Here is a 56,053-nt window from a genome sequence, read left to right on the forward strand (position 1 = left end):
TGATGTGCGCGGCGGGCCTGGTGGCCGCGTTCCTCGCGGTGAAGGCGGAACGCCGCTCCCTGGAGGACATCGCCACACCGCTCACCGCCGCCGCGTCCCCCGCGAAGGGCGGCATCCGGGCGGGCGCGGGCGGGGGGACCGGCCCGGGCTCCGGGCCCGCGACGGCGTAGGGCGCCGCGCGTCCGGACGGAGACGGACGGTCCGGTGGGGCCGGCGCGGCTCAGCCGCGCCGGTCGGCCACCGCCCACGAGGCGAGCGCCACGGCCCCCGCCGCGCCGAACACGGCCGGCCAGGCGCCCACCTTCTTGGCCAGCGGGTGCGACCCCGCGAACGCGGCCACGTAGGCCACCGACAGCGCCCCCGCCGCCCCGCCCCCGGCCCGCTCCCGCCACTGCCGCGCGGCGGCGGCCCCGGCGACGGCGAGGACGACGCCGCCCAGCTGCCGCTTGCGGGTCCAGCGGGCGACGCCGTACCCCCCGACGAGTCCGCTCGCGGCCATCACCGAACCGGGAACCTTCGCCATGTCTGCCTGCCTTCTGCCACAGCGCCCATGAGGGCGTTCTCTCACCGGCTTCCGAGGCTAACCCGGGATCCGGGCACGACACCCGCGGGGTCGACTTGAGTCAGGGCTTGTCAAGTTTCCTCCTCCGCGCTATATAAGAAGACGAAGTGAGGGCATCGCACAGACAGACCCGAAGAGAGGAGTGGACTGTGATGCTCATGCGTACCGACCCCTTCCGCGAGTTCGACCGCCTCGCGCAGCAGGTGCTCGGCTCCACCTCGCGCCCCTCGGTGATGCCGATGGACGCGTACCGGGCGGGGGACGACTTCGTCGTCCACTTCGACCTCCCCGGCGTCGACCCGGAGACCATCGAACTGGACGTCGAGCGCAACGTCCTCAACGTGCGCGCCGAGCGGCGCTCCCCGGCCCCCGAGGACGCCGAGCCGGTGGTCGCCGAACGTCCCACGGGCACCTTCACCCGTCAGCTCTTCCTCGGCGAGACCCTGGACACGGAACGCATCGACGCCTCCTACGACGTCGGCGTCCTGACCCTGCGCATCCCGGTGGCGGAGCAGGCCAAGCCGCGCCGCATCCAGATCACGGGCGGCGACAGCCGCAAGCAGATCAACGTCTGACGACACCCACCCGGCGCGTCCCGCGGACACCGGCCGTCCCCCCCCCGGCCACCCGCGGGACGCGCCCCCGTGTCCCCGTGTCCCCGTCCAGGGGAGCGGGGCGCGGCGGGGCCCGGGAACGAGGTGTCCGGACGTCGCGACAGGGCACCGGAATGCGAGGGCCCGCAGGAGGAAGGGCCCCCGAGAGGAGAGGAACCGACATGACCACGCCGACCACGCTGACCACCCCGCGCAGGCCCGCGTCCCCGCGCCCGCAAGCGGTGATCCCGGCCCCGGACCGCGACCGGGGCCGCCGGGTTCCCCGTCCGGCCCGCCGCGACGGCTGGCCCGAGCTGATCGACGCGGTGAAGGAGTCGGGCCAGTACCCGACGAGGGCGGAGGCGGAGGACGTCACCCGCATCGTCCTGTCCGCCCTCGGCGGCCATGTCGTCGGTGACGAGCGCGTCGACCTGGCCCGCGCCCTGCCCGAGGAGGCGGCGAGAGCGGTCGCGTCCCAGATCCCGGCGGCCCGCAGACTCACGGCGGCGGAGTTCGTCGACTCGGTGGCGGCCCGCATCGACGGCGCGACCCCGGCCACGGCCCGCTGGGACGTCAGCTCGGTCCTGAGCGTCCTGCCCGCGCTGGTGGGCGACACCCTGGTGACCCGGGTCCTGGCCCAGCTGCCCCCGGGCTACGCCCTCCTCTTCGGCCGCGCGGAGCTGACACCGGCGGAGTGACCGCCCCGGGGACCTGACCGCCGGACCCGCCCGCCGCCCCCGGCCGGCCCTTGGCGGGCTCCTGGCCGTTCAGGTCCCCGGAAAACCGTTCGCCCCACCCCCTCCCCACCCGGCAAGCTTCCGGACCGGACCCTGAAACCGCGCCCCGGGAGGGCAGTTGACCACCCACCCCCTCATCCGCCACATCACCTTCGACTGCACCGGCGACCCCTACGACCTCGCCCTGTTCTGGAGCGAGATGCTCGGCAACCCGCTCGCCGACGACGACAAACCGGGCGACCCGGAGGCCCTGATCGCGGACCCGGACGGCGGCCCGGGCCTGCTGTTCGTCCGGGTGGAGGAGGGCAAGACCGCCAAGAACCGCCTCCACTTCGACCTGCGTCCCACCGGCCGCACCCGCGCGGAGGAAGTCGCCCGCGCCGTCGCCCTCGGCGCCCGCCTGCTGGCCGACCACACCCGCCCCGACGGCGGAGGCTGGGTCACCCTGGCCGACCCGGAGGGCAACGAGTTCTGCATAGAACGCGGCGAACTGGACTGACCCCGTCGCGCCGGCTCCGGAGCGTACGCCGCCACGCGCGCGCTCCGGAGCGTACGCTCGTACGCATGTCGACGACGGACTACTTCGCGAACGACCCGCGCACCCACCTCGAACGCATGCTGGCAGGCGACCTCTACATCGCCGACGACCCGGAGATCGCCCGCCGCCAGCGGCACGCCATGCGTCTGGCGGCCCGCTACCAGGCCGCGTACCTCGAGGACCCCGCCGAGGCCCGCACCGTCCTCACCGAGCTCCTCGCCGCCGCCGGGGAGGACATCGACGTACGCCCGCCCCTGTACGTCGACTACGGCAGCAACATCACCATCGGCGCCCGCACCTTCGTCAACTACAACCTGACCGCGCTGGACGTGGCGCGCATCACCATCGGCGAGGACTGCCAGATCGGCCCGAACGTCCAGCTCCTCACCCCCACCCACCCCGTGGAACCCCGGCCGCGCCGCGACAAACTCGAGGCCGCGCTCCCCATCACCATCGGCGACAACGTCTGGCTCGGCGGCGGGGTCATCGTGTGCCCCGGAGTGAGCATCGGCGACGACTCCGTCATCGGCGCCGGCGCGGTGGTCACCAAGGACGTCCCCGCCGGCGTCGTGGCCGTGGGCAACCCGGCCCGCCCGGTCCGCACGCTCTGACCCCGGGACCCCGCCATGGCCACCGGACACACCGATCCGCACCGCCGCCAACGCATCGTCGCCGCCACGCTCGACCTGATCGTCGACGAGGGCGTGGCCGGCGTCTCCCACCGCAAGATCGCCGCCCGGGCGCAGGTCCCCCTGGGCTCGATGACGTACCACTTCACCGGCATCGACGAACTGCTGCGTGAGGCGTTCACCGGCTTCGCCGACCACATCGTGACCGTCTTCGAGCGCCACCTCAGCGGGGCCACCACCCCCGACCGGGCCAGGGAAGCGGTCACCGACCTCATCCACACCCTGTCCGAGGGCCCCGGCCGCGACCTGATCCTCACCCAGGAGCTGTACATCCTGGCCGCCCGCCACGAGACGTACCGGAACATCTGCCGACGCTGGATGCGCCGCAGCCGCGACCTCCTGGAACTCCACTTCTCCCCGTCCACGGCCCGCCAACTGGACGCCCTGATCGAGGGCCTGACCCTCCACCGGGCCCTGGACGACTCCCCGCCCGACCGCGAACTGACCCGCGAGGCGGTGCTCCGCATCACGGGGGCGACGCCGTAGGACCGAGTAAGGGGTCGTACGGCGGACCACCCGGCGGGACCGGTCGGCAGACCACCCCGGGGCCGCTCACGCGACATGCTCACGTGCCCTCCGAACCCGGTGGGCCGCCCCTCCCGGCGAAGACCTCGTCAGGTGGTGAGCGGTCCGCCGGCGGCACGCCAGTCGATGAGGCCCCGGCTCATGTTGACGGCGTCGAAGCCGTTCTCCACGAGCAGGTTCGCCGCGCCGGCGGACCGGATGCCGCCGGTGCAGAAGGTGATGAGCAGGCGGTCGTCGGGCAGTTCCAGGCAGCGCTCGGGCAGCGCTTCGAGCGGTATGTGCACGGAGCCCGGAATGCGGGCCCGCTTCCACTCGAACTCGCGGCGGACGTCCACCACGAGCGCGCCGTCCGCGGCCAGCCGCACCGCCTCCGCCGCGCTGACGGCCGGTGGCCGGCGCAGATAGTGACGGAAGCTCATGCGCCGCCCGCCCCCTCTCCCGCGACCAGCGGGGCACCTGTCATGACACGGAGGGGCAGCACCAGGATCTCCATAACCTTCAGGCTACCTGAAGGTCAGTCGTCGGAGGACATCGCCCGCACCATGTGCGCACGCAGCGCCTCGGTCAGTTCGGGATGCCGCGCGGCGAACTCCGCGTCGAGGCGGGCCACCACCTCGGCGGCCCGGGCCAGCAGGGCCTCGCCGGCCGCCGTGATCCGCAGGGCCGACGCGGACCCGGCGTGCGCGGTCCCGTCGTCGACCAGCCCGGCCTCGACGAACGCCGCCATCGCGCCGTGCGCGCTCTGCACGGTGATGCGCGAGCGCCGGGCCAGCTCGCTGAAGGAGATGCCCGGAGTCCCCCGGACGTGCCCCAGCAGCCCGTACTTCCGGGTGGTCAGCCCGAGCGGTCTCAGCCCCTCGGCGAACGCGGCCTCCCACACCCGGCCCACCGTGAGCAGCGTGACGGTGGGACTGAAGGGCGGCGGCTCGGACATGGGGGCAGACTACCCATCGAGCCCCGCCCCGGTGTCACGGTGTCACGGTGCCGCCACGCACTTGCCCGGCGCCGGCGGTGGTTCACCGGTTCCACCGCCCGCGATCGCCACCTGCCCGACGACCACCACCCGCACAGCCGCGTCCACGTCACCGTCCTGCGCGCCGGTGCCACCGCGCGGGGCCCCGGGGCGCCGGCCGCCTCACTCGTGGCTGACCTGCGGCACGACAAGGAACTCGCCGAGCTGTGGAGCCGCCAAGGGGTGGGACTGCGGTGGAGCAGCGCCAAACGTCCCATGTGAAGCTGTGCCGACCCGGAAGGGGTGTGACGGAGGCCACGGGAACCCCGGCGGGGCTGCGGAGAGTACATGGTGTGAGAGACACGGATCGAGATGATGAGCTACGTGCGCGCATAAGAGCAGGGGACCGCGATGCGTTCGGCACCCTGTACGACGCACACGCGCGTGCGGTGTACAACCATGGGCTGCGGCTGACCGGGGACTGGTCACTGGCGGAGGACATCATGTCCGAGACGTTCCTCGCCGCGTGGCGGACCCGAGCCTCCCTGAACCCCGAGGGCGGGTCGCTCAGACCGTGGCTCCTGGGGATCGCCACTCATAAGGCGCACAACGCCACACGCCGCCTGCGCTGACAGCGCCTGTTCCTCTCACGCCAACCGGCTCCACCCGCAGTGACGGACTTCGCCGAGGAGAGCGCGGGCCGGATCGACGACGCTCGCCGGCTGGCCGTGGTCCACGGCGCCCTGAGCGGACTGCGCAGCCAGGACCGTGAAGTTCTCGTCCTGTGCGTGTGGTCCGGCCTCACCTACCAGGAATGCGCCGAGGCACTGGACATTCCCCTGGGCACCGTGCGCTCCCGGCTCGCGCGCGCCCGCCGACGGCTTGACCGGCTCAGTGCAAAGAACACGGAACCGCACGGCCCCCGCGGAGAGGTAAAGAAGCAGGCCGCATTCGTGGCCGCGCGCTCACAGGAGGAAAACCGATGACTGCCTCAAACCGCCATGACGGTTCCGGCGACGACGCCGCACATCTGCGCGAGCTGTTGCCGGACGCACCCGAATGGGACCTCTCGCCCGCCCGCCACTTCCACCACCGGAACGTGCTGCTGCGCGAGATCGACCAGGAGCAGACGGCCGCCCCCACCCCGGCAACGCCTGCGCTTCAGCGGCGGCGGCTGCTTCCGGCCTTCCTGCTGCCCGCCACGGCCCTCACCGGCGCTCTGATCTTCACACTTCCCGGCACGGAGCAGGAACCTGGCGCCAAGGCAGAGGCGACCGTCGCGGAACACGCTGCGGCGAACGACGTAGTGCTCACACTCGACCGCATCGCCGCCGCGTCCATGGAAGCCGACGTCAAGCCGGTCCGCGACGACCAGTTCGTCTACGTCCGAAGCCTGGTCCGCGGCAACGAAGGCACCTTCGACGGCCCGGTGAAGCTCGGCGCTCCACACCGCCGCGAGATCTGGGTGTCGCAGGACTCCGCACCGATCACTCGCATAGGGATGATCCGTGAGTCCGGAAAGGGCGCCCCTCTGTCCGGGCAGCGGGTTCCCATCGAGGCGGCCGCCCCTGACGGCAGTGCCGAGCAGGGAGTCCCAGCCGGGATCGAGCGTCCCACCTACCAGTGGCTGGCCAAGCTGCCCACTGACACCGATGCTCTGCGCAAACTGCTCTACGCCCAGACCCGGCCCTTGGAAAACGAATCGAAGGACGGGGCCGTCTTCAGGAAGATCGGCGACCTCCTGAACGAAACAGTCATGCCGCCGGCCAACGCCGCGGCCCTGTACAAGACCGTCGCCACGATCCCGGGCGTGAGCGTGACTCCCGACGCCACCGACGCCGCCGGGCGCCACGGGATCGGAATCACCCGCGAGGAGACCGGCACCATGAGCCGAGACGAGTGGATCTTCGACCGAAACAGCTTCACGCTTCTCGGCTCGCGCTCCTACCTCACGCGCACGGCCGGGTCCAAGCCCTCCACCCTCTACAACAGCAGCGCCATCATGGAAACCGGCGTCGTGGACCGGGACGACCGCGAACCCACGGACAAGCAGAAGACGGCCTGAACAACGGGACGGTGCGCACCTCGCCCCGACAGTGACCGAAGGCCCCTGCGAGATGCGGACCCGGCAAGTCGGTCCTCGTCGGTGATCGTCCCACCCGATGGCCCCGCCGACCCGCGGACCATGGATTCGGACGGGCGCATCCGTGTCGGCGCCCCTCTCGTCCGTCCGTGCGGCGGCGAGCTCGACCAGGACCTCCGGCAGCTCACGCGCCGGGCACCCGAGCACCGTCCCCTCCGCAGCGCCCGGCCGCGGCGGACCCGGCCCGGTGCCGGGTGCTGGACCTCCCTCCCCGGCCGGAGCGGAGCCCTGACACGGGAGGCTCCCGGCTCATGAGCCTCGTCAGGACGGGAAGGCGCCGAGCTGACGCAGCAGCGAGAGGACGTCCACGACACCCCGCACCTCGGCGATCCGCCCGCCCGCGAAGCGGAAGATGAAGATCTCGCTGTAGGTGACGGTCTTCCCGGTGGGCGGCACACCCTGGTACTCGCCCCGATGGGTCCCGGTCACCGTGTTCCTGACGACGATCCTGTCGCCCTCCGAGATCGTCTCCTCGACGGCGACGTGGATGTCGGGGAACGCCCGCAGAAGCACCTCCCACACCCGCTTCAGGGCCTCCGCACCCGTCAGGCCCATCGGCACCGGCGCGTGGAAGAGCAGATCCGGCGCGACGAGCTCGTCAATGGCCTTCGAGATGACCTCCGGGTCCCCGCTGTTCACGGCGGAGTGGAAACGGTGGAGCGTGGCTGTGTTGCTCGGTGTCCCGGCTGCCGACATGGCTCTCTCCTCTGCTCCGTACCAGACCGTGTCTCAGCAGTACGACGGCCCGGCCGCCGGGAATGTGACGTGATGCCCGGCCAGGGCGCTGCGACCGCCACCGTGAGGCGATGATGTGCGGGTGTTCCACGGGGATCCCAGCGAGTACGACCACCTGGACGACGACACCTTCACGGACCTGGAGCCGGGCGCCCACGGGCTGGGGCACCGCCCCGCGTACACCCGCCTGAACGTCGGCCGGCTGGAGGCCGGCAAGCCGTACTCGACAGGGCCGGTGCCCGCGGCGTCCACGGAGAAACTGAAGGCTGTCCAGCGGGTCCAGCGGATGAACGTCTGCCGGGGAGTGCACGAATGCGACCTGCGTCCGGCGGGGGACAGGCCTGCCCCGGAGGGCAACGCGGAGCTACGGATCCCGGGTGAGCCAGGCGCCGCCCGTGCCGCCCCGTCCCTCATCACGCACTACGTCACCCCCCCACGGCTACCGTCCGCCGCAGCCCTTCATCGACGCCGTCCTCGCCGTCCACGTCGACGCGTGGGCCTCCGTACGTCGGCCCGAGGGTCCGTTTCCCTGGGCTGCGGGGAACGCGGAGCGCTTGTTGAAGCAGGTGCTGGGGCGCCGGCCGGCAATCAGTGCGACCGAGGGCCGCCTTTGAGGGCTTGGACGAAGGAATTCCAGGCGTAGTGCTCCACCGAGACCACAGCGACTCCCGTGTCCTTGGAGTCACGTACGAGGGTGCGGTCCTGAGCGATCGCGCACTCGACGCACTCGCCTCCCGCGCCGTTGCTGTACGACGACGTGAACCACATCAGGGGAGCCCTCGTGGGCTCTGCGGCGTTCACCTTGAGTGCTCCTTGACGACGGATTTGATCAGCTGGGCGGAGCGCTGAGGACTCAGGGCCGCGGCGCGCAAGCCGTCGAACGCTCGCGTGTACTCCCGTACATGATGCTCGCCCTCCAGGTAGACCGCGTCCGTGATCCCGTCGCGGTACACCAGATCCGGGTCTTCCGGGGCGGGAAAGCCCAGCATGGTGAAGGAGCCCGTCACCGGGTAGGTGCCGGAGTCGAAGGTGAGGACTTGAAGGGTGACGCTCGGTAGTTCGGTCGTCTCCAGTATCCGTTCGAGCTGTTCACGCATGATCTCCCGGTCGCCGATGACGTTGCGCACAGCACCCTCGTGCACGATGAACCAGGCGTCGGGGGAGCCCGGTCGCGACAGCATCTCCTGGCGTTCCAGCCGCACGCGGACGGCCCGGTCGATGTCCTCGGCCGACATGTGCGCGCCCGTCGTGTGCAGCTCGCGGGCATACGCCTTGGTCTGCATGAGGCCCGGCAGCACCTCGCACTGGTACTGGCGGAGCGTGGAGGCGTCCTGCTCCAGGCCGATGTAGATGTTGAACCACTCGGGCACACCCGCACCGTGGACCTGCCACCACCCGCGCGTCTTCGCCTCCCGCGCCAGTGACTTGAGGAACTCGCGCAGTTCGTCGCTCGTGTCGTAGAACCGGCACAGCGCGTCGATGTCGGACGGCTGGACCCTGCCGCTGCCCGTCTCCATACGGTTGACCTTGGAGCCGCTCCAGTCCAGCGCCTCGCCTACCTGGGCGCAGGTCAGTGCGCTCTTCTCCCGGAGCTTCTTCAGCTCGATCGACAGACGCCGTCGGCGTGCCGTCGGTGAACCGGCCATTTCGATCCTCTCAAACCCCGGGCTCGTAACGAGTGTTCAGTCTCGTGCCAAGGGGACGGCTTGCCAATCACACGGAAGCGGGAATCCCGTCGTGCACATTGCACAACGGGATGTGCCAGCCCCATGCTGAACACCGACGGGCGACGCAGAGTGATGACTCGTGACGCTCCGCTGGTGAACGGCAGGTGTGAACACCGATGGGAGAACCCTCTTGATCCAGGAAGCGTGCCTGACGCGAAAGCCGTGGAACGTGGAGTTCACCGCCCACCCCGAGGAGGTGGCCCCACTGAGGCGCGTCGTACGCCTCTGTCTGAAGGCCTGGAATCTGCACGGGCTCGTCGACGCGGCCCAACTGTGCGTCAGCGAGCTCGTGTCCAACGTCGTCACCCATGTCGGCCTCGGCACGCCGGGCTCACTCGCGCTTTCCGTGAACGGTGCGTACCTGCGCATCGAGGTCCACGACCCCGACACCCGGGCGCTGCCCACCCTCGTCACCGCCGACGTCGAGGCCGAGGGCGGGCGGGGCATGGCACTCGTCGAGGCCCTCACCGACCGCTGGGGCGTCCAGCTCCACGAGAACCGCAAGGTGACGTGGTGCGAGCTGGCCACCGGGCTTACGTCACCGGCCGGCCTCACGGTGGATCCGTCGGTGACGCGTGCCGAGGCGTTGCTGGACATGTACGCGACGCTGAGGCCGCCGACCTGCCGTTACGAACCCGGGCTCGGCAGGGTGGGCCGGACGATGGCGGAGGAGTCCGTGATCGACATCGTCACGGACTTCCTCCGCTGGCTCCGGGTCCACGGTTGCGACGCGGACGAGGCGCTCGACCGTGCGCAGAGCCGCTACGAGGCGACCCTGTCGAGCAGTCGGCGGTGACGATCGCTTCAGCCCGCCAGTATCTGCTGGAAGAACCCCACGGAGGGCTCGTCCGGAGTGCCGACCAGCAGTGCGCGGTCCAACAGAATGTTGTTGTGCTCGCAGCTCGTCTCCGGGAGCATCACGCAGGCGTGACAGGCAGCGAGGTTGGTACCGATCGAGCCGGCCGCCTCGGCCTCCATGCACAGCGGGTCGGAGGAACACCATTCGGCCCGACGGATCGCCGAACGCACAGCGCGGTCGAGGGGCTCCGGTTCGCCCTGAGCGACGAGACCGCCGAGGCTGCCCGCCGAGTCGCTCGTCGCCGTGTAGACGAGCACCCCGGCCATGTCGTCCGCGGCGTACAGGCGCTCACGCAAGGAGGCGGACGGGTAGCCCGCCTCCAGGCTCCACTCGTTGATGAGGATGTGGGCCAAGGTGTGCAACAGCACCATGCGAGGCGTCGCCGGGGACGACACGGCCCGGCTCGGGTCGTCGGCCCGCTGCTCGAGCACCCGCTGGTGAGCGGTACGCATGCGCTCGACCCGGGCCGCCACGGCCGGCGCCTTCTCCCAGGCGTCCAGTCGGCTCTCGTCCAGGCGCAGGAAGACGCCTTCCCCCTGGACCTCCATGGCCGGCAGCCAGCGCAGCGGGTTCCGGGAGAGCGGCATCTCCTTCGGGTCGGTCGTCGACTCGGCGTCCACGAGGCGGGTGAACGCTTTCAGGGCCCGCACCTCGCGGAGCTTCTTCACCAGCATCGGGCCGGTGATACCGAGCGGCTGGAGCACGCTCGGGTCACCGAGCGGCGTCTCGCAGACGAACTGCTCCCCACGGGACTGCTCGCTCTCGTCGTTGCCCGAGCGCAGACGCTCGTACTCCTTGTTGCGGAGGGCACGGTAGCGGTGGTCGAAGCTGGGTGCTCTGTCGTGCTCCGGGTCCTCCTCGCGTTCCGCGTCGAGCAGGGTCATGACCTCGTCCAGCGGGACCGGGCAATTCCCCTGGAAGGCGCCTTGGAGGTAGATCCTGATGTGCTCGCGTTCGTCGAACTGGCGCAACGCGGCCCAGTGCTCGGCGAGCGGATCCGCACGGCCGCTGCTCCATGGCGGGATGGAGAGCGCCGACTTCAGCACCGGCTGCCACACCGACGAGGAACCGCGTTGCAGGGTACGCAAGGAGAGTCCGCACCCTGCTGGGTCCGTGGCGGAGGTACCGAGCCAGGGGCGGGCACCTCGGCAGGTGAGACGCAGGTCTTTCAGCGCGTTCCTGCGGAAGGAACCCTCCATCGAGACCTCGGGCGCCTGGCCACAGGTGCAGGAGATGACGATGGAGCGGAGCGAGGAGGTGCGTCCGTTCGTGCGCATCCTGAGTTTGCCGCCGCACGTGCCGATCCTCGTGGAATCACGGTCGGACGAGCGGTGCACCCACTGCCAGTAGGGGAACTCGTCAAGGTGCCCGGCCTCGCAGGCGACGACGAAACGGGAGGGGACGAGGTCCACCTCGCACGTGCCGCAGACGCTTCGCCCTGCCGGCGGAGAGAAGTCGCGGTGCGGCTGCAGGTCGTTGCACTCGGGGCATGAGTGCATCAAGGGGAAGCGGCGCACCCGAAGGCCGTCCTTGCTGGTGTCGTCGGACGCCGGCGGCAGCCGGAAGTAGTCGACATCGAGCAGTCGGGCCAGGCGCCGCTCGTGGACGACGGGCGACTCGTCCCTGCGCCAGCTGCGGTCAGCCTCGTCCAGGCCCGAGACGACGAAGGACTCGTGGTCGACGGCGATGAGCGACCCGACGCCGTACGTGCTGATCGCCTGGGCCCGGCGAACCGTTCCGCGGCGGGGGAGGTTGTGGGCCGGGGTGGTGCCGTTCGCCGCGGTCCGACGGCGGCGGGCGGGAGGCGGGGTCATCGGTTTCCCTCCATGAACAGGGCGGACTCGGCGTCGACGTCGCGCAGGCTCCACAAGGTGGGCCACGCCTCGCGGTCCTCGGAGTCGTCGTGGTACGACTTCAGGATCGAAGGGGCACGACTGCCCCGCTTCGGTTCGAAGAGCAACTCGTTGTGGATGTCGGCCTCCCGGCACCACCAGTCGACGAACTCGTCGAAGCCCTGCTCCACGGCCTCGGCCTCCGAGGGGGTGACCGCGTGGACGCGGTCCAGGAGCAGGGACCTGATGCGGCCCCGAAGAACGTGCTCGTAGGACTCGACCTGACCGGCGCCCTCGTTCGGGCGGGCGGCCGGGATCAGGACGCGGGCGAGAGCGACGATCACCGCGTGCAGTCCTCGTTCACGTGCGCGGGCGGAGAACGGGGTCACGGAGGTGGACTCGACCTCACGGTAGAGGGCCGAGTGGTAGTGCAGGAAGTTTTCGTAGTGCGAACGGTCCCGGGCACGGGCCGCGTTGAGCATCACCGCGACCAGTCCGGGGTGGGCACGGCCGACGCGGCTCGTGGCCTGGATGTACTCGGCGGTCGTCTGCGGTTGGCCCATCACGGCCATCAACCCGAGTCGGTCCACGTCCACGCCCACCGCGATCATGTTGGTGGCGAGCAGGACGTCCACCGTGTCCTCGTCGGGGAGCCGCTTCTCGATGCCTTTGAGACGCGTGGGGATCTCGCTGGCGTCGATCCGGCTGGTCAGCTCCGAGTAGTTGGCCACCGGGCGCACCGCCACGCCCTCACGGTCGGCGAGAAGCTCGAGATAGGCCACCACGTCGTCGTGGACCTGGAGCTCGGCCGCGGAGAGCAGCCGCAGGCTGTTGAAGTAACCGATGAGGCTCCAGTACGCGTCGCGCACCTTGTCGTCGGTGTCCGCGTGCATGGCCCGGTGCAGCAACGTGGCGTACGTACGGATCAACAGCGTGGACTGACTGGTGCCGGGAGCCAGGAGGCCGACATAGCGGCGGCTCGCTTTCTCCTCGCGCGGTGTCTCCACCGCGAACCACGAGTCGCGGGAGTCCAGACCGGCCGGTGGGAACTGCCGCACCTTGCGGGCGAAGAGGTGCAGGCCCTGATCGGCGGCGCGGCGGATGGTCGCGGTGGAGGCGATCACCTTGGGCCGCTTGGCCAGCGCGTCCACGGCGGTCTCGTAAAGGCCGGTGAGGGTGCCCAAGGGGCCGGAGATTAGATGGAGCTCGTCCTGGACGATCAGCTCCGGGGGAGGAGTGTCGTCGTGCGGATCGTCGAGGTTGAAGAGCGCGGAGGTCGCCGGGCGCCACGGCATCGAGGCGAACTTGTCGACGGTAGCGATCACCAGCGTCGGACGCGCGTCGTACACCGCCTCGTCGATCAGGTGGACGGGAAGACCGCCGGAGAAGTCGCAGTCCGCGCCGGGGCAACGGATGTACATCCGCTTGGCGTCCTCGTCGGCTTCGTAGTCCCGGGCATCGAGCCGGGTGCCGCACCAGGGGCAGGCGTGCAACTGGACGGGGTTCTCGGTGGCGAGCCGCTTGTCGAGGTCGGCGCGCAACTCGTCGAGCCTGGCAGCAGCTTCGGCCAGCGTGTTGGGGGTGGCCGAGCGTCCCACCCACATGCCGACGGAGAACGGCTCGGCGCCCAGCTCGGGCGTGTGGGGCCGCATATGTTCCATGGCACAGAGCAGGATCGCCGCACGTTCGAACTGCTGCAGAGTGAGCAGCCGGAGCGTGTAGCGCATGAGGACGGTGACACCACCGCCGTCCGCGCCCTTGCGGATGCGGCGCAGGAAGGACGTCAGGGCGATCAGCCCGAGGTAGGCCTCCGTCTTGCCGCCACCGGTCGGGAACCAGAGCAGGTCGGAGATCTTTCGATCGTCGTGCTCGGGGTCGTCGATCCCGGCCATGCAGAGCAGCAGGAAGGCGATCTGGAAGGGACGCCAGCGGCCGGCGGACGGATCGGGGTTGCCGATGCGTCCGCCCTTCACCCAGGCGCTGCGGGCGCGCTGGTCGGCCATGGCACGGTTGGCGAGCCGGAAAGCCCGCATCAGGTCGGGCTTGGTCCGCAGCAGCCCGATGCCCTCGCGGATCCGGCCGAGCGCATCGCGGCAGGCGTCCACCTGGGCCCGCGCGGGCTGTTCGTGGGGACTGTCCGCCAGGGAGCCGGCTTCAGCAGACTTACGGGCGATCCAGCCCTCGTACCCCGTCGCCAGTGCCTCCAAGGCGGCCAGAACCTCGGTGTCGGGCTTCTCGGCCAGCCCCAGCATCGACAAAGACGAGCTGTCGATCTCCGGATTGGAGTCGGTCAGCAGCACCTCCACGCTGGGTACGAACTCGCTGCGCACCTCGGGGACGGCGGCCGGGATGCTGTCGGTCACGCCGATCGGCGACGGAACCCAGTCCCAGGCGGCGGCGCAGCCGTGGCCGACGGCGAAGGTCGGGGCATGGCGGTGCAGCAGGCGACTGGTGGCGATCTCCGGGTCGTGTGCGGCGTCCGGGGCGGGGCGCTCGACGAAGGCGCTGGAGCCGTCGGCGGCCCAGACCGTCAGGCCGCACTGGAACAGGGCGAAGGCGTCCTGGAGGTCCCGCTCACCGACCTTCTGCCTGTTGATCAGCGTGACCGTGACCGTGACGGTACCGGTGACCGGATCGGGGCGCCGGACGATGACGTGCAGGGCGACCTTGTCCGGCACGAGGTCGATCAGCTCACCCGGGGTGGGGACGGTCACGTCGATGGTCTTCTCAGGAAGCTGGAGTTCCTTGCGCCGCCACCGCTCCCGCTGCTCCGCGACGGTCCGGGCCTCGGCGCGGCGGGCCGGGACCGGGTTGCCGTCCGCGTCGGTGGGCTCGTACACCGCCGCGTTCGTCGAGACCACGATCGTGTCGCTTATGGCCGGGGCGACCGCGAAGGTCAGACCCATGGAGGACGGGCGCTTGTCGCCCGAGACACCGGCTTCCTGCGCGGCGCCGGCCTCCTCGGCGTCCTCCCGGACGAGTACGGGCGCGGCGTCCAGGCCGTCCTGCTCGGCGGCGTTCTCGGCCCTCCGCTCCCGTGAGGCGCGAGGGTAGAGCACCCCGGTCAGGTAACGGTCGATCGGCGCGTCGTGAGGGAGCACCTCGGCTCGGTCCTCCGGGCCTGACTCCTCGGTGGGACCGAAGAGTTCCCTGCGCAACCCCGCGAGAAGCTCTTCGTCCCGCACCCGATAGTGCTCGGAGTGCCGACCTACCGCGTGCGTCATGCGCTCTGCTCCTCTTCATTGTCAGCCCGTCGAAACATGCCGATGCCGGTGATCCGCGGCGCGATCCACACACCTCGGTCGCCCAGGCCGGTGTTGGCACCGGCCGCGATGCTGCCCGTCACCGTCTCCAAGGTGTCGACCCGCAGGCCGTGGATCTCGTCGGGCCACCACGGGTCCCAGGTCCGGCTCACCTTCTGCACCCGGAACAATTCCTGCCGGAACCGCTCCGACGCCTCGCCTATCTCCCGTCCCCGGTGCAGCAGGGCGTAGGGCGGGCTCTGAGCCTCGCCCGCCGGCAGATCGTGGCGCTTGCGCAGCAGCACCTCCTGGCCGGGTCCGACCTCTTGTAGGAGGTAGGTCTGGGTCGCCACGGCGTCGGTCGTGTGACCGGGCGGGTTGTCCCGGCAGACGTCGCCAGCCTCGGCCACCACGCCGAACCTGTCGTACGACCGCCACCCGCCGACGAACCGCCGACCGCTCTTGCGGTTCCCCGCCCTCTTGATGATCGGCAAGTCGGGGGAATGGACGTGGTAGAGGTCCTGTCGGGCGCGAGTCATCGCCACGTACAGGGCGCGGGCCTCCGCGGGGAGGTCCGCCTCGGTGCCGTACTGCTTGTGGAGTTCGGCGACGGTCGGTGGAGTCAGGACGATCACCCGGTCGAACTCCAGTCCCTTGGCCCGGTGCACGGTGGAGACGACGATCCGCGCCGTCTCCGGGTCGGCCGCCTCGTCGGGGAAACGGCCGTCGGCGACCAGGCGGCGCAGCCGGTCCAGATCGAGCGCGGTGCGCCCGGGCGAGCGGGTAGCGCGTCGCAGCACCGTCCACAGGGCGCCCGCGTTCGGTTCGTGGGGCAGCGGGATCTGTTCCAGCAGGGAACGGAACCGCTCTTCGGACAGGCCGGTCGCCTCGGTACGGCGTAGCAGCTCGGCCACCCAGTAGGGCACCGGCCGTTCCTCGAGAGGGCGGCGCAGTCGGTGTTCGATGCCGTTCTCGTGCAGCAGCCGGGAGACCACCAGGGCCTGCCGGTTGTCGCGGGTGAGGAGGGCACAGGTGTCGTCGAGGTCTCGCAGACCCTGCAGCGTGTACTCGTCGGTGAGGTCGCCCAGCGCGTTCACCGGGTCCAGGAGGAGGTCGCGCAGTTCCTCGTAGAGCGTGGAGGCTTCGTCGGCGTCCCGAACTTGCTGAAGCCGAGGGCCGTGCGACAGTGCGATCCGTGCCTCCGGGGTGGTGGCCCGGAAGTTCTCGGTGAGACGCAGCTCCACCAGGTCGTCGGGGTACGAGCTGCGCAGCCAATCGAAGAACCGGCCGGTCTCGTCGTTGCGCTCGGCCGGGTCCTCGATCTGGAAGCCGTACACCGACTGGGCGGCGTCACCGACCACGGTGAAACCGCAGGTTTCCTGGTAGCGGTCGAGCAGGGCCTCCACCAGTTCCCGGCGGTCACCCAGCAGGTCCTGCACCTCGTCGATCACCACATGGGAGGGCGGGACCGAGTCGCCGGCCTCCAGCGCGCCCTTCTCGACGGCTTCGGCCGCGGCCCGGATCCGCTCGTCGAAGGAGGTCGTGGCCCAGTCCCGGTCCGGGTACGCCTGGAGGAGCACCCCGTACGCCCAGGCGTCGAAGGTCTGAGCGCGCACCCGGCGAGCCCGGTCCCCGTGCCGGGTGATGCGCTCGCGCAACTCCCGGGCGGCTGCCCGGGAGAAGGTGAGCACCAGGATGTCGGTGGCCTCCAGTGACTCCTCCGGCTCCTCGTGCCCGCACAGGGCGTCGAGCCGACGCACCAGGGTGTGGGTCTTTCCCGCGCCAGCACCTGCGGTGACCAAGACGCGTGCGTGCCAGGGCTGTTCGACGACGACCAGTTGCTCGTCGGTGAGCGGAGGGCTGTCCTGGTAGACGTCGGTCACTTCCGGCTCCAGAGGTGCTCGAACTGGGTGAAGGCGAGGCGGGTGTCGAAGTTTGCGACGTTGTCGCTGACGTTGAGGATCAGGCAGCTTTCCTTGCCGCCGTTCAGCGGTCCGCGCAGTCCGCGACCGATCATCTGCTGGTACACGTTGGTGCTGTAGACAGGCCGGGCCACGACCACGGCGCGAGTGGCAGGCGCGTCGAACCCCTGGGTGAGCACACCGTAGTTGGTGAGGACCCGAATACTTCCGTTCCGGAAGTTCTCGATGCGGGTGCGACGGTCCTGTGTGCTGGTCGTCGAGTCCACGGCGGCGGAGGGGACTCCCCGATCGTTGAGCAGGGCCGCCAGGTACTTGGCATGGTCGACGGAGGTGGCGAAAAGCAACGTCGGCCAGTCGTCCGGCAGCGCGGTCACCGAGTCGACGATGCGCCTGCTGCGCGCGTGGTCGTCGGCGAGTCGCTGTTCGGCGGAGCGGGAGAGCATGGCCATGCGATCGGCGTGTGTCTTCTCGTCCTGCGTGAGTTCGATGCGACCGCCCTCAAGGGTGCGGTGCTCGACCTGGGCGAGCATGCCCCAGTCCTGGAGGTCACGGTACGGGTCACCCGACGGGAAGACCCCTTGGTCGAGTCGCTTGTTGCCGAAGCGGGTGGCCAGGCGGCGGGTCTCGTCCTCGTTGGTGTTCCGGAACGGGGTGGCGGTCAGGCCGAGCAGATGCCGAGCCGTCTCGTACTGGGTGAGTCCCAACTGTCCCAGGATGTCGGTGTATCGCTTGGAGATGGCGGTGTGCGCCTCGTCCACGATCACCAGGGCGGCCTCGCGCAGCCAGGCGTACTGGTCGGTGCTCAGGCACTTCTCCAACTTGGCGTCGATGGCGACCACCAGGTGCGGATGGTCCGCGACGTTCCCGACCTCGTTGGTGCTCCACAGCCGGCTGATGGTGAGCGGACGTTCGGCGCCGACCTTGCTCCAGACGAACTTCCAGCTCTGAACCGCCTGTTCGCACAACTCCTCGGTCTGTGCGATCCACAGGAGCGGTCCCTTGAGGTCGCCGACCCGCTTCACCCAGCGGATCACGGCCTCGGCGGTGACCCGGGTTTTTCCGGCACCCGTGGGCAGGGAGAGCATGCCGCGTTGGGGGGCGAGACGGTCGAGCATCCGGGAGATGTTCTGGACCAGATCTTCCTGGTAGGAGTGAAGGCCAGGGAAGTCCCGAGGGCCCTCGACGGTCTCGAACGGGGGCGGGGCCGGAGTCCGTGAACCGGCGAACGCGACGGGTAGCCTCAGCTCCGAGACGAACGCGATGGCTGCCGATGAACCTCCGTAAGAGACAGGTGCGTTGGGGAAGCGTGCCTGGATGTCCCGGGCGTGCTCTTTGAGCACCCCGTCACCGTGTGCGTTGAACGCCATCTGCGCGATCCGGTGCTCGGACGGCTCGGCCCCGCCAGTCGCCTGCAGTTCGGCCTCCATCAATCCTTCGGGGAGGCCGGCCCGGAGCGCGTCCGCACCGATCAACAGCTCGATCTTGGTCACCACGTCGTCGGCCTCGCGCACCGCCCTCTGCGCCGCCTTCAAGGCGCTGTCCCGGGCCATGCGGTCCTGGAGCTCCAGCACGGCACGGCAGCCGGCGGCACCGAGACCCAGGCCTAGTTCGCGGTCGATCAGGCGCAGCATCGGTTCGGGCTCCAGGGGCACGAGGACCTTGACGGTGCTGTCCTGGCGCACGGCGTCCAAGGGAGAGACGTGCATGCCCTTGGGCGTACGGGTGACCTCCTCGAGTTCGCTGCATCGCTGCACCATGCTGTGCCGGTTCCCGCTGTTCAGCCGCTGCCGCAGGGCGGGGAACAGCTCGACCAGGGGGACGGGTTCACCCGCCGGTACTTCGCGGGTTTCCATGCTGATCACATCGGTGTAGCGGAGCATGCCCCACTTCTCGATCATCAGCTCGGCGTCTTCGACGGTCGGCACGAGCAGCGCCGGGAGCTGCTCGGCGCGCAGTGCCTGGTACTGAGCGGCGCCGACGGCGACGGTGATCTCGTCGTCGGGACGGGTGCTCCAGGCGTCACCGATCCGGCAACGCGTCAGGGAGCCCTCGGGAAAGTCCGCACCGAACCGGGTCAGCATCACATAGGTGGCGCCGACGAAGGAGTCGTCCTCGCTGCGGGTCACCTCGTCGAGGAGCACGTCCCAGCGGTCGGCGGGAACCTCCTCGACGGTGGTCGGGAGTCGGAGCCTGCGGGCCTTCTCGGGCGAGATGTCGGCGACCGGTAGTACGTCCCGATAGGCGGCGAGCTGCGGGCCGACGGCCTCCCGCAGCGGCTTGATGCCCTGGGAGGTGGCGATCGTGCCGAACTTCATCAGCATCCACCGGATCGGCGAGATCACCGCCTGCCGGGTGCTGCTCTGCGCGCCGATCTGGCGTGTCCAGTTGTCCACCACTGCGTCGTCGGGCAGCACCTTTAGAAAGGCGGCGCGGGATTCCTCGGACAGGGCACGGAAGAGGTGGAGCGAACCACCGACAGGGGCGCCGTCGACCTTGATCCGGTTCAGCGTGGGTCGTGGGGCGCGACTGTCCAGGCCGCGCAGGTAGGCGGCGTGGACAGCTTCGCGGTACTCCTCGAACCACGGCTCACCCTCCTGGGGCCGCACCGCGCTGGAGGGGCGTTCCCGCAGACCGATCTGGGGAAAGATGGGGGTGTCGTCGGAGTGGAACGCCGTGTCGACGGCGACGCTGGGGTCGCGTTTGGCGTCAACGACGGCACCAGGCAGCATGCAGTCCTCGATCGGCCGGAACCGACCGTCGGCGGTCCGCATCCGGAGCGTGGAGCGAGCGTCGGGCACCCGCTCCAGAACTCTGTGGGCCAGTCGGCGGACCCCCGCCTGACGGAACAACTCCCAGAACCGCTCCCAGTCCGAGTCGCTGTAGTGGTCGAACCCTTGATCGAGGACGCTGACGAAACGGCCCTCGGCATCGGCTTCCCGAATGCCCAGGCTGTTGAGCGCGTGATGCAGTGACGGATCCTGGGCGAGCTCGTCGACCACGTACACCAGGGCCTCGCGCAGACCGCCCTGGTCGGCACGACGGAACACCTTGCCGTGTACGGGGGCGACAAGGCCGTGCTCCTCGGTGAGCACGATGCGGGCCCGGCGGGCCTCCTCGGCGTAAGGGGAGCGGGTATCGATCATGTCGGCGAGGATGCGAACGGCCACTGCCGACGCCTCGGGAGTACCGCTCTCGACCAAGGCCTCCAGCCACTCCTTGACATCGGTCCGCCGGTGTCCGGCTGCGCCGATGATGTGCTCGACCTTTCCGGAGCGCAGGGCGTCTGCCTCTGCGCTGGGGTGCAGCCAGTCCGAAGGGCGTCCAGGGCATTCGTGCCACATACGCAGCCAACCGGACAGCTTCTTCAGGTCCTTGTCGAACCGTGGGTGGATCCGCAGCCGCGTGGGGACGCGCAGGACACCGTCCTGATCGGGCAGTGACGGGCGGTCCGCAGTGCGGGTCCAGATCTCCCGGGTCAGGAACTCGTCAGCCCAGCTGATCGCCTCCTTGACACGGCCGGGCAGCAGAGGCAGATAGGCGGCCGGGTCCTCGGCGGGCGCGAGGGCGGGCAGAGTGTCGACGACAAGCTTCGCCGACACCCGGATCATCTCCTGGTTGAACGGGGAGGAGTCCAGGAGGTTCTGCCGGTCCTCGTTGGTCTTCCAAGCGCCGTTGAGAATGCCGCTCAGCGACATCTCGTACTTGGTCGGGAAGAAGGACCAGAACTTGCCGCGTCCGCGTGACCGCGGGCTGATGTACAGGCCGCTCTCCGGGTCCTTCTCCTGGGCGGGGACTGCCCAGGAGAGGTCGAGGGAGAGCCGGTCGTGCAGCTCTCCGGCGTCATCGCGGGCCGCCGTACCGGGCTCGTAGGTGGTGGTGAACACGCGCCACCGCTCGGTTGCCAGGGGCTTCCCGGTCCTTTCCTCGACCACGGTGTGCAGGTCACCGGCCTGCCGGCTGGTCAGCGTCCGACGGGCCATGGCGCGTGGCCGACGGTCCTCCAGGACGACCGTCGCGACGTGCGGCGAGAAGAGCTGGAAGCCGACCGGGAATTCCTCGCGCGGTTCTCCGTGATCCTTGGTGCGACCACCGTGCATGTCCCGACCCAGCCGGTCGTCGGCCTTCGGGAGCAGGGGCAGGCGGACGACGGTCGTGGCCCAGCTCAGCAGCTCGTCCAGGACGTGATCGGAAGCGCGCTCGGCCTGCGCGTCGAGAGGCCGGGCCATTCGCAGCACTGGGGCGTCGAATTCCGAACCGTAGCGCGCTGCCACGCCGGGCACGGCCTTGATCTGTTCGTACGACCAGGCGCGGTCGAACCCGAAACTTCCGGTGCTGCTGAAGAATTCCGGTGCGTCGGTCACCACGAGGACGGATTTCACGCCGACACCGAATCGACCGATCTGGCCTCCACGCTTCTTCGACATGCTCATCCGGAGAATTGTCTCCGCGCCTTCCGGGGTGACAGGGTTTCCCTCGTTGGCGCAGTACAGATGGGTCTGCGTGAGGACCACGTGCACTCTTCCGCCGGGTTCTCCGGCGATCTCGTCCGCTGCGTTCTGTACCAGTTCGAAGAGCTGTCGGTCGCCGTATCCGCCTTGCGTGATTCGACGTTCGCCATTGGCGTGCTCGGCGATGAGGCCGGGATCGACCGAATAGGTCTGCAGGACACGAGTGGATTGTTCGAGAATGGTGCGAATAACAGAGGAGGGGGACGGCGTCGACATTGCTCCTGCACTCCTGTTGATGTCAAGTTCCGGAATGATGAGTGGGAGCGCGGGCCGGCGGATCGATTCAACGATTCGCCGGCCCAGTCGCTTCCGCCGTGCCACGGCGCCGGACGACCACCGACCCGGGTCCCGAACAAATTCAGGGGAGGGGTGGACGACACTCCGAGCGACGTGTTGTGTGGGGGGACTTCACTCAGCGGTGGGGGCAGGCTTCGGGCAGGCCAGCAACACGCTTGGCCAGGTCGGGGAAGTTGTCGGAGAAGTACTCCATCGATGTCTCGAATAAACTGATGATGCTCGCCACCTCAGCCTTGCAGCACGCCGTCATGATGAGCATTGTAAAATCACTTAGGTCGCGGTCCGATATCATGCAGTCGTCGTCGCTCTGTCCGTCCATGATGGCAAATGCCCCTGTCGTGTCGAATCCAATGATGATTTTCAAGTCCGGGGCATTGAAATTAGGCATGGAAGGGCCCCGTGGCTGAGCTGCTTTTCTCGGTCGAGATGCTTCCTCGGAAACCACGGTAGCGGGTCCGTCTGACGTTCCGCCAGCGCTTTGGGTGGGCATCGGCGGACGAGTTTTTGTTCGAATTGCGGGACCGGATGAAATCTGTTGATGGACACACTTCTGGCCCGGCCGATCGACCCCTTCTTTTGTGGAGGCTGAACGGGGCGGAGTGACCGCCACTAAGGACCTTAGTAGGTGTGGCGGGTGATTGTCAACCCTTGATCGCTGCGGCTCGGAACGGCACTGCTCGGTCGAATTGAAATAGGGCGGAACGGGATAATTCTGTACGTATGTGTCATTTCAATGGGCTGTAGGGGTGGCCGGGGTAATCAACCATCAGTTGACAGGCTTCCTCGTGTCAAATTAACCTCCTGTTCGCCCCAGGCGACCAGCCTGCGGCTCCATGGAAGGAGCAGGTGGCACGTGGAGACAGGTGAGGAGTTCGGGCCCTGGCTGTCCCGGCAGCTCAGACTCGCAGGCAGGACGCAGGCCGAACTGGCCGAAGAACTACAACTGACACGGGCCGCCGTCTCCGCGTGGATCACCGGCAGGTCGACCCCGCGCCCCACGGTCATGGCCGACATCGCCAAGGCGCTGGGCACGGACCTCGGCACGGTGCACACCCGTACCACCGACACCCAGGCCGGCCTCCCGGTCACCTGGTACCACCGCCCCGGCTACCCCGACGGCGGCCGTGACCTGGGTAACGCCGCCGCCTTCGCCTTCGACGCCGACGTACAAGTGCTTGCCCGGGAGACCTGTCAGAACAGCCTCGACGAGCGGCTTACGGATAATGGACGACCGGTCAAAGTACGCTACACCCTGCACGAGCTGACCGGGGAGAAGCTCGAAGCCTTCCGTGAGGCGATCCTGTGGAACGACCTCTTCCCTCATTACTCCGCTGTCTCCGAAAGCGCGGGCGGCCAGAAGGTCGGCCGGGTCGTGGACGCCGGGGTGCGCGACATGTACGAGAAGGGCCGCCTGGTCCTGCTGCGCGTCGACGACTACAACGCGTCCGGGCTCACCGGCGACGATTACGATGACGGCAAGTTCGCCGCCGTGGTCAGACGCCAACTGGAGAGTCTCAAGTCCGGGCACAGCGCGGGCGGTTCGTACGGTCTGGGCAAGGCGACACTGTGGGCCACCAGCGCCCTCGGCCTCGTACTCATCAACTCCACTCTGTCCGTGCCGCACGAGGGACGTACCGAGCGACGGGTCATCGGCCGTCTCGAACTGCCCTGGCGTGAGGTCGACGGTGAGTCGTACGCGGGCCCCGCCTGGTTCGGGCGTCCTGATCCCGACTCGCCCGGAGCCATGGTCGCCCGTTCCTGGTGGGCGGACGAGGAGACCGTGGAGAAGCTGTATCTGAGCCGGGAGAACGACGAACCCGGTACGTCCTTCCTCATCGTCGGCGCACACGACGTGGGTGGCCTTGTGGAGAACTCGTCCGATGCCGACGACGGATCCGTGGGCGACGAGAAGGGCGATGAGGACACACGTGACATCACCAGGATGCACAAGCGCCTCGTAGAGGCACTGGGCCGCGACTTCTGGGCCGCGATGATTGGTGGGGGCAGCAGGCTTCCTCTTCTGGAGGTCTCCGTTCGTGCTCTGCGGAACGGCGAAGAGGTCGTGCCGGAGAAGCAGGTCGACCCGTCCGTCGAGCAGCCCTCCCGGACCCGAGCCCTGAGAGCGCACTACGAGGGCACCACCGTGGATCGCCTCACCGAGGCCGGGCAGGTCGCGGCGCGGAGCGTTCCGCTGAAGCTGCCACTCTCCGGCGGCACCCGGGGAACGCTCGGTACGCATCAAGCGGTCCTGCTCGTCACCGAGTCCGAAAAGGACGCGGACGGCGCGAAGAACTCACTGCACTCGCTCCGTGGCAACCGCATGACCGTCAAGAGGGCCACGGTCCCGAGGCTGCCGATCGGCACCAACCCCTTCCAGGCGGTTCTGTTGGTGGGCGAGGCGGCAGGGCAAACGGCACCCTTCGCAGAGGAGGCCGAGGAGTTCCTGCGTGCGGCGGAACCACCCGAGCACGACCGCTGGGGACAGACGGAGGAGCTGACCCTGCGCTGGTCGCCGTCCGCCTACCGGCGGATCAACGCATTGACCACCGAGGCCAACAACGCGGTGAGGGAACTCGTCGCGCGGCCGAAGCGGAGCAGCCGCGAAGGCGGTGAGGCCCTGCGCAAGGCGTTGACCGTGAAGAAGAAGACCAAGGCCAAGGTGCCCACCGGGCCGGTGGTTCCGGTACTGGACGTACTCGACGCGACCGTCGGCGACAGCGGGGAGTGGCAGATCGTTGCCGAAGTGACCATCCCACGTGGCGACGAGATCGCCCCGATGGTGCCGGTTGCCCAACTGGACGTGCGCTCAGGAGGCCGCCCGAAGCTGGACTGGGCGGAACTCGTGGGCATCGAGGGCTGCGAAGTGGAGGACGGGATCCTGCGCTTCACCTCCGGTGCGCGACGTGCGAAGTTCCGAGGAACCACCGATGTCACCAGCCACCCGGTCAGGACCACGCTCACCCGCCTCGTTCTCGAACTCCGTGCCGGCAGGGGGGAATGACGCGTGAAGATCTACCCGTACAAGCGGCTCAACCGATCGATCGCGCTCAGGGTGACCTCAGTCTCCCTCAAGCTCTCCGACGGCACCCGCGACCGACTGGAGACCAGCGCCTACTCGACCCATCAGCAGGCCGTGGCCCTCGGTATCGCGGGCCACACGGACTGGGTGAGCGCCACGATCGGCCTCTCGGCGACGCTGCCGCCCGGGGCGAATGCGTCGGATGTGCCCTGGTCCGAGCTGTGCGTCCTCGCCGTACTGACGGACGGCGAGACCAACGTCCGCACCTCCGTGAACCTCACACTCGACACGGAGGGCGGCCATGACTGGTCGGGGTCGCTGGAGGTGCTCCGTGACGATCATCGGGGCCGGGCCTCCCTCGCCGTGTACGCCGTCGGAACGGTGGACGGAGTTCGCGGCCGTTCGATCGCCGAGACCGACCGGAGCTGGATCATCGACACGGTGTCCGACGAACCGGTCCGCGACCTCCAACTAGAAGTCAGACAAGCGTCGTTCAAGAGAAGCTCCCGGGAATGGCTCCACGCCTATGCCGACGCACCCTGGATAGTGGACACCTCTGCCAGAGTTCCCACCGTGCTCGTGAACACCGACGTCGAGGGTGTCATGGGCCTGCTGGACAGCAACAACTCGGGCGTGGAGAGCAAGGTGCGTGATCTCCTGGTCGCCCAGATGGCCACCGATGCCTGGACCGCGGTGTTCCACGGAGCCATCGGCGATCTGGAGGTGGAACCCGGCGGCGGGCCGGTCTTCCCGACCGACTGGCAGGGTGAGGTACTGCGGGAGATGCTCCCCGACGTGATCCCCGGCGTTCACGTCGAAGAGGCGCTGCGACAGGTCCATCGCCGACGCACCGGCGAATCCGGCTGGGTGGAACTGCAGACGCGTATCCACTACGCGGCGGTCAGACGCGCTGAGGCCGGCAGGGCCCTCGCCTACGCCATCCGCAGTCTCGAACAGAAGAACCGCGAGAGTGAGACGTGATCACCCAACCGAACCACGTGCCGGAACGCCTGGCCCTGCTCGACACCTCGGCTGTCGACCCGTTCCTCACCGATGAACTCCTCAGGGGTGAACAGGTCCATGGCGGCATCGATCTGGCCAAGGTCGTCGAGCCGCTTCCCGAGGACGACGCCAGATGGTGGGCCGAGCCGATCCGGAGCCTGGTGGAAGATGCCATGTTCGAGTTCCGGGAGGACCGCACCCGAGCGGACGCGTGGCTCGCGCCACGACTCCATGCCACGCTGCGCCTGACACGACGGGAAGCGGCGGACAAGCGCCTGTGGAACCACATCGCCCTGGCGGTGGCTCCTGACTACATCGTCTGGCGACACCTGCCGGAGGCGACGGCGAAGCAGCCGGAACCGCGTGTCGCCGCAGAGCGTTTCCGCGGTCCTGCCGATCGTCAGTGCTTCTCCCGACTGTGGTGGGCGGCTGAGCTCTTCCGGAACGGGCCGGACTACGGGCCGGTCGAGATCGCCTGCGGGAACCAGGACCTCATCCACACCGTTCTTCGGATGGATCTGATCGACCACCGGCCTACCGCCCAGGCTCTGGTTCGGCTCCTGCAAAGCGGGCAGGTGACCACCGGGCGAGAGGTCAACGGGCTCAGCACCGCGATCAACACGGCCGGCGCGACCTTGATCTACGACATCCTCGCGCCGGACGAGCCTTGCGATCCCACCCATCTGCGGGACTGGATCGCGGGGGCCGAATCAGCACAACCAGTTGATCGGCGTGACCTCCCGGACGGACCTGACGAGGACCCCGTCCTGGAGGAATCCGTGGCCGCGCTCACCGGCTACTTCGCGGAGCTGTTCGAGACGGCGCCGATCAGGGGCAAGAAGAGCGGCGGCTGACCACATGCTGTGAGGGCCGCCGCAGAGCCCTCCGACGTTCCGCTCGTACTATTTCGCGGCTGTCTTCTTGCTCTTGCGCGGGCGTACGGAAGAGGGCGGCGTCACCTGATCCTTGGGCTGCGGGCACCTGTCGGTGCAGGCGTCGGCGTCTCCGCAGCCGTTGTCGCGCAGCTTGGCCCGCTGTTCCTCGGTGGCCGGCTGCCACGGCTTCCGCAGGCTCTCCGGGTCAGGCTGGGGAAGCCCGAGCGCGGAACTCAGCAGGTGCGCACCGAACAGGGGCGGTACGGCGTTGCCCACCTGCTGGGCCTGCGCCGTGCCGCGCCACGGATAGTCCGGTGGGAAGCTCTGCAGCATCCCTGCCTCGTTCATGCTGAACCGCGGGCCTTCGTAGACGATGTTTTCGTCGAGGTGCTCGAAGACGACGAAGCGGGAGATGCGGCCTGTGACGGTGGTGGCGGGCTGTTGATCGGTCCGCACTCCACGCCTCCCGGGGTGCCCGGAACTGCCGTAGTTCGACCGGACCAGGAAGGGAGTGACTCTTCCTCGATGCAAGCCCACCTGATCCGCGAGGGCGTCACGCATCGACCTCCAGGGCCGAAGGTCCGCGTCGGGCCTCGACGCGGTGGTGTCCTCGTCGAGAGTCGGCTGGCGGACCTGGTCCGTGGCCTGGTCGGGTTCGCCCGTTCCGCCGTTCCTCCGGCTCCATTCCTTCGCCTGGTAGGCCCGGTGGGTCGGGGCGGGAAGCGAGGGCTCACCGAGTCCTTCACGGCGAGCGATCAGCACCGCACGGGATCGCGTCTGCGGTACCCCATAGGTTTCGGTGGCGAGGACATCGACGACCACCTTGTAACGGGTCCCGTCGGGGAGCCCCGTCTCCTCCAGGACCTTGGCGTAGTGCTTCCAGAGAGGGGCCACCGCGGGGACCTGCTCCAGGACGATCACGTCGTAGGGGCGGTTCTCCCGGTTCAGGCTTCGGGTGGCCTGGATCGCGTAGCGGAGAGGTTCGAGGACCAACGCGGTGCGTGGGTCGGTGAGGGTCTTCAGGTCCTCGTCGATCTTCTGGTCGGAGTCGCCCGCCATCAGCCGCTCGATGTACTCCTTGACCCGCTCCAGGGCTTGGCGCCCGGCGCCGTGCCCGGCCACCGAGTACGTCTGGCACGGAGGGCCGCCGGCGAGCACGTTGATCTCCGGCGGCAGTGACTCGAAGGCATCCCTGCGCACCGCGCTCACGTCGGCGTGGAGAGTGTCCAGCCCGGCGGCGTACCGGGTCAGGCAGGCGCTTTTGTCCCACTCGATGCCGAGGCTCGGGATGTCCAGCGAGTGGGCAGCGACGTCCAGCCCTCCGGGACCCGCGAAGAGGTCGAGGACGAAGGGCTGGTCCAGGATGTGCCTGTGAGACGCCGTGCTGGTCATGTGGCGAAATTCTAGCCGGCCGGGGAGACCGATGGATCCCGAACGAGCGCCGCGGCCACAGCCCGTCCCAGAGCCTTCCCCACGGGCGGAGGCGTCGCGTGGCCGATCTGGCGGTAGCGGGGGGTCTTGCGCCCGGCGACCTCCCATGTCTCGGGAAAACCTTGCAACAGTGCTGCCTGCCCGGTCGTGATTTTCACCATGTGATCCCTGCCGAGTTCGGGATCCCAGACGAAGTCCGCGTCGGGAACCTCGTTGCCCACGGTATGACCGTTGACCCCCATGGTCGCCCAGGTGTTCTTGGCTCCCGTCGGTCCCAGGTCCGCACCGCCCCGGTTCTTCGAGCCGCCGACCAGGGTCGGAGCCGGCCGATCGGCTTGTGCGGCCCAACGGACAGCCTCCCGCCAACCACGTGATGCCATGGACGGCTCCAGAACCGCACCGACCGTCGTCGGCTGCCGCGCAGTCGGTGCCGGCGGCCGGAACGCCGCAGCACACTGTTGCTCGATGGCGACCAGGACGCCCTGCTTGCGGTTCTGGGGAACGCCGAAGTCGACTGCGTTCACGACGAACCAGCTCAACTCGTACCCCAGGTGGGCCAGTTCGGCTCGTGCGAAATCACGCAAGTGCTGGTAGGCGTCCGAGTTCGCGAGCCCGGGAACGTTCTCGATGAGTACAGCGCGGGGCCTGATCGCGTGGACGAGGTAGATCGTGGCCGTCAGCAACCGCTCCTCCGCATCCGAATCAGGGCGTCCGACGGTCGCGCTCGACTTCACTCGTGGCAGGCCTGCCGACAGGAGGTCCACGTCGTGGCTCACGGGATGCTCGGCCGGGTCGAAGTCCATCAGGTCGGTGTGAAGTACGTTCCAGTGCGGTCGGTTGGCCCGCAGCGTGTTGACGGCGAGTTCGTCATCGTCCAGCAACAGGCGCGGCTCGAATCCGGCCTGCTCCAGTCCGAGAGCGAGTCCGCCCGCCCCGGAACAGACGTCAACGAAGGTCAGACCACTCATCCTTCTTTTCTCCCCCTCGTTCGATCTGGCTCTGGACGGCGCTGTGTCACAGTGGCCGCCACCCGTGCGGCCACTTCCTCAGGGGCCTCGTGCTCCCAGAAACGCAGCACTGTCCACCCCTGCGCGACCAGGTGCTCGGTCGTCTCCCGATCGCGGGCCATGTTCCGGTCCAGCTTCTTGCGCCACCACTCCGCGTTGGCCTTCGGCTGCGTCGCGTGCATCGGGCACCCGTGCCAGAAGCACCCGTCGATCAGGACGGCCACCTTCACCCGAGGGAAGGCCACGTCGAGCCGGCGCCGGGCCATGCCGGGCACCGGATACTCCACCCGATAACGCAGCCCGGCCGCGTGCAGCAGCCGCCGTACGGCCAGCTCGACCCCCGTGTCCTTGCTCGCCTGCCTGCTCATGCGGGCCGAGACGCCGGAAGAGGAAGGCGTCATGCTGTTGACTGTCATCAGAACCTCACGCACGTACGTCGTCACGGTCGATGATCGCAGCTTCCGCCCTGGTCGAGTCGATCGCACGGAACCGCACCAAGGCACGGTCACCCCGCGCCGTCAACGGCGGGGCGACGAAAGCGAAGACCATGACCAGGTCGCGCGGATCCACCGAACCGTCGGACAGGATCCGGGGCTCGGATTCCACCACGGGACAGAGCACCAGCGCACCCCGACGCGGACGGACGTACTGCTCGACGGTCGCGTTTCCGATCAGGTCCGTGGCTCCTGCCGGACGCCTCGCCGCCGCGACGTGCTTGGGGTCCCGGATGGCACCGAAGAGGGGCCCGCGTCGACGCGTACCTCGAGCGAGGGAGAAGGGGCCGTGCCCCAGGATGCGCGCCTCGTTCCGGCGGGCGGACATCTGCATCGGAGCGATCACGCACCAGTCGTCGATCGAGCCCTCTTCCCGTCCGACGTCCAGCAGGAACTCCAGGTGGGGCGAGAACTGCGCGGGCACGGACCAGCGCAGGTCGCATTGCTGTGAACCTACGCTCAGGAGGTCACCGACGCCCTGCCCGCCTTCTTGGCCGACCGCACGGGAGAGACGTCGGACGCGGCCGCTGGTGCCGGGCCGGCGTCCACCGGCCCCGCGAGCACGGCTTACCCCGCCCCGTGGCACTCCCCGTACGTCCGGTCCGAGCCGCACCAGCATGCCGCCGACCGCTCCGGTGGCCACGGCACCGCGCGGCCGCGGGCAGCCAGGGTCGTCGCGTACTGGGGGAGCAGGGCGGTGTCGGTGGGGGAGGAGCCCTCCGAGGCGGCGAAGGCCTCGTAGGAGGGGACCGTGCCGGGCACGATGCCCAGGTTCGGGGTGCCGGAGGACGCGAGTTCGCGCAGGGCCGCCTCTATCGTCGCCAGGTGGGTCTCGTAGGACGGGTACTCCTCCGTCAGGGACGGGTACGCCGCCGTGAGTTCCGCCAGCTCGGCGGCGGTCCAGTGCAGGACGGCCACCGGGTAGGGGCGGGACAGCGCCTCCCGGTACGCGCCGACCTCCGCGCGCAGGCGGAGGATCTCCGCCTGCAGTTCCGCCGGGTTCTCCGAGCCCAGGGACCACACGCGCTTGGGGTCGTGGAGTTCGTCCAGGGTGATCGGGAGGGTGTGGACGGTGTCCGCCAGGGCGTCCCACTCGTCGTGGGACGCGCCCAGCATCCTGCGGACGCGGTGGCGGCCGAAGAGGAGGGGGTGGGTGGAGCGCGGGGGTGCGGGAACGTCGGTCAGGAGGAGGCGTACGGCCTCGGTGAACGTCTCGTGCGCCTGTTCCAGTTCGTCGTGGGACTCCAGGGACTCCGCGACGATCACCCAGGCGGCGGGGTCGCGCGGGGACGCCGTGCGGATGCCGTCGATGATGGCGCGGGCCTCGGCCTCGTGGCCGTACTCCCAGAGGTTGGAGGCCTTCAGGGCGCGGATCAGGTACGGGTCGTCCAGGCTCGCGCCGGAGGTCAGCAGGCGGTCGTAGAGGGCCGTCGCGGCGGGGCGGTCGCCGGAGAGTTCGCGGTGGGCGGCGGCCCGCAGCAGCAGGGCCTCGGCGTCCTCGGGATACAGGCCGGCGCTCCGCTCCAGGCGGGCGGCTTCGGCGGTGTGGTCGACGTTTTCGGCAGGCGTGTCGGGGCGCATGGGAGACACCGTACTGCCGGTGGGCGACAAAAGTGAGACAGCCGCAGGTCAGGGGCCGCCCCGCGGCCGGAGGAGGGCGCCGGGCCGGCGTTCCGCCGGAATCGGGGAACGGACGGGGCCGGTATCGCCTCGGCGGGCCTACGCTTCGGGGAGGGGCGGCGGGAGACCGAGGGGGCGGGGTGTGCGCAGGGGCGTGGACATCGGGTGTCTGGTGCTGCTGATGATTCCCGTCGTGCTGGTGGCCTGCTTCTGGTACACGTTCCGGCAGGCGGAGCGCGAGAACGACCGGCGGGAGAAGGCCGCGTTCGAGGCGCTCCTGCGCCAGGCCCACGACGCGGCGGACCGGACCGCCGACGCGCTGACCGGGAGCGGTGACGGCGGCACCGACGCGGTGCTGGGCGTGATCTGGGAGCACACCGGAAGTCCCGTCATCACCCACGACGCGGACCGGCGCGCGTTCACCGCGGTGGCCGCGCGGTCGGCGGTCGTCGACCGGGAGCCCGTGCCGCCGGTCGGCGGTCCGGTGACGGTCAGGCGCTGCTTCACCTACACCTACGTGCGCCGTACCGGCCCGGCGTGGACCTCGGAGGTCACCGAGCGGGACCTCGGAGCCTGCCGGGGGAGCGGGCGGATCGGTGACTCGGTGTTCTTCGCGCGGGTGCGGTTGGCGGGCCTGGAGCCGGCGCGACTGACGCGTGCCGGTGTGCGGAGCGCACTCGAACCCGGTGACCCTCCGGACGACGAGGGCCGGTTCGCCGTACGGAGCGTCGTGCGGACGGGGCGGACCGTGGTCGCCGTCGTTCTCGTCCGGTACGTGGACCGGTACTACCCGGTCCCGGCCGGTGGGCCGGCGGTGGCCGAGCAGTGCTACCGCCTCACCCGGATCCTCGATCCCGACGGTGGCGCCGGGAGGACGGTCACCGCCGTTCCCGTGGCGGAAGCCGCTTGCTGAGCCGCCGTACCGTACTGCGCGCGCCGGCCGATCCTGTATAACGGCGTCAGGGACTCAGGGACAAGGAGAGGAGGGCGAGTGACGACCAGCCGGGCGACCGCGCGTTCCGCCCTCGCCGTGCTCCTCCCGCTGTTCCAGGTGGTCCTGCTCGTCCTGCTGAACGCCGGCGGCCTGTCCGTCGCCCATGTCGCGACCGTCGCGACCGCCGCGGCCGGTGCCGCGCTCGCCGTCTGCGCGCTGGTCGCCGCGCGCTGCGCCCCCGCCGTGCCGCCCACCCGGGTGCGTACGGCCATCCGCGACCGCGACCGGCGTACCGCCTTCCTGCCCCAGTGCGACCCCGACGCCAGGGGACGCACCCGGCCCCGGGCACCCGGGCACGCCCTCCCGGCGACCGCCGCGTAGGGCGAACACCTCCTCGTCCGTCCACCACGCCCTGCGTGGGTCGTCATGCCGCCATCCCGTACTCCCGTCCCGGTGTTCCCGGGACTTCCGGCACGACGAGACCCCCGGAGGGCTCACCCATGTCCGTCTTCGCCAGCCTGGTCGAGCGCCTGGCCGACCTGCTCCAGCCGCTGTTCGGCGTCTCCGCGGCGGCCGCCGCGATCGTCCTGTTCACCGCGTTCGTACGACTTCTCGTCCACCCCTTGTCCCGGGCCGCCGCGCGCGGCCAGAAGGCGCGGGCCGCGCTCCAGCCGCGCATCGCCGAGCTGCGCCGCAGGCACGGCCGCAACCCCGAGAAGCTGCAGAAGGCCGTACTGGAACTGCACGCCCGGGAGAAGGTGTCGCCGCTGTCCGGATGCCTGCCGAGCCTGCTCCAGCTGCCCGCGTTCTTCCTGCTGTACCACCTGTTCTCCAGCGAGACGATCGGCGGGCGGGCCAACGAACTGCTCGGGCACCGGCTGTTCGCGGCGCCGCTCGGCGGGCGATGGGCCGACGCGCTCGGGGACGGCGGGGCGTTCGGCGGGGCCGGGCTCGTCTACGTCGGGCTGTTCGCGGTCGTCGCCGTGGTCGCCTTCTTCGGGTACCGGCTGTCCCGGCGGATGATGGCCGCCAGCCCCGTGCTGCCCGCCACCGGTGAGGGCGAACAGGTGCCGGGGATGGCCGCGGTGACCAAGGTGATGCCGTTCATGTCCTTCTTCACGCTCGTCACCGTCGCGGTGATGCCGCTGGCCGCCGCGCTGTACATGGTCACCAGCACGACGTGGAGCGTGGTGGAGCGGACGGTGCTGTACCGGTGAGGATCGTGGGGCGTGGTCCAGTACGTGAACCGGGTATTGCCGAGTGGACCATTGCCTTGGAGGATCGACCAGTCCTCCGATGACCGTGCTCGCCGCATCCGGGTCGCACACGTCGGTCGGGCCCGCGATCGAGGGAGACGTGTTCATGAAGCTGCTGCGAGTCGGTACGGCGGGACGGGAGCGGCCCGCGCTGCTCGACGCCGGGGGGACGCTGCGGGACCTGTCGGGTCTCGTCGCGGACGTCGACGGGGCGCTGCTCGCCGACGAGGCGGCGCTCGGCCGGGTCCGGGCCGCCGCGGACAGCGGTGAGCTGCCGGCGCTGGACGGGGCGGAGCCGGATGGGGCGGGACTGCGGATCGGGCCGCCGTTGGCGCGGATCGGCAAGATCGTCTGCATCGGGCTCAACTACCACGACCACGCCCGTGAGACGGGGGCCGAGCCGCCCGCCGAGCCGGTGGTCTTCTTCAAGGCGGCGGACACCGTCGTCGGGCCGAACGACACCGTGCTGGTGCCGCGCGGGTCGGTGAAGACCGACTGGGAGGTCGAGCTGGCGGTCGTCATCGGGCGTACGGCCCGCTACCTGGAGTCGGCGGAGGACGGGCTCGCGCATGTCGCCGGGTACGCCGTCGCACACGACGTCTCCGAGCGGGAGTTCCAGATCGAGCGGGGCGGGACCTGGGACAAGGGGAAGAACTGCGAGACGTTCAATCCGCTCGGGCCGTGGCTGGTGACGGCCGACGAGATCGCCGACCCGCAGGACCTGCGGCTGCGGTTGTGGGTGAACGGGGAGCTGAAGCAGGACGGGACGACCGCCGAGCAGATCTTCCCGGTGGGTGAGGTCGTGCGGTACGTCAGCCGGTTCATGACGTTGTATCCGGGCGACGTCATCAATACGGGGACGCCGGCGGGGGTCGCGCTGGGGCAGCCGGAGCCGAAGCCGTACCTGCGGGCGGGGGATGTGGTGGAGCTGGAGATCGAGGGGCTGGGGCGGCAGCGGCAGGTGTTCGGCGGGGCGTAGCGCTCCGCGGGGGCGGGGTGGGGTGTGGGAGGGGAGCTGCCGTGCGTCGGCGGGTGCGGGTGCGTGGTGGCTTGGCGCGCGGTTCCCCGCACCCCTCAAGAAGATGCGCGGTTCCCCGCGCCCCTGGAAGAGATGCGCGGTTCCCCGCGCCCTCGTCCCCCCGCGCGCCTGTGTTCCTAGGGGCGTGCCAGGAACCGTTCCAGGGCCGCCACCACCATCTGGTGGTCCTGGAGTTGGGGGAGGCCCGAGACCGTGACCGCGCCGATGACGCCCACGCCCTCGACGGTGATCGGGAACGAGCCGCCGTGCGCCGCGTAGACGCCGGGGTCGAGGCGGGAGGACTCCTCGAACGTCGTGCCCTTGGCGCGATGGCGGGCGCCCACCAGGTAGGACGCGCAGCCGTAGCGCTCCACCACCCGGCGTTTGCGGGCGATCCAGGCGTCGTTGTCCGGGGCCGAGCCGGGCAGCGCGGCGTGGAAGAGCTGCTGTCCGGCGCGGTGGATGTCGATGGCGACGGGGGCGTGGCGCTTGCGCGCCATCTCCACCAGCAGGGAGCCGAGCGCCCACGCGTCGTCGTGGGTGAACCGGCGGAAGACCAGGCGGCGTTCCTGCTCCTCCAGCTCCGCCACGCTCGGGGTGGGTTTCGCGGACTCGTTCCGGCTGGTCACAGGATCACCGTCACCTTCTCCTGCGCGGACCGGCGGGCCGCCTCCAGGACGTCCAGGGCGGCCGCGGCCTCCGGCGCGGTCACCGGGTTGGGGGCCTCCTCCAGCAGGGCCTTCGCCACGGCCGCGTAGTAGGCGGGGTAGTCGCCCGGGAGGGTGGGTACGGGCTGGCCGCCGCCGGTCACCGGGGACTCCCCGGCGCCGAGGCGGCCCCACAGCTCCTCCGGCTCCCTGCCCCAGTCGGCGGTGGTGCCGGGGCGCAGGCCGTCGCGCAGGGCGGCCTCCTGCGGGTCGAGGCCGTGCTTGACGTAGCCGGCCTTCGAGCCCAGGACGCGGAAGCGCGGGCCGAGCTGGGCCGTGGTCGCGGAGACGTAGAGGTGGGAGCGGACGCCGCTCGCGTGGGTGAGCGCGATGAACGTGTCGTCGTCCGCCTGCGCGCCGTCGCGGCGGACGTCCGCCTCGGCGTGGACGGAGGCCACCGGGCCGAAGAGGACCAGCGCCTGGTCGACGACATGGCTGCCGAGGTCGTACAGCAGACCTCCGATCTCCGCGGGGTCGCCGGACTCGCGCCAGCCGCCCTTGAGCTGCGGCCGCCAGCGCTCGAAGCGGGACTCGAAGCGGTACACGTCGCCGAGCGCGCCCTCGGCCAGGAGACCGCGGAGGGTGAGGAAGTCGTTGTCCCAGCGGCGGTTCTGGAAGACGGAGAGGAGCAGACCGCGCTCCTCGGCGAGCGCCGCCAGCGCGCGGGCCTCGGCCGCCGTGCCGGCGACCGGCTTGTCGACGACGGCCGGCAGACCGGCCTCCAGGGCGGCGGTGGCGAGCGGGACGTGGGTCCTGTTCGGCGAGGCGATGACGATCAGGTCCAGTTCGCCGGCGCGGTCGAACAGCTCGTCCGGGGTCGCGGCGAGGCGTACGTCCGGGAACTCGGCGCGGGCCTGCCGCTGCCGCTCGGGGTTGGAGGTGACCACCGTGTCGAGCGCGAGGCCCTCGGTCGCGGCGATCAGCGGGGCGTGGAACACGGAGCCCGCGAGGCCGTAGCCGACGAGGCCGACGCGGAGGGGAGTGCCAGTCATGCCCCTACTTTCGCAACGCTGTTGCCAAAGTGCAAGCAGAAGAGAGAATGGCCGGGTGAACAGGACGAACGACGGCACCGGCGGGACCCAGCTGGGGGTGAACCTGCTCGCCCTGCGCAGCCACAACACCGCGCTCGTGCTCGACCTGCTGCGGACGGCGGGAGCGGAGGGCATCAGCCGGCTGGAACTCGCCGAGCGGACCGGGCTCACCCCGCAGGCGGTCAGCAAGATCACGGCCCGGCTGCGGGAGGACGGGCTCGCGGCGGAGGCGGGGCGCCGGGCGTCCACGGGCGGCAAGCCGCGCACGGTGCTGCGCCTGGTGCCGGAGGCGGGGCACGCGGTGGGCGTGCACCTGGACCGCGACGAGCTGCGGGCGGTGCTGGTCGACCTCGACGGGACGGTGGTGGCCGAGCGGCGGACCCCGCTGGACCTGGGCGCGGGGGCGGAGGCGGTACTGGCCCGGGTGTCCGGGGCGGTCGCGGCGCTGCGACCGCGGTCGGCCGGGACCCGGTCCCCGCTCGGCGTGGGGGTCGCGCTGCCCGGACCGCTCGATCACGGGCGGGGCGTACTGCATCGGGTGACCGGGTTCCCCGAGTGGGACGGCTTCCCGCTGCGGGACGCGCTGGCGGGGCGGCTCGGGGTGCCGGTGGCCGTCGACAAGGACACCAACGCGGCGGCGCTGGGCCTGGCGGTCGGCGGCGAGGGCGGCTCCTTCGCCTATGTGCACCTCGGTACGGGACTCGGGGCGGGGCTGGTGATCGGGGGGAGCGTGCACCGGGGGCCGCGGACCGGGGCGGGGGAGTTCGGGCACCAGGTGGTGCAGCTGGACGGGCCCCCGTGCGGGTGCGGCGACCGCGGCTGTGTCGAGGCGCTCTGCCTGGGCGCGGTGACGCGCGGCGAGACGGACGAGGCGGCACGGGTGCTGGGCACCGGGGCCGCGAACCTCGTGGGGCTGCTGGACATCGACCGCGTCCTGCTCGGCGGCCGCACGATCGAGGCCGCTCCGGAGGCCTTCCTGCGCGGGGTGCGGGGCGTACTGGACGCCCGGGCCCGGCGCACGGGCGACACGGCGGTACCCGTGCGCGTCGCCTCCGGCGGCGCCCTCCGCGTCGCGGAGGGCGCGGCCCACCTGGTGCTGGCGCCGCTGTTCGGACGGGGGGACGGTTAGGGACCGCCGTCCGGACCCGGACGCGGGGGGCGGGCGGGGCCTCGTCGTACCCCGGCCGCGGCGTGATCCGGACGACGGCCCCGGAGGGCCGAACGGGCGGACCCGTGCCCCGGACGGGCGGGGCACGCCCGGTGCCGGGAGGCGGGAGGGGCGGGCGTGCGGCACGGTCCTGTGTTCATGCGACTCTGCACGCGCGCGTCCCTCTGTCTGGCCGCGGCGGTGGCCGTCCTCGCCGGTGCGGCCCCGGCGCACGCGGCGGCCCCGCTGCCCGCCTGTGCGTCCGAGGAGGACCACAGCTTCCCCCTCACCGCCCGCATCCACGACGGCCCCGCCTCCTACACGGCCGGCGGCGGCTTCGGCATCTGGTGGCTGGAGCTGACCAACACCACCCGGCACCCCTGCACCGGCGTCCACCCCGTCGTCGTACTCGTCGACGCGAAGCGGGCGCTGAGGCCCTCGCAGCCGCGGCTGGAGTTCTACGACGGGCGGCGGCCCCACCCCGTCCGCTTCGAGGCCACCGACCGGGACGAACTCGTCGGCGCCTTCGCCGACGAGGACGCCGGCTTCGCCGGGTTCACCATCGCCCCCGGCCGGACCCTCGGCGTGAAGGTCCGCCTCGCGCTCACCTCGGACGCCGTGCCCAACGAGGTCACCGCCAACGCGGCCGTCGTGCAGCGCCGCGACGACGACGGCGACTGGGTCGGCCAGTCCGACGACTACCGCTTCCGCATCGAGGCCGGCGCGCCCACCACCGCGCCCACCACCGCGCCGAGCCCCGGGCCCGCCACCCCGTCCGCCCTCACCCCGTCCGCCGCCACTCCGTCCGCTCCCACCTCGTCCGCTCCCACCTCGTCCGCTCCCACCTCGTCCGCGGCCATCCCGTCCGCCGGCACCACCCCCGGCGCCGTCCCCGCCGATCCGGGCGGCGGGCTCCCGCCCGCCTTCGCCGGTGAACTCGCCGGCACCGGACGGGACCGGGTGGCCGCGGCCCTGGCCGGCGCGGCCGCGCTGCTCGTCACCGGCGGCACGGCCGTCGCCCTGGCCCGCACCCGCGGACGCCGCTGAGCGCTGCCCGGCCGCCCGGCCGCCCGACGTCCAGGCGCCCGGACGTCCGGAACGCCCGGGCTCCGGTGGGGCTCAGACGAGGTCCACCAGGTCCGCGATCGAGTCGACGACACTGGTCGGCCGGTACGGGTACTGGTCGATGTCGTCCTTCGTGGTCAGTCCGGTGAGGACGAGGAAGGTCTGCATCCCGGCTTCGAGCCCGGCCAGCACGTCCGTGTCCATCCGGTCGCCGATCATGGCGCTGCTCTCGGAGTGCGCTCCGATGACGTTCAGACCGGTCCGCATCATCAGCGGGTTCGGCTTGCCGACGAAGTACGGCTCCTTGCCGGTGGCCTTGGTGATCAGCGCGGCCACGGAGCCCGTCGCGGGCAGCGCGCCCTCGGGAGAGGGCCCGGTGTTGTCCGGGTTGGTGGCGATGAACCTGGCCCCGGCGTTGATCAGCCGGATGGCCTTCGTCAGCGCCTCGAACGAGTACGTACGCGTCTCGCCGAGGATCACGAAATCGGGGTCGGCGTCGGTCATCACGTAGCCCGCGTCGTGCAGGGCCGTCGTCAGGCCGGCCTCGCCGATGACGTAGGCGGTGCCGCCGGGGTGCTGCGCGTCCAGGAACTTCGCCGTGGCCAGGGCGGAGGTCCAGATGTTCTCGACCGGGACTTCGAGCCCGATCCGGTTGAGGCGCGCGTGCAGGTCCCGGGCCGTGTAGATCGAGTTGTTGGTGAGGACCAGGAAGGGCCGGCCCGAGTCGCGCAGCTTCTTGATGAAGGCGTCCGCGCCGGGTACCGGGACCCCTTCGTGCATCAGTACCCCATCCATGTCGGTGAGCCATGATTCGATGGGCTTGCGCTCAGTCATGGGTGCGGACTCCTGCCGTGCGTGGGCCATGGGACGCCTCATGCTATGCAGTCGCCGCGACCACCGGTCACCCGCACGGAGCAGTCCCCGCGGCGCCTCGGCATCCCCGGCCGGGATGCCCCGGCCGGGGTCGGTGGGCCCGGCTCCAGAGGGGAAGACGGAGCGGGCCCAGGGCTGACTGACGCCACGTCCCCGCCCGGTCGCGATCCGTGATCACCGCAGGTGGTCCGGTCCGCCGGCGTTCCCGTCGCCCGGGGTGCCGGCCCGCGGCACCGGGCTGTGACGGCTGACGGACAAGGCGCGTCCGGCCTCGTGGGCGTCCCGGGACCTATGTCAGGATTGGGACTCGGAACACTTGGAACAAGTACACCCAAGGGGGGTTGGATGTACGGCAGCAGGGGGGTCGGGGCGTTCGCCGGGGGGCGGGCGTCCGCAGCGGTGCTGGGGGCGGCACTGCTGATCACGGGCTGTTCCTCCGCCGGCGACGGCAAGGGGGAGGACCGGGGGGACACGGCCGGCGCGGCGATCACGCAGCAGCCGAAGGAGACCGACCCGTTCTGGGTCAACCCCGACGGCATCGCCGCGCGGAAGGCCGCCGAACTGCAGGAGGACGGCAAGAGGACGGAGGCCCGGCAGATCCGCAGGATCGCCGAGCAGCCCGTCGGCGAGTGGATCACCCCGGAGAACCCGGAGGAGCAGGCCCGCGGCTTCACCGAGGCCGCCGGCAAGGCGGACCGCACCGCGCTGCTGGTCCTCTACAACATCCCGCACCGCGACTGCGGCCAGTACTCGCAGGGCGGCGCGGCCGACGGCAACGCCTACCGCGCGTTCGTCGACGGGGTGGCCAAGGGCATCGGGGACCGTCCGGCGACGGTGATACTCGAACCCGACGCGGTGCTGCACCTGGTGGACGGCTGCACCCCGGAGCAGTTCCACGAGGAGCGCTACGACCTCCTCAAGGGCGCCGTCACCCAGCTGAAGGCGCTGAAGAACACCAAGGTCTACCTGGACGCCGGCAACGCCGGCTGGGGCAACCCCGACCAGATCTTCGACCCGCTGGAGCGGGCCGGCATCGACCGGGCCGACGGCTTCTCGGTGAACGTCTCCAACTTCTACTCCACCGAGGACTCCATCGCCTACGGCAGACAGCTCTCCGCGAAGGTCGGCGGCAAGCCCTTCGTCATCGACACCAGCCGCAACGGCAACGGCCCCTACACCGGGGGCGCCGCGGACGAGCGCTGGTGCAACCCGCCCGGCCGCGCGCTGGGCGAGACCCCGACGGTGAAGACCGCGGACCCGCTGGTCGACGCCTATCTGTGGGTCAAGCGCCCCGGGGAGTCGGACGGCGAGTGCAAGGGCGGCCCCAAGGCGGGCGCCTGGTGGCCGGAGTACGCCCTGGAACTGGCCCGGGCGTCGACGCCCTGAGAGCGCGGGGCCGTACCGTCCGCGGCCGGCGCCGCGCGTGCGCGACGAGCCGCGGACGGTACGGCCCCGCGCCCCTGAGCGCCAGCCGCGGGAGCGCTACGGCACCTTCACCCACTGCGCCTTGCTGGGTGTCCCGTCACCGTCGTTGACGAACAGCATGTACCAGCCCGACTGCACCAGGTTCCTGTTCTCCGGCACCGTCACCGTGAGCCTGTCGCCGTCGGCCTCGAAGTCCAGCGCGATCGACCGCTGGTCCACGTCGGTGACATGGGTCGAGGCACTCGGCCGGATCAGCCGGACGCTCCTGACCGAGGCGGCGTCCCGCGACGTGAACGTGCCGGACTCGCCGCGCGCGATGGTCTTCGGCCCGCCCGACAGGCCGGGCTGCCCGTTGTCGCCGTACAGATAGGGCGGGGTGTAGATCTCGATGCGCTGCTCGAACTCGCCGGGCTTGGTGTTGGCCTCGTCGGCGTAGAGCGAGTCGGAGCCGAAGAACATCAGACGGCCGTCGGGCAGCAGGATCGAGCCCGAGTGGTAGTTGCGGCCCACCAGCGGGTCGGCGACCCGCTGGAACTCGTTCTTCTGCGTGTCGTAGATCCGCGCCTCGAGGATGTCGGAGTCGCCGCGCCCGCGGTAGTCCTCCGAGCCCCCGGAGACCAGCACGTCGTCGTTGGGCAGGATCGACGCCTGCGGGTAGCGGGTGCCCTTGTCCAGCGAGGGGCCGTCCACGAACTCCGGGTCGTCCGCCTTGAGATCGACGATCCGGGTCTTCTCGCTGGAGAGCCGGGACTCGCCGACGCCGCCGCCGCCGATCACCATGTACTTCTCGTCCTGCGCCGGCGGCAGCAGCACCGTGCCGGAGGTCTCCATCATGTTCGGGTCGCTCAGTCCGGGAACCCCGGTGAACTCGTTGGTCTCCACGTCCCAGACGCCCGGCTCACGGCCCACGTCGTCAGGTCCGTAGCCCGCGTTCGAACCCGAGTAGAAGACCTTGCCGTTCTGCATCAGGAACAGCGCGGGATACGTCGGGAACTGGCGGACCTCGTCCGTGTAGGTCCACTCCCTGGTCTGCGGGTCGTAGATCTCGTTCTTGCCCGGAACCAGCTGGCCGATGTCGTCGAGGCCGGAGACGCTGAGGATCTTCCCGTCGCCCAGGGTGGTGAGCGTCGGGTACCAGCGGGCCTCCTTCATCGGGTCGACCTTGATGTACTTCTCGGCGACCGGATCGAACTCGTAGGCGTCGCGGATGCCCTGGAAGTCCTTCTTGTCCAGGGCGAGCTTCTCGGCGATGCCGTACGTGTTGCGCGCGTCGGCGCCGGTGAGGCCCCGCACGCGGTAGTTGTCCTGCGTGCCGGTCTCGTACGCGGCGCCCTCCTTCTGCGCCTCGACGTAGATACGGCCGTACCCCGGGGTGTTGCCCAGGAACTCGCCGGTCTCCGGGTCGAAGTTCTTCTCGGCGCGCGGGACGAGCACCGGGTCCTTCGAGACGAAGGTCTTGCCGTTCTCCTTGCCGGTGAACCGCGTTCCCGCGGGCAGGGTGATCGGCTTGTCCGGGTTCTCGTTGTGGACGATCATCAGGCCGCCGGCCTTCTTCACGTCGCCCTTGAGCTTCTCGTACCGCTTGGTGCCGCCCGCGATCAGCAGATTGCCGTTGGCCAGCTGGGTGTGGCCGGTGCAGAACAGGTCGGTGGGCGTCGGCACCTTCTTGATCGTCTTGTTGACCGGGTCCCAGATCCGGGTGTCGTACCTCTTCGCGTCGAAGTTGTCCTGGTCGTTCCCCGACCCCGCGACGAGCAGCACCTTGCCGGTGCGCAGCAGCGCGGCGTGAATGGTGTTCTGCCGGTACTCCTCGGGGAACTCGACGATCTCCCACTTGCCGTTGGCGGCTTTGTACCCGGGCTGGTCGATCTTGTACTGGTGGTATTTCTCGGTGCCGAAGCGGTACAGCCACGGCCCGTTCATTCCGGCCAGCGCGAGTGCCACCGCCGTGCCTATCGCGATCCGACGGGCGCGACGGCGGCCTGCACGGTCCTTCATTCCTTACGTCCCCCAAGTCCACCAAGGGCGATCTGCATGGTCTGGTCGTCCCCGGGGACGCCGCCCCCGGGGTTCGCGGGCCGGTCCTGCGGGGCGGCCCAGGCGGGCCGGTCCTGCGGGGCGTGCTGCTGCGGCATCCGCGGCTGCTGCGGCTGCCGCGGCGTCCAGGGCTCCGCCGCGGGTTCCGGCTGCCGGCCCCCGGCGTGGGCGCCGGGCTTCTTCCGGCCCCGCCGCATGCCGTGGCGCCAGGCGAACATCGGCGCGGCGGTGATCAGCAGGGCGAAGGTCGCCCAGATCACCATCGCCGGGTGCGCGTGTCCGTGGACGACGCCCGCGGTGATGGAGCCGGCGAAGACCGCGATGAAGTACCAGTGGTAGCGGAAGGTCCCGAACCAGGTGTCCGGGCTGGCCGAGTCGCCCTTGGGGGTGACCACGAACTTGCTCTTCCTGCGCAGGACCGAGTCGATCAGCGCCTTCGCGTAGAGCGGCGCCGACAGCGCGGACATCACCATGCCGGCCACACCGCCGGAGCCCTCCGGCTCGTGCGGCGAGACGTTGTGGCGGCGGTTCCAGACGTACAGGCCGATCTGCAGGGCGGAGGCGTTGCCGTAGAGCATCAGCCACACGGCGGGGTCGATGTTCACACCCGAGGCGCCCAGGCCCAGGAACAGCGCACAGCTCAGCGCCGCCAGGATCCAGTTCAGGGCCGACATCGGGTAGAAGATGATCATCATGGTGTAGTTGAAGAGCTTGCTCGGCGGCAGCGAGTACCAGCCCTTCCAGTACTGCTTGAGAATCGTCTCGTACGTACCGCGCGACCAGCGCATCTGCTGGGTGAAGAAGTCGGTCCAGGCGTTGGGGCCCTCGCCGACCGCGAGCACGTCCGGGGTGTAGACCGAGCGCCACTTGCGGCCGGTCGCCGGGTTCTCGGCGCGGTGCATCTCGAAGCCGGTCGCCATGTCCTCGGTGATCGAGTCGTACAGACCGCCGATCTGCTTCAGCGCCTTGATGCGCACGGCGTTGGAGGTGCCCACGAACATGGGCGAGCCGTAGCGGTTGCCGGCGCGCTGGATCAGCGCGTGGAAGAGGAACTGCTGGGACTCGGCGGCCTTGGTGACGAAGTTGTCGTAGTTGCCGTACACCTGGGGGCCGATGACGAAGCCGACGTCCGGGTCGCGGAAGAAGCCGAGCATCCGCTCCAGGTAGTTCGGCAGCGGCACGTGGTCGGTGTCGACGGAGGCGAAGAACTCGTAGTCGTCGCCGTGCGCGTCCAGCCAGGCGTTGTAGTTGCCGTGCTTGGTCCTGGCGCGGTGCGGGCCCTTCTTCCGGTTCCACTTCGCGACGCCCTTGCGGGAGAAGTGGTGCACGCCGAGGCGCGCGCAGACCTCCTTCACCTCGGGGTCGTCGCCCTCGTCGAGCAGCCAGACGTGCATCAGGCCCCGGTGCCGGATCCTGACGGCCGCCTCCAGGGTCTTCGTCACCATCTCCAGCGGTTCCTTGCCGGGCACGAAGGAGGTGAGGAAGGCCACCCGGGTGCCGGTCTCGGGCACCACCGGGATCGGGTCGCGGGCGACCAGCGTGGCGTGCGCGTTCGACAGCACGTTCATACAGCGGAAGAACTCGATCAGACCGATCGAGACCAGCATGACGACGTCGAGGGCGGGCAGCCACTCGAACTCCACGTGGTCCCGCTCGGTCCAGTGCGAGGGCTGGAGCAGCCACACCAGCAGCACCAGCGACAGCACGGGGGCGGCGGCCAGCATCAGGGCGATGCGGATGCGGTGCGGCTCCTGCGAGATCAGCGAGCGGTACTGCACCTTGTACGGCTTGTTCGGATCGGGCTGGGTGAGGGGACCCGCGAGCCGGCTGTAGTGCTCGTAGTCGTATCTCGGCAGCGTCTTCTTTATCCGGCGGAAGGTGCCCGTGTTCCAGTTCCGGTGCGAGGGCACCCTGAGCTGGGTGGTCTGGGACGGGTCGTCGTCCCTCCGGGCGCCCGTCGGTGTCGACGTCATGAGTCATCCCCCCGCACGCGGTGACCACCGCGTGTTTCGTCGCTTCCTTCGCCCGGGGCCGGTTCCCCTCGGCCTTCACGGACGTGTCAATGGCTTACCGCTGTCACCACAGCACCCACACCATATAGACACGGTGCGGCGCCCTTCCGGTTGCATGACGCCCCCTCGGCGCCGCCGCGCGGACAGGACCCCTCAAGGCGTCCCGCACCGTGGCAACCGGTTCCCTGCCCCCCAACAGCCGCGAATCCGCAGCTTCTCGAATAATCCAGGTTCTACGGTGTTCATCATGATCGCAAGATGCGAAACACGGTGTTCACCGGTCATACGTGCTCATTGTGCCCCCTGAGGGTGACCGGAGGGGCCGCTGTTCCTTACGTGCGGCGAGGGGGCCGCGCTCAATGGGCGCGAGGGGGAATCCGGCCAAAAAGCGACGGGCCCCTCGTGTGCACGAGGAGCCCGTCCTGTCGGTGCGCCGCCAGGGACTCGAACCCCGGACCCGCTGATTAAGAGTCAGCTGCTCTAACCAACTGAGCTAGCGGCGCCTGCTGACGCGCCAACTCTACAGGACCCCGGACGGTGCCGGTGACCACGGCGGTCCGCCGTGCGCCACGGGCCCGGACCGCCCCCGCCGCCTTACATCATTCGGACCGTCAGCATGCGCTCCGGGAAGACAGTTGCGAAACTGACCGTCGTGCACTGGCGCGGAGGAATGGACCGGAAATGTGAGGGGCGTCGCATGGATTCTCCGGTGTTCGAGGAATTCGATCCGGCGGACGACTGCGACTGCCCCGGCTGCGCGCACTGGCGGCGCCTGCCGGCGCACGCCCGGGCCGGCCGCTTCCCGGGCCACCCGGCGGCGCGCCGGACCGCCCTCGCCGTGGCCGCCGTGACGTCCGCCGCGATCGGCGCCCGCGTGGCCCCCGCGGTCGCGGTCCCGCACGCCCAGCAGCCCGCCGGTCCGGGCGTTCCCGCAGGTGAAGGGCCCGGTACCACCCAGGGTCCGAAGGCCCCGCTGCACGGTCCCGACGGTCGGGCGGCCCCGCCCGCGAGCACCGCGCGGGCGCCCTCGGCCAGCCGCGCGGACATCATCGGGCGGGCCCGGAGCCGGGTCGTCCAGGGGGTCCCGTACGGCGTGACGTCGTACGGGCGGGACGGATACCGGCAGGACTGTTCGGGCCATGTGCCGACGGCCTGGAATCCGTCCGGGACCGAATGGACCGGCATTCTCGGAAAGCACGCCGAGCGCATCACCGAGGACGAACTCCGACCGGGTGACATGCCGCTGTTCCACCGTGCGGCCGACCTCCGGAACGGATCCCACGTCGTTCTTTTCGGCGGCCGGACGAACTCCGCCCGCTCGCACTGCGCGGCCTGTGAGCGGACCCGCCCGCGCATTCGCCGGGCCACCACTGCGTACGCCTGCCGGGACGACTCCGCGCGCTGTGTGCCGTACCGCCTCCCGGGAGCGGGCGACGGCAGGGCGGACACCGCGGGCGGGCCTGCCGTACCGGTCCGTACGCCGTTCCCCGGAGTGGCGTGTTTCGGCCCCGGCGCGCACAACGGGTACGTCGCCGAACTCGGCGCCCTGCTCGTCCGCCGGGGTGCCGAGCGCTTCTGCGCCTCCCCGCCCGGCCCGCGCCGGACGGCGGCGGCCCGCGGGGCGACGCGGGCGTTCCAGGAGGCGCGGGGGTGGCGGGGGGCCGCCGCGGACGGGCTGCCGGGACCGCCGGCCTGGGAGCTGCTGGTGACGGGGGAGGGCCGCGAGATCCATATCGGAGCTTCCGGTTCCGCTTTTTCGGTCCCGTCCGGCGCCCGGTCCGGGGCCTCGTCCGGTACCTCTTCGGCGGCCCCGCCCGGGGTCTCGCCGGGCGCCCCTGCCGGTCCCGCGTCCGCGCCCTCCTCGCACGGGGTGCCGGGCTGCCCGGGGCGGGCGCTGTTCCGCCCCGGCGCCGGCGACGACCACGTCACCCGGCCGGGCGGGCGGCTGGTGAGGAAGGGGTTCGGCCGGCACCGCACCAGGGGGCCGGGTCCGCGCTGGAGCGAGGCGGACCGCCGCAACGTGGAGGCCTTCCAGCGTGCCCGGGGCCGGCGCGGCGGCGCGGCGGCCGGACATCCGGGCCCGGAGACCTGGCGCCGGCTCTTCTCATGACCCACCCCGGGCGCGGGACGTCCCCCGCCGCCCATGTCCCCCGACGTGACGCATCTGGCGCGGAGGCTGGAGGCACGCATGACCACGACGACGTCCCACGTCCCCGAACACGTCCCCGACCCCGGGGGGCCCGCCGGCGGTGCGGCGGGACCCCGGCCGGTCCGGCTCATCCACACCGAGTCCACCACCGAGATCCCCCTCCACCTGCTGTTCCGGGACGCCCCCGGGCCGGCGCCGGTGCGGCTGCCTCCGGCCGTCGTCGCCCGCCGTCCGGGCGCGGGGCGACCGGCCGGCGGAGAGCGGCCCCGCCCCGCCGCCGTCCGTGTCGACCCCGGGCCGGCGGAGCGGCCCGCCCGGGTGCTGCCCGGAGCGGCGGGCGTCTTCGCGGGGGTGTGCGGGGCGGCCGGCTGCCTGGCCACCTCGTGGTGGGCGGGCGTGCTGCCGCCGCTCGCGGCGGAGGCGCTCGGCGTCCCGGCGCGCGCCGGCGCCGGCGGGCCCGGCCCCGCGCAGTGGGCGGCGTACGCGGGCGCCGGGGCCCTCGGGCTGTTCGGGTTCGGGGGGCTGGCCCGCGGACGGACCGGACGGGCCTGGGTGCTCGGCCTGTTCGGCCGCTACCGGGGGACCGTCCGGCGGACCGGGCTGCTGTGGGTCAACCCGCTGCTGCTGCGCCGCCGGGTCGATGTGCGGCTGCGGCACTGGCGCGGCGAGCCGGTGCCGGCGGCCGACCGGAGCGGGGTGGCGCTGCGGGTGACCGTGCTGGTGGTGTGGCGGGTGCGGGACACCGCGCGGGCGACGCTGGGCGTGGAGGACCACGAGGGGTATCTGCGCGCGTGCGTGGAGGCGGCGCTGCTGCGGGTGCCGATGGCGGGGCCGGGCGCGGGGCGGGAGGCGGCCGAGGCGGCGCAGGACGCGCTGACCCGGCTGGTGGCGGCGGACACCGAGGCGGTGGGGGTGGAGGTGTTCGCGGTGCGGCCGGTCCGGGTGGAGTACGCGCCCGAGGTGGCCGCCGCGATGCACCGGCGCCGGATCGCCGCGCTGGACGCCCAGCACCGGGCCAGCGTGCTGGGCTCGGTCGTGGACTCGGTGGAGGACACGGTGACCCGGCTGACCATGCGCGGGCTGGTGGAGCTGGACGACTACGAACGCAAGGCGCTCGTGAAGGACCTCACGGTGGCCTTCTGCGCCGGGCGGGGTGAGGCGGGGCCTTGAGGACGGGCCGGCGCGCGGTGGTGGACGGCCGGGGAACAGGTTCCGCGGTTGGTATGGACATGTTCAATCCGCGGTAATAATCTCGGAGTTGGTCTAGACCTACCTGCACGGCTCACTGAATCTCCCCCACGTTCTCCAGGAGCGGCAGCATGCGCACACGGACCCGGATGTACGCAGCCGCGGTGGGACTGGCCACGACCGGAGCACTCGTGCTCTCCTCCGGTGGTGCCAGCGGCCACGGCTACACCGATCTGCCCATCAGCCGGCAGAAGCTCTGCCAGAACGGCACGGTGACCAACTGCGGTTCCATCCAGTGGGAACCGCAGAGCGTCGAGGGACCGAAGGGCTTCCCCGCCTCGGGCCCCGCCGACGGGCGGATCTGCTCGGGCAACAACACGCCCTTCGCCCAGCTCGACAGCCCGAAGACCCCCTCGGGCGGCGCCTGGCCCACCACCAGGGTGAGCGGCGGCCAGGACTACACCTTCCGGTGGCAGTTCACGGCCATGCACGCCACCACCGACTTCAAGTACTACGTCACCAAGCCGGGCTGGAACCAGGACCACAACCTGGCCCGGTCCGACCTCAACCTCACGCCGTTCCTCACGGTGCCCTACAACGGCCAGCGGCCGCCGCAGACGCTCTCGCACACCGGCCGGCTGCCGTCCGGGCTGAGCGGGCACCACGTGATCCTCGCGGTGTGGACCGTCCACGACACGGCCAACGCGTTCTACGCCTGCTCCGACGTCACGTTCTGAGGGCCTGCGGGAGGCACGGCCCGGCCTCCCGCACGTCAAAGGGCCTCTCGCTCCCACGAGAGGCCCTTTCAGGTGCGCCGCCAGGGACTCGAACCCCGGACCCGCTGATTAAGAGTCAGCTGCTCTAACCAACTGAGCTAGCGGCGCGTGACTCCCGCCGTCCGCTTTCGCGGGCGGCAACGGAGAAAATAATACCTGGTGTCCGGGGGTGCTCCCGACCCCGTCCGCGGGCCCGGGCTCCTCTAGATCGCCAGCGAGAGGAGCACCGGGGCCGCGTTGCGGTTGAGGGTGTCCGCGGCCCGGCGCAGCCGGTGGGCGTGTGCGACCGGCAGGGACAGGGCCAGACAGCCCACCGAGGCGCCGACCGTGATCGGGACGGCCGCGCAGACCGTGCCGATCGCGTACTCCTGGAGGTCCAGCACCGGCACGGTGGGCGGCTGCGACGCCAGCCGGGAGAGCAGCAGCTTGGCGCTGGTGATGGTGCGCGAGGTGAGCCGGGCCGGCCGGTGCCGGGCGAGATGGTCGCGCCGGCCCGCGTGGTCGAGCTGGGTGAGCAGGCTCTTGCCCACCGCGGTGGCGTGCGCCGAGTACCGGAAGTCCACCCACTCGTTCACCTTCGGGGCGGCGGGACCGTCGGCGTACTGGGTGACCTCGACCTCGCCGTCGACGTACCGGCTGATGTAGACGGCGGCCCCGACGGAGTCGCGGAGCCGGTCCAGGGTGTGCTGGAGCTTCTCGCGCAGTGCCTCCTCGTGCCCGTCGGCCGAGCCGAGGCGGCCGAAGGCCGCTCCGGTGACGTACGCGCCGTCGGCGGTCTGCTCGACGTAGGCCTCGCGACGCAGCATCCGCAGGAGCGTGGTCAGCCGCTCCGGGCGAAGGCCGCTCTCGCGGGCGAGTTCGGTGTCGGTGACTCCTGTGGTGTGCCGTGCCACCGCCTCCAGGACGCGCAGGGCGTCCTGGACCGAGTGGTACGACACGGTCGGCTCGTGCCTCAGCGCCACGGTTTCCCCCTGCGCTCGCTCATGGGGCCGCAATCCGGTCAGCGAATCCCCTCCACGATAGCCGTCGAACGGCTCCCGGAAGCGGGTGTCGACGAGATCGCGGCCCCGCACCTGCGGCGCCGCTCCCTGCTGTATGCAGAGGCATGCCCCATGGCGTGGACCTCGGGCGAACCCCGCCTTCTTCTCGACGACGTCCCGGTGGTCGCGCAGGCCCATCGGGTCGCCCTCGCGCACGATGAGGGAATCGAGCATCTGGCGACGCCCAGGCGGACGACGCCCGCCGCCTTGAGCCGGTCCGGCAGGTCGCCGCCGTCCGTGGTGGAGGCGGTGGGCACGCACGAACAGCCCGCCGCGCCCAGCCCGCCGAGCGCCGCGACCCCCGCGAGCAGCGACCGGCGGGTGGGCCCGGATGTGCCTCGGAAGCGTCCGAGTGGTCGTAGTGGTCGTAGTGGTGGAGCCATGGCGGCGCAGCCACCCGAAGCGATGCGAGGTATTCCGGCCGGATTCCGCGGTCCGTACCGGCCCGCCGGCGTACGACGTCATCCTCCGGATCCTCCGGCCGGAGGCGGAACCGCGCATACCGGTGATCTCGGCCAACCAGGTGACCAGGTGGACGGCGCTGCGCCGAACTGGGTACCCGGGCAGTGGGACCGCATCGCGCGCCGATCGACGTGCCGGCGCGCTCCGGGACCGCACTGCCGGGCCGGGCGTCCGGCTCCGTACTGCCGGAAGCGCCGGAAGAGAAACAGCAGGAAGGCTGGACATGACCGCACTGGGATTCCTCTACCCGGGCCACTCCGCCGAGGACGACTATCCGCGCATCGAGCAGTTGCTGGGCAGCGACATCCGGGTGGAACTCGTGCACACCGGCATAGGCGAGGACACGCACCGGGTGGACGTGCTGCGGGAGATGGGATCGCCCGAGCGGCTGGCGGCCGGCCTGCGGGACCTGCGGCTCTCGGGTGCCGAGGCGGTGGTGTGGGCCTGCACCAGCGGCAGCTTCGTGCACGGCTGGGACGGTGCCCACGAGCAGGTGCGCAACCTGGCCCGGGCGGCGGGCCTGCCCGCCTCGTCCACGTCCTTCGCCTTCGTGCACGCGCTGCGGGAGATCGCGGCGCGGCGGGTCGCCGTCGGCGCGACCTACCCGGACGACGTGGCCGCGCTCTTCGCCGGGTTCCTGCGGGCCGGCGGGACGGAGGTGACCGGCGTCCGCGGCTCCGGCGTCAGCACGGCGGCGGAGGTCGGCGCCTGGGGCGAGGAGGAGCTGTTCGCGCTGGCCCGCGCGGCCGACACGCCGGACGCCGAGGCGTTGCTCCTGCCGGACACCGCCCTGCACACGATCGCCCACCTCCCCGCCCTGGAGAAGGAACTGGGCAAGCCGGTGCTCACCGCCAACCAGGTCACGGTCTGGGAGTGCCTGCGCCTGGCCGACCGGCGGGTCAACGCCCCGGAACTGGGCGCGCTGTTCACCCGGGAGCCGATCGTCCAGGTCTGACCGCCCGGCGCCGCGCGGGGCGCACACGGAAGAACCCCCGGCCCGCTGAAGCGGGCCGGGGGTTCTCGTCGAGCGCCGGGCAGGCCTTGCACCTGCATCTCCCCGCAGGAAGCGGGACGTCTTTCCTTGGACCACCAACGCATCGCCGCCGTCGGGGGCGACCCCGTGGCGAGCAAGATGATCGTATCGCAGGTTCGCCGGGCGCGCGAACGGCTCACCCGCGGGGCGAGGGGGTTCCAGGCGGACACGGGACCGGCCGGGTCCGTCCGGGGAGCGGCCGGCGCGGTGCGGCCGCCGCGGAGCGGGGCTTGGTTCGGGGAACGTCCCGAGCCGCGTGGCCGCCGGGGAGCAAGGCGGAGTACGGGCCGGGGAATAAGCGGGGACCCTCTCCTGTTACGTGCCGCAGCGATCGTCACACCCCACAGGAGGCACCACACCATGGCCGCAGACGCCGCAGAGGAGATCCGGGGCACCGCCCACGGCACCGCACCGGTCCCGCTCTCCGTGCTGGACCTGGTGACCGTCGGCGCGGGCCGGACCGCGAGCGACGCCCTGCGCACCAGCGTGGACCTCTCCCGCCTCGCGGAAGCCCGCGGTTTCCACCGCTACTGGGTCGCCGAGCACCACTCCATGCCGGGCGTGGCCTCCTCCTCCCCGGCGGTGATCCTGGCCCACCTCGCCGCCCACACCGAGCGCATCCGCCTCGGCTCCGGCGGGGTGATGCTCCCCAACCACGCGCCGCTGGTCATCGCCGAGCAGTTCGGCACCCTGGAGGCCATGGCCCCGGGCCGGATCGACCTCGGCCTCGGCCGCGCCCCCGGCACCGACGGAGCCACCGCGGCGGCCCTGCGCCGCACCGACGGGCTGACCGAGGGCGCCGACGACTTCCCCCAGCAGCTCGCCGAACTCACCCGCTTCCTGGACGACGACTTCCCCGACGGTCACCCCTACCGCCGCATCCACGCCGTGCCCGGACCGGTACAGGCCACCTCGCCCGGCGGCGTGCAGTCACCGCACCGCCCGCCCCTCTGGCTGCTCGGCTCCTCCGGCTTCAGCGCCCGGCTGGCCGGCGTGCTCGGCCTGCCCTTCGCCTTCGCCCACCACTTCTCGGCCCGGAACACGATCCCCGCGCTGGACCTCTACCGCGAGACCTTCCGGCCGAGCGGGGTCCTGGACGCGCCCTACGCCCTGATCGGTGTCTCGGCGCTCGCGGCCGAGGACGAGAAGGAGGCCCGCCGGCAGGTGCTGGCCGCCGCGCTGAGCATGATCCGGCTGCGCACCGGCCGCCCCGGCCTGGTGCCCACACCCGAGGAGGCGGAGGCGCACCCCTTCTCGCCGATGGAGCGGGAGTTCGTCGACTCCTGGAACGCCGACGTCATCCACGGCACCCCGGACGAGGTCCGCGCCGGCCTGGACGACCTGCACAAGCGCACCGGCGCCGACGAGCTGATGCTCACCGCCAACGCGCACGGCGGTGACGTACGCCTGCGCTCCTACGAACTCATCGCCGACGCCTACGGGTTGCCGACGCCCGCCTGAAGGCCGGGGGTGCCCAGCAGTTCGGAGATGCGGTCCGGCGGCACCGGGCGGGAGTACAGCCATCCCTGACCGGTGTCGCAGCCGATCCGGCGCAGCCGGGTGGCCTGCGCCGAGGTCTCCACGCACTCTGCGGTGACCGTGAGGCCGAGCCGGTGGGCGAGCTGCACCATGGCCTCGACGATGACCTCGTCCGCCGGGTTCGCGGAGGCGGCGGAGTGCTCCTCGTACTGGAAGCCCCGCACGAAGGAGCCGTCCAGCTTCAGCACCGACACCGGAAGCCGGCTGAGGTAGGCCAGGTTCGAGTAGCCGGTGCCGAAGTCGTCGATGGCGATGCGCACGCCCATGTCGCTGAGCGCCTTCAGGGCCTCCAGCGGCCGCCCGGAGGAGCCCATCACCGCCGACTCGGTCAGCTCCAGCTGGAGCAGACGCGGCGGCAGACCGGTCTCCGCGAGGGTTTCGGCGACGTCCGCCACCAGGTCGGAGTCCCACACCTGACGGACCGCCACGTTCACGCTGACGAAGATCGGCGGCTCGTGCGGGTGCGCCACCTGCCAGTCGCGGGCCTGCCGGCAGGCGGTGCGCAGCACCCAGAGGCCGAGCGGCACGATCGAGCCGTCCTCCTCCGCGAGCGGGATGAACCGATTCGGCGTCAGGGTGCCGAAGCGGGGATGGTGCCAGCGGACCAGGGCCTCCACGCCGTGCACCCGGTCGTCGTCCATGCCCACCAGCGGCTGGTACTCCAGCGCGAACTCGCCCCGGTCGATGGCCGGGCGGAGCGTGGAGGCCAGGGCCTGGCGGGTCACCCGGTGGGCGTTGCGCTCCGGGTCGAACAGCGTCCAGCGGGCCTTGCCGTCGGCCTTCGCCCAGTACAGCGTGGTGTCGGCGGCCTGCATCAGGGCGGTGGGCGTGGTCCCGGCGGCGTGCCGCTCGACCACCCCGATCGACGCGGAGACCGACAGCCGCCGGCCGGAGAGGTCGAAGGGGGCCTGGACCGCGTCGAGCAGCGACTCGGCGAGGTCGGCGAGCTGTTCGGTGCCGGTGGAGTCCTCGACCAGCAGGGCGAACTCGTCCCCGCCGAGCCGGGCGACCAGCGGGGCGCCGGCCCTGGTCAGGCCGGACTCCTCGGCGCAGCGCGTCAGCCGCTCGGCGACGGCGGCCAGCAACTGGTCGCCGATCCGGTGGCCGAGGGTGTCGTTGACCGCCTTGAACCCGTCCAGGTCGAGGTAGCACAGCCCGATCCGGCCGGTGCCGCCCTCCTCGTACGACTCCGCCTCCAGCGCCGCCGCCAGCCGCTCGAGGAACAGCGTGCGGTTGGGCAGCCGGGTCACCGGGTCGTGCATCCTCAAGTGCCGCAGCCGCGCCTGGAGTTCGCGGCGGTCGCCGATGTCGGCGACCGACAGCAGCACGCCCTCGTCCTCGCCGGGCAGCGGGGAGACCGTCACCCGCACCCACAGCGTGTGCCCCTCCGGATGCTTCAGCCGGCGGGTGCAGCGCAGCCCGTCCCCCCGTCCGCGCAGCGTCTCCCGGTAGGCGTGCCAGGTGCGGGCGTCGCGGGAGAGGTCCACCAGGTCGGCGGCGACGGCCCCGCGCAGGGTGTCCGGGTCGCGGCCCAGCAGGGCGGCGAGGGCGGGGTTGGCACCGGTCACCGTGCCGTCGCGGCCGACCACGGCCATCGCGAACGGCGCGGCCGTGAAGACGGAGCGGTACGCCTGGGACGGCGGGGGCGCGAGGGACGGTGGAGGCGGTGACTCGGTACCCGGAGACGTGGTGATCTCACTCTCCGTGACGACCCGTCGGTTGAGTTCCGCCGCGGGTGCCGGCCCTTCGGACATTCCGCTCACCGCTCGCTCCCGCAGTGCCCTCGATCGCTGTTCGTGCAGGGAAGTCTCAGGAAAGTGTGCCGATCATAGAGGCCCGCGTCAGGGCCTTCCAGCCACTGTCCAGTCTCCAGTACGGGGCCGCATCCCTGCCAGATCGTTTCTGCGCACGGGTGGACGGCTTCTGCGAGCCTCCGACCAGTTGTGACGTTCCGTGAGTGAACGAAGGAACTGCCTCGCCCGGTTCCGCTCGTATTCGCGCCTTTCTCACCCGTCCGGTGCAGCCGAACAGGGCGCGGTATGACAAGTCACCACAATCTGGGTTCGGTGTCCCGTGAACCGTCTCCCGGAGGTCCCCCGTGCCGCGTCAGCTCACCCCGGGTGGACCCGGCCGTGAGGCTCTTCGGGCACGGCTGAGCCGATCGGGTGTACGGCCCCGGCTGCGCAGGACGGCGGCGATGTGCACCACCATGTCGGCGCTCGCGGCGACCTCGATGGTGAGCGTCCCCTCCCTCACCGAACCCTTCTCCGCCGCGCCCTGCGCCCTCACCCGCACCGACGCCCACCACTCCGAGGGCCTGGACACCTGGAACGCCGCCTACCCCCGTCCGGTCCGCCGGCTGGACGCGGTGATGGTGTTCCTGTCCTTCCCCGACGCGCACCCGGCGATCACGCCCGCCGAACTCGCCGCCGACCACTTCCCGGCCACCAGCGGCTTCTTCCGGCGGGCCTCCTACGGCCGCTTCACCCTGAGCCCGCACGCCCTGCGGCAGTGGATCCGCATGCCGCGCCCCTCCACCGCGTACGCCATGCAGCGCGACTGGAGCGTCGCCCACCGCGCGGCCTACCTGCGCGACGCGCTCGCCGTGACCGACCGGCACGTCGACTTCTCCCGCTACGACGTCGTGTACTTCGTCGCCGACCCGGACGCGCCCGGCGTGGACTCCGACGCCACCAAGGTCGTCAACCTGGACACCCCGCTGCGCGCCGACGGCACCGACATCCGCCGGGTCGTCACCGTGTTCGAGAACCATCCCCCGGACCGGCTGGTCCTCGCCCATGAGACCGGACACGTCTTCGACCTGCCCGACCTCTACCACCGTCCCGTGGACGGCAAGGGCGACTGGGACACCCACGTGGGGGACTGGGACCTGATGGGCAGCCAGTTCGCCCTGGCGCCCGACCTCTTCGGCTGGCACAAGTGGAAGCTGGGCTGGCTGGAACCCCGCCAGGTGCGGTGCGTGCAGGACGCGGGGCCGGTGCGGCTGACCCTGGAGCCGCTGGGCGCCGGGCCGGGGACGCCGGTGACGGGC

General features: G+C 70.9%; 48 protein-coding genes, 2 tRNA genes and 2 pseudogenes (2 of these 52 only partly in view). 26 read left to right on the top strand and 26 right to left on the bottom strand.

What is annotated here, in order from left to right; translation table 11 throughout:
* A protein-coding gene (locus ACF07S_RS04150) for an MFS transporter (RefSeq protein WP_391962376.1) crosses the window boundary here: on the top strand, window positions 1–170 show its 3' portion. It extends 1,357 nt beyond the left edge of the window; the window shows 170 of its 1,527 coding nt (coding positions 1,358–1,527); its start codon lies beyond the left edge, outside the window; its stop codon occupies window positions 168–170.
* Window positions 171–220: 50 nt separating this feature from the next.
* On the opposite strand, the gene ACF07S_RS04155 is transcribed toward ACF07S_RS04150, so the two are convergent.
* Window positions 221–523: a hypothetical protein gene (locus ACF07S_RS04155; protein ID WP_391962375.1), complete on the bottom strand. Its 303-nt coding sequence runs from the start codon at window positions 521–523 to the stop codon at window positions 221–223.
* 191 nt (window positions 524–714) lie between these two features.
* On the opposite strand from ACF07S_RS04155, the gene ACF07S_RS04160 reads away from it, so the two are divergent.
* From ACF07S_RS04160 to ACF07S_RS04180, 5 genes are all read left to right on the top strand, one after another.
* Complete coding sequence (locus tag ACF07S_RS04160; protein ID WP_391962374.1) at window positions 715–1,137, top strand: Hsp20/alpha crystallin family protein; 423 nt, start codon at window positions 715–717, stop codon at window positions 1,135–1,137.
* Between the two features lie 200 nt (window positions 1,138–1,337).
* Window positions 1,338–1,853, top strand: coding sequence for a DUF2267 domain-containing protein (locus ACF07S_RS04165; protein ID WP_391962373.1), 516 nt, complete (start codon window positions 1,338–1,340; stop codon window positions 1,851–1,853).
* Between the two features lie 157 nt (window positions 1,854–2,010).
* The gene (locus tag ACF07S_RS04170; protein WP_391973377.1) at window positions 2,011–2,391 is read left to right on the top strand and encodes a VOC family protein; all 381 of its coding nucleotides are present in this window, start codon (window positions 2,011–2,013) and stop codon (window positions 2,389–2,391) included.
* A 65-nt stretch (window positions 2,392–2,456) separates the two neighbouring features.
* Window positions 2,457–3,041: a sugar O-acetyltransferase gene (locus ACF07S_RS04175; protein ID WP_391962371.1), complete on the top strand. Its 585-nt coding sequence runs from the start codon at window positions 2,457–2,459 to the stop codon at window positions 3,039–3,041.
* Between the two features lie 15 nt (window positions 3,042–3,056).
* The gene (locus ACF07S_RS04180) at window positions 3,057–3,605 is read left to right on the top strand and encodes a TetR/AcrR family transcriptional regulator (RefSeq protein WP_391973378.1); all 549 of its coding nucleotides are present in this window, start codon (window positions 3,057–3,059) and stop codon (window positions 3,603–3,605) included.
* A gap of 128 nt (window positions 3,606–3,733) precedes the next feature.
* On the opposite strand, the gene ACF07S_RS04185 is transcribed toward ACF07S_RS04180, so the two are convergent.
* Window positions 3,734–4,063 (bottom strand): rhodanese-like domain-containing protein, encoded by a 330-nt coding sequence (locus ACF07S_RS04185; protein WP_391962369.1) that lies wholly within the window; start codon window positions 4,061–4,063, stop codon window positions 3,734–3,736.
* 95 nt (window positions 4,064–4,158) lie between these two features.
* A complete protein-coding gene (locus ACF07S_RS04190; RefSeq protein ID WP_391962368.1) occupies window positions 4,159–4,578 on the bottom strand; it encodes a MarR family winged helix-turn-helix transcriptional regulator in 420 nt (139 codons plus the stop codon).
* Window positions 4,579–4,617: 39 nt separating this feature from the next.
* Between ACF07S_RS04190 and ACF07S_RS04195 the strand changes: the two genes are divergently transcribed.
* From ACF07S_RS04195 to ACF07S_RS04205, 3 genes and pseudogenes are all read left to right on the top strand, one after another.
* Window positions 4,618–4,878 carry a hypothetical protein gene (locus tag ACF07S_RS04195; RefSeq protein WP_391973379.1) on the top strand — a complete coding sequence of 87 codons (261 nt, stop codon included), beginning with the start codon at window positions 4,618–4,620 and terminating at the stop codon, window positions 4,876–4,878.
* A 71-nt stretch (window positions 4,879–4,949) separates the two neighbouring features.
* Window positions 4,950–5,582: pseudogene (locus tag ACF07S_RS04200) on the top strand (RNA polymerase sigma factor).
* The gene (locus tag ACF07S_RS04205; RefSeq protein WP_391962365.1) at window positions 5,579–6,661 is read left to right on the top strand and encodes a CU044_5270 family protein; all 1,083 of its coding nucleotides are present in this window, start codon (window positions 5,579–5,581) and stop codon (window positions 6,659–6,661) included. Before ACF07S_RS04200 ends, ACF07S_RS04205 begins: the two are co-directional and overlap by 4 nt.
* Before the next feature lie 339 nt (window positions 6,662–7,000).
* On the opposite strand, the gene ACF07S_RS04210 is transcribed toward ACF07S_RS04205, so the two are convergent.
* From ACF07S_RS04210 to ACF07S_RS04220, 3 genes are all read right to left on the bottom strand, one after another.
* Window positions 7,001–7,435, bottom strand: coding sequence for an ester cyclase (locus ACF07S_RS04210; RefSeq protein ID WP_391973380.1), 435 nt, complete (start codon window positions 7,433–7,435; stop codon window positions 7,001–7,003).
* Window positions 7,436–8,062: 627 nt separating this feature from the next.
* Window positions 8,063–8,275 carry a DUF397 domain-containing protein gene (locus ACF07S_RS04215; protein ID WP_391973381.1) on the bottom strand — a complete coding sequence of 71 codons (213 nt, stop codon included), beginning with the start codon at window positions 8,273–8,275 and terminating at the stop codon, window positions 8,063–8,065.
* On the bottom strand, window positions 8,272–9,120 hold the full coding sequence (locus tag ACF07S_RS04220; protein ID WP_391973382.1) for a helix-turn-helix domain-containing protein: 849 nt from the start codon (window positions 9,118–9,120) through the stop codon (window positions 8,272–8,274). The genes ACF07S_RS04215 and ACF07S_RS04220 overlap by 4 nt, the downstream gene beginning before the upstream one ends.
* 211 nt (window positions 9,121–9,331) lie before the next feature.
* On the opposite strand from ACF07S_RS04220, the gene ACF07S_RS04225 reads away from it, so the two are divergent.
* On the top strand, window positions 9,332–9,997 hold the full coding sequence (locus ACF07S_RS04225) for an ATP-binding protein (protein WP_391973383.1): 666 nt from the start codon (window positions 9,332–9,334) through the stop codon (window positions 9,995–9,997).
* An 8-nt stretch (window positions 9,998–10,005) separates the two neighbouring features.
* Here the strand turns inward: ACF07S_RS04225 and drmB are convergent, their stop codons facing one another.
* From drmB to ACF07S_RS04250, 5 genes are all read right to left on the bottom strand, one after another.
* On the bottom strand, window positions 10,006–11,874 hold the full coding sequence (gene drmB / locus ACF07S_RS04230; RefSeq protein WP_391973384.1) for a DrmB family protein: 1,869 nt from the start codon (window positions 11,872–11,874) through the stop codon (window positions 10,006–10,008).
* The gene (locus ACF07S_RS04235; RefSeq protein WP_391973385.1) at window positions 11,871–15,116 is read right to left on the bottom strand and encodes a helicase-related protein; all 3,246 of its coding nucleotides are present in this window, start codon (window positions 15,114–15,116) and stop codon (window positions 11,871–11,873) included. The genes drmB and ACF07S_RS04235 overlap by 4 nt, the downstream gene beginning before the upstream one ends.
* Window positions 15,113–17,017 carry a UvrD-helicase domain-containing protein gene (locus ACF07S_RS04240; protein ID WP_391973386.1) on the bottom strand — a complete coding sequence of 635 codons (1,905 nt, stop codon included), beginning with the start codon at window positions 17,015–17,017 and terminating at the stop codon, window positions 15,113–15,115. Before ACF07S_RS04240 ends, ACF07S_RS04235 begins: the two co-directional genes overlap by 4 nt.
* A complete protein-coding gene (locus ACF07S_RS04245; RefSeq protein ID WP_391973387.1) occupies window positions 17,014–21,780 on the bottom strand; it encodes a DEAD/DEAH box helicase in 4,767 nt (1,588 codons plus the stop codon). Before ACF07S_RS04245 ends, ACF07S_RS04240 begins: the two co-directional genes overlap by 4 nt.
* 196 nt (window positions 21,781–21,976) lie before the next feature.
* On the bottom strand, window positions 21,977–22,249 hold the full coding sequence (locus ACF07S_RS04250; protein ID WP_391973388.1) for a hypothetical protein: 273 nt from the start codon (window positions 22,247–22,249) through the stop codon (window positions 21,977–21,979).
* Between the two features lie 465 nt (window positions 22,250–22,714).
* Here ACF07S_RS04250 and ACF07S_RS04255 point away from each other — a divergent pair, with 465 nt between their 5' ends.
* Genes ACF07S_RS04255 through ACF07S_RS04265 form a run of 3 tightly spaced genes read left to right on the top strand, consistent with a single transcriptional unit; the run spans window position 22,715 to window position 26,736 of the window.
* Window positions 22,715–24,862, top strand: coding sequence for a helix-turn-helix transcriptional regulator (locus ACF07S_RS04255; RefSeq protein ID WP_391973389.1), 2,148 nt, complete (start codon window positions 22,715–22,717; stop codon window positions 24,860–24,862).
* A gap of 3 nt (window positions 24,863–24,865) precedes the next feature.
* Entirely contained in the window at window positions 24,866–25,861 is a 996-nt protein-coding gene (locus ACF07S_RS04260) for a hypothetical protein (protein WP_391973390.1), read from the top strand.
* Window positions 25,858–26,736: a DUF6339 family protein gene (locus ACF07S_RS04265; protein ID WP_391973391.1), complete on the top strand. Its 879-nt coding sequence runs from the start codon at window positions 25,858–25,860 to the stop codon at window positions 26,734–26,736. Before ACF07S_RS04260 ends, ACF07S_RS04265 begins: the two co-directional genes overlap by 4 nt.
* Before the next feature lie 48 nt (window positions 26,737–26,784).
* Here the strand turns inward: ACF07S_RS04265 and ACF07S_RS04270 are convergent, their stop codons facing one another.
* From ACF07S_RS04270 to ACF07S_RS04290, 5 genes are all read right to left on the bottom strand, one after another.
* Window positions 26,785–28,149 (bottom strand): DNA cytosine methyltransferase, encoded by a 1,365-nt coding sequence (locus ACF07S_RS04270; protein WP_391973392.1) that lies wholly within the window; start codon window positions 28,147–28,149, stop codon window positions 26,785–26,787.
* 11 nt (window positions 28,150–28,160) lie between these two features.
* Window positions 28,161–29,156 (bottom strand): DNA cytosine methyltransferase, encoded by a 996-nt coding sequence (locus ACF07S_RS04275; protein WP_391973393.1) that lies wholly within the window; start codon window positions 29,154–29,156, stop codon window positions 28,161–28,163.
* Window positions 29,153–29,563 (bottom strand): very short patch repair endonuclease, encoded by a 411-nt coding sequence (locus tag ACF07S_RS04280; RefSeq protein WP_391973599.1) that lies wholly within the window; start codon window positions 29,561–29,563, stop codon window positions 29,153–29,155. The genes ACF07S_RS04275 and ACF07S_RS04280 overlap by 4 nt, the downstream gene beginning before the upstream one ends.
* Window positions 29,564–29,618: 55 nt before the next feature.
* Window positions 29,619–30,113 carry a hypothetical protein gene (locus ACF07S_RS04285; RefSeq protein WP_391973394.1) on the bottom strand — a complete coding sequence of 165 codons (495 nt, stop codon included), beginning with the start codon at window positions 30,111–30,113 and terminating at the stop codon, window positions 29,619–29,621.
* A 143-nt stretch (window positions 30,114–30,256) separates the two neighbouring features.
* Window positions 30,257–31,270 (bottom strand): SEC-C domain-containing protein, encoded by a 1,014-nt coding sequence (locus ACF07S_RS04290; protein WP_391973395.1) that lies wholly within the window; start codon window positions 31,268–31,270, stop codon window positions 30,257–30,259.
* Window positions 31,271–31,451: 181 nt separating this feature from the next.
* On the opposite strand from ACF07S_RS04290, the gene ACF07S_RS04295 reads away from it, so the two are divergent.
* From ACF07S_RS04295 to ACF07S_RS04310, 4 genes are all read left to right on the top strand, one after another.
* Window positions 31,452–32,222: a hypothetical protein gene (locus tag ACF07S_RS04295; protein WP_391973396.1), complete on the top strand. Its 771-nt coding sequence runs from the start codon at window positions 31,452–31,454 to the stop codon at window positions 32,220–32,222.
* Between the two features lie 78 nt (window positions 32,223–32,300).
* Window positions 32,301–32,624 carry a DUF6412 domain-containing protein gene (locus ACF07S_RS04300; RefSeq protein ID WP_391973397.1) on the top strand — a complete coding sequence of 108 codons (324 nt, stop codon included), beginning with the start codon at window positions 32,301–32,303 and terminating at the stop codon, window positions 32,622–32,624.
* A gap of 119 nt (window positions 32,625–32,743) precedes the next feature.
* On the top strand, window positions 32,744–33,460 hold the full coding sequence (locus ACF07S_RS04305) for a YidC/Oxa1 family membrane protein insertase (RefSeq protein ID WP_391973398.1): 717 nt from the start codon (window positions 32,744–32,746) through the stop codon (window positions 33,458–33,460).
* 145 nt (window positions 33,461–33,605) lie between these two features.
* Window positions 33,606–34,478: a fumarylacetoacetate hydrolase family protein gene (locus ACF07S_RS04310; RefSeq protein ID WP_391962346.1), complete on the top strand. Its 873-nt coding sequence runs from the start codon at window positions 33,606–33,608 to the stop codon at window positions 34,476–34,478.
* A gap of 176 nt (window positions 34,479–34,654) precedes the next feature.
* Here ACF07S_RS04310 and ACF07S_RS04315 read toward each other — a convergent pair whose 3' ends face one another.
* Window positions 34,655–35,146 carry a heme-degrading domain-containing protein gene (locus ACF07S_RS04315; protein WP_391962345.1) on the bottom strand — a complete coding sequence of 164 codons (492 nt, stop codon included), beginning with the start codon at window positions 35,144–35,146 and terminating at the stop codon, window positions 34,655–34,657.
* Window positions 35,143–36,216, bottom strand: coding sequence for a Gfo/Idh/MocA family oxidoreductase (locus ACF07S_RS04320; RefSeq protein ID WP_391973399.1), 1,074 nt, complete (start codon window positions 36,214–36,216; stop codon window positions 35,143–35,145). Before ACF07S_RS04320 ends, ACF07S_RS04315 begins: the two co-directional genes overlap by 4 nt.
* 91 nt (window positions 36,217–36,307) lie before the next feature.
* On the opposite strand from ACF07S_RS04320, the gene ACF07S_RS04325 reads away from it, so the two are divergent.
* Both ACF07S_RS04325 and ACF07S_RS04330 read left to right on the top strand, forming a co-directional pair.
* Window positions 36,308–37,384 (top strand): ROK family protein, encoded by a 1,077-nt coding sequence (locus ACF07S_RS04325; protein WP_391962485.1) that lies wholly within the window; start codon window positions 36,308–36,310, stop codon window positions 37,382–37,384.
* A 177-nt stretch (window positions 37,385–37,561) separates the two neighbouring features.
* Window positions 37,562–38,449, top strand: coding sequence for a hypothetical protein (locus ACF07S_RS04330; RefSeq protein ID WP_391973400.1), 888 nt, complete (start codon window positions 37,562–37,564; stop codon window positions 38,447–38,449).
* 72 nt (window positions 38,450–38,521) lie between these two features.
* Here the strand turns inward: ACF07S_RS04330 and ACF07S_RS04335 are convergent, their stop codons facing one another.
* Complete coding sequence (locus ACF07S_RS04335; protein ID WP_391962342.1) at window positions 38,522–39,301, bottom strand: HAD-IIA family hydrolase; 780 nt, start codon at window positions 39,299–39,301, stop codon at window positions 38,522–38,524.
* 384 nt (window positions 39,302–39,685) lie between these two features.
* On the opposite strand from ACF07S_RS04335, the gene ACF07S_RS04340 reads away from it, so the two are divergent.
* Window positions 39,686–40,726, top strand: coding sequence for a glycoside hydrolase family 6 protein (locus ACF07S_RS04340; protein ID WP_391973401.1), 1,041 nt, complete (start codon window positions 39,686–39,688; stop codon window positions 40,724–40,726).
* Between the two features lie 96 nt (window positions 40,727–40,822).
* Here ACF07S_RS04340 and ACF07S_RS04345 read toward each other — a convergent pair whose 3' ends face one another.
* The 3 genes from ACF07S_RS04345 to ACF07S_RS04355 all read right to left on the bottom strand — a co-directional run bounded on the left by ACF07S_RS04345 (window position 40,823) and on the right by ACF07S_RS04355 (window position 45,317).
* The gene (locus ACF07S_RS04345) at window positions 40,823–42,763 is read right to left on the bottom strand and encodes a galactose oxidase-like domain-containing protein (RefSeq protein ID WP_391962340.1); all 1,941 of its coding nucleotides are present in this window, start codon (window positions 42,761–42,763) and stop codon (window positions 40,823–40,825) included.
* On the bottom strand, window positions 42,760–44,775 hold the full coding sequence (locus ACF07S_RS04350; RefSeq protein WP_391973402.1) for a glycosyltransferase family 2 protein: 2,016 nt from the start codon (window positions 44,773–44,775) through the stop codon (window positions 42,760–42,762). Before ACF07S_RS04350 ends, ACF07S_RS04345 begins: the two co-directional genes overlap by 4 nt.
* 468 nt (window positions 44,776–45,243) lie before the next feature.
* Window positions 45,244–45,317, bottom strand: a tRNA-Lys gene (locus tag ACF07S_RS04355).
* Between the two features lie 194 nt (window positions 45,318–45,511).
* On the opposite strand from ACF07S_RS04355, the gene ACF07S_RS04360 reads away from it, so the two are divergent.
* The 3 genes from ACF07S_RS04360 (at window position 45,512) to ACF07S_RS04370 (ending at window position 48,888) form a co-directional block, all read left to right on the top strand.
* Window positions 45,512–46,924 carry a peptidoglycan-binding protein gene (locus ACF07S_RS04360; RefSeq protein ID WP_391973403.1) on the top strand — a complete coding sequence of 471 codons (1,413 nt, stop codon included), beginning with the start codon at window positions 45,512–45,514 and terminating at the stop codon, window positions 46,922–46,924.
* A gap of 78 nt (window positions 46,925–47,002) precedes the next feature.
* Window positions 47,003–48,133 (top strand): SPFH domain-containing protein, encoded by a 1,131-nt coding sequence (locus ACF07S_RS04365; protein ID WP_391962337.1) that lies wholly within the window; start codon window positions 47,003–47,005, stop codon window positions 48,131–48,133.
* A 149-nt stretch (window positions 48,134–48,282) separates the two neighbouring features.
* Window positions 48,283–48,888 carry a lytic polysaccharide monooxygenase gene (locus ACF07S_RS04370; RefSeq protein WP_391962336.1) on the top strand — a complete coding sequence of 202 codons (606 nt, stop codon included), beginning with the start codon at window positions 48,283–48,285 and terminating at the stop codon, window positions 48,886–48,888.
* A 73-nt stretch (window positions 48,889–48,961) separates the two neighbouring features.
* Here ACF07S_RS04370 and ACF07S_RS04375 read toward each other — a convergent pair.
* The 3 genes and pseudogenes from ACF07S_RS04375 to ACF07S_RS04385 all read right to left on the bottom strand — a co-directional run.
* Window positions 48,962–49,035 (bottom strand) — tRNA-Lys (locus tag ACF07S_RS04375).
* A gap of 95 nt (window positions 49,036–49,130) precedes the next feature.
* Window positions 49,131–49,889 (bottom strand): IclR family transcriptional regulator, encoded by a 759-nt coding sequence (locus tag ACF07S_RS04380; protein ID WP_391962335.1) that lies wholly within the window; start codon window positions 49,887–49,889, stop codon window positions 49,131–49,133.
* Between the two features lie 254 nt (window positions 49,890–50,143).
* A pseudogene (locus ACF07S_RS04385) lies at window positions 50,144–50,350 on the bottom strand (ectoine/hydroxyectoine ABC transporter substrate-binding protein EhuB); the annotation flags it as partial.
* A 302-nt stretch (window positions 50,351–50,652) separates the two neighbouring features.
* Between ACF07S_RS04385 and ACF07S_RS04390 the strand changes: the two are divergent.
* Complete coding sequence (locus ACF07S_RS04390) at window positions 50,653–51,384, top strand: decarboxylase (protein WP_391962334.1); 732 nt, start codon at window positions 50,653–50,655, stop codon at window positions 51,382–51,384.
* Between the two features lie 438 nt (window positions 51,385–51,822).
* Window positions 51,823–52,923, top strand: coding sequence for an LLM class flavin-dependent oxidoreductase (locus ACF07S_RS04395; protein ID WP_391962333.1), 1,101 nt, complete (start codon window positions 51,823–51,825; stop codon window positions 52,921–52,923).
* Here the strand turns inward: ACF07S_RS04395 and ACF07S_RS04400 are convergent.
* Window positions 52,899–54,755: a putative bifunctional diguanylate cyclase/phosphodiesterase gene (locus ACF07S_RS04400; RefSeq protein WP_391973600.1), complete on the bottom strand. Its 1,857-nt coding sequence runs from the start codon at window positions 54,753–54,755 to the stop codon at window positions 52,899–52,901. The two genes, ACF07S_RS04395 and ACF07S_RS04400, sit on opposite strands and share 25 nt — an antisense overlap.
* Before the next feature lie 443 nt (window positions 54,756–55,198).
* Between ACF07S_RS04400 and ACF07S_RS04405 the strand changes: the two genes are divergently transcribed.
* Window positions 55,199–56,053: the 5' portion of a M6 family metalloprotease domain-containing protein gene (locus ACF07S_RS04405; protein ID WP_391962332.1), read on the top strand. Its footprint extends 363 nt past the window's final position; only the first 855 of its 1,218 coding nucleotides appear in the window; the start codon lies at window positions 55,199–55,201; its stop codon lies off the right edge, out of view.

The sequence above is a fragment of the Streptomyces sp. NPDC016640 genome, assembly GCF_043076215.1.
Lineage (GTDB): Bacteria > Actinomycetota > Actinomycetes > Streptomycetales > Streptomycetaceae > Streptomyces.

Excerpts from the sequence above, each read along its gene's own strand:
- ACF07S_RS04335 (WP_391962342.1), bottom strand. The coding sequence starts at position 39,301 with ATGACTGAGCGCAAGCCCATCGAATCATGGCTCACCGACATGGATGGG.
- ACF07S_RS04250 (WP_391973388.1), bottom strand. The coding sequence starts at position 22,249 with ATGCCTAATTTCAATGCCCCGGACTTGAAAATCATCATTGGATTCGAC.
- ACF07S_RS04165 (WP_391962373.1), top strand. The coding sequence starts at position 1,338 with ATGACCACGCCGACCACGCTGACCACCCCGCGCAGGCCCGCGTCCCCG.
- drmB (WP_391973384.1), bottom strand. The coding sequence starts at position 11,874 with ATGACCCCGCCTCCCGCCCGCCGCCGTCGGACCGCGGCGAACGGCACC.
- ACF07S_RS04155 (WP_391962375.1), bottom strand. The coding sequence starts at position 523 with ATGGCGAAGGTTCCCGGTTCGGTGATGGCCGCGAGCGGACTCGTCGGG.
- ACF07S_RS04350 (WP_391973402.1), bottom strand. The coding sequence starts at position 44,775 with ATGACGTCGACACCGACGGGCGCCCGGAGGGACGACGACCCGTCCCAG.
- ACF07S_RS04365 (WP_391962337.1), top strand. The coding sequence starts at position 47,003 with ATGACCACGACGACGTCCCACGTCCCCGAACACGTCCCCGACCCCGGG.
- ACF07S_RS04330 (WP_391973400.1), top strand. The coding sequence starts at position 37,562 with ATGCGACTCTGCACGCGCGCGTCCCTCTGTCTGGCCGCGGCGGTGGCC.
- ACF07S_RS04395 (WP_391962333.1), top strand. The coding sequence starts at position 51,823 with ATGGCCGCAGACGCCGCAGAGGAGATCCGGGGCACCGCCCACGGCACC.
- ACF07S_RS04280 (WP_391973599.1), bottom strand. The coding sequence starts at position 29,563 with ATGAGCAGGCAGGCGAGCAAGGACACGGGGGTCGAGCTGGCCGTACGG.
- ACF07S_RS04390 (WP_391962334.1), top strand. The coding sequence starts at position 50,653 with ATGACCGCACTGGGATTCCTCTACCCGGGCCACTCCGCCGAGGACGAC.
- ACF07S_RS04290 (WP_391973395.1), bottom strand. The coding sequence starts at position 31,270 with ATGCGCCCCGACACGCCTGCCGAAAACGTCGACCACACCGCCGAAGCC.
- ACF07S_RS04270 (WP_391973392.1), bottom strand. The coding sequence starts at position 28,149 with ATGACCAGCACGGCGTCTCACAGGCACATCCTGGACCAGCCCTTCGTC.
- ACF07S_RS04310 (WP_391962346.1), top strand. The coding sequence starts at position 33,606 with ATGAAGCTGCTGCGAGTCGGTACGGCGGGACGGGAGCGGCCCGCGCTG.
- ACF07S_RS04205 (WP_391962365.1), top strand. The coding sequence starts at position 5,579 with ATGACTGCCTCAAACCGCCATGACGGTTCCGGCGACGACGCCGCACAT.
- ACF07S_RS04180 (WP_391973378.1), top strand. The coding sequence starts at position 3,057 with ATGGCCACCGGACACACCGATCCGCACCGCCGCCAACGCATCGTCGCC.
- ACF07S_RS04175 (WP_391962371.1), top strand. The coding sequence starts at position 2,457 with ATGTCGACGACGGACTACTTCGCGAACGACCCGCGCACCCACCTCGAA.
- ACF07S_RS04340 (WP_391973401.1), top strand. The coding sequence starts at position 39,686 with ATGTACGGCAGCAGGGGGGTCGGGGCGTTCGCCGGGGGGCGGGCGTCC.
- ACF07S_RS04305 (WP_391973398.1), top strand. The coding sequence starts at position 32,744 with ATGTCCGTCTTCGCCAGCCTGGTCGAGCGCCTGGCCGACCTGCTCCAG.
- ACF07S_RS04190 (WP_391962368.1), bottom strand. The coding sequence starts at position 4,578 with ATGTCCGAGCCGCCGCCCTTCAGTCCCACCGTCACGCTGCTCACGGTG.
- ACF07S_RS04320 (WP_391973399.1), bottom strand. The coding sequence starts at position 36,216 with ATGACTGGCACTCCCCTCCGCGTCGGCCTCGTCGGCTACGGCCTCGCG.
- ACF07S_RS04400 (WP_391973600.1), bottom strand. The coding sequence starts at position 54,755 with ATGTCCGAAGGGCCGGCACCCGCGGCGGAACTCAACCGACGGGTCGTC.
- ACF07S_RS04235 (WP_391973385.1), bottom strand. The coding sequence starts at position 15,116 with ATGACGCACGCGGTAGGTCGGCACTCCGAGCACTATCGGGTGCGGGAC.
- ACF07S_RS04370 (WP_391962336.1), top strand. The coding sequence starts at position 48,283 with ATGCGCACACGGACCCGGATGTACGCAGCCGCGGTGGGACTGGCCACG.
- ACF07S_RS04160 (WP_391962374.1), top strand. The coding sequence starts at position 715 with ATGCTCATGCGTACCGACCCCTTCCGCGAGTTCGACCGCCTCGCGCAG.
- ACF07S_RS04275 (WP_391973393.1), bottom strand. The coding sequence starts at position 29,156 with ATGAGTGGTCTGACCTTCGTTGACGTCTGTTCCGGGGCGGGCGGACTC.
- ACF07S_RS04185 (WP_391962369.1), bottom strand. The coding sequence starts at position 4,063 with ATGAGCTTCCGTCACTATCTGCGCCGGCCACCGGCCGTCAGCGCGGCG.
- ACF07S_RS04210 (WP_391973380.1), bottom strand. The coding sequence starts at position 7,435 with ATGTCGGCAGCCGGGACACCGAGCAACACAGCCACGCTCCACCGTTTC.
- ACF07S_RS04360 (WP_391973403.1), top strand. The coding sequence starts at position 45,512 with ATGGATTCTCCGGTGTTCGAGGAATTCGATCCGGCGGACGACTGCGAC.
- ACF07S_RS04220 (WP_391973382.1), bottom strand. The coding sequence starts at position 9,120 with ATGGCCGGTTCACCGACGGCACGCCGACGGCGTCTGTCGATCGAGCTG.
- ACF07S_RS04245 (WP_391973387.1), bottom strand. The coding sequence starts at position 21,780 with ATGTCGACGCCGTCCCCCTCCTCTGTTATTCGCACCATTCTCGAACAA.
- ACF07S_RS04345 (WP_391962340.1), bottom strand. The coding sequence starts at position 42,763 with ATGAAGGACCGTGCAGGCCGCCGTCGCGCCCGTCGGATCGCGATAGGC.